Origin of the sequence: Stenotrophomonas sp. SRS1, from assembly GCF_026130205.1 — a bacterium.
GTDB lineage: Bacteria > Pseudomonadota > Gammaproteobacteria > Xanthomonadales > Xanthomonadaceae > Stenotrophomonas > Stenotrophomonas rhizophila_B.
Genome location: NZ_JAINFD010000004.1, coordinates 283424 through 339679, shown reverse-complemented (window position 1 = coordinate 339679; position 56256 = coordinate 283424). Strand labels below are relative to the sequence as shown.

At 66.7% G+C, this 56256-nt stretch carries 50 protein-coding genes and 1 riboswitch (1 of these 51 running past the window's edge); of the genes, 13 read left to right on the top strand and 37 right to left on the bottom strand.

What is annotated here, in order from left to right:
- Positions 1-121: 121 nt before the first annotated feature.
- Entirely contained in the window at positions 122-1138 is a 1017-nt protein-coding gene (dusA, locus tag K4043_RS16560) for a tRNA dihydrouridine(20/20a) synthase DusA (protein WP_265309976.1), read from the bottom strand.
- 169 nt (positions 1139-1307) lie between these two features.
- Between dusA and K4043_RS16555 the strand changes: the two genes are divergently transcribed.
- Positions 1308-2264, top strand: a complete 957-nt coding sequence (locus K4043_RS16555) for a cation transporter (RefSeq protein WP_265309975.1) — start codon at positions 1308-1310, stop codon at positions 2262-2264.
- A gap of 14 nt (positions 2265-2278) precedes the next feature.
- Here K4043_RS16555 and K4043_RS16550 read toward each other — a convergent pair whose 3' ends face one another.
- Positions 2279-2575, bottom strand: coding sequence for a hypothetical protein (locus K4043_RS16550; protein WP_265309974.1), 297 nt, complete (start codon positions 2573-2575; stop codon positions 2279-2281).
- Between the two features lie 14 nt (positions 2576-2589).
- Positions 2590-3438: an AraC family transcriptional regulator gene (locus tag K4043_RS16545; RefSeq protein ID WP_265309973.1), complete on the bottom strand. Its 849-nt coding sequence runs from the start codon at positions 3436-3438 to the stop codon at positions 2590-2592.
- 110 nt (positions 3439-3548) lie between these two features.
- On the opposite strand from K4043_RS16545, the gene K4043_RS16540 reads away from it, so the two are divergent.
- Complete coding sequence (locus tag K4043_RS16540; RefSeq protein WP_265309972.1) at positions 3549-3974, top strand: organic hydroperoxide resistance protein; 426 nt, start codon at positions 3549-3551, stop codon at positions 3972-3974.
- A gap of 170 nt (positions 3975-4144) precedes the next feature.
- Here the strand turns inward: K4043_RS16540 and mmsB are convergent, their stop codons facing one another.
- The 5 genes from mmsB to K4043_RS16515 are packed head-to-tail and all read right to left on the bottom strand — an operon-like array spanning position 4145 to position 9695.
- Positions 4145-5035 carry a 3-hydroxyisobutyrate dehydrogenase gene (gene mmsB / locus K4043_RS16535; RefSeq protein ID WP_123731121.1) on the bottom strand — a complete coding sequence of 297 codons (891 nt, stop codon included), beginning with the start codon at positions 5033-5035 and terminating at the stop codon, positions 4145-4147.
- Positions 5032-6207, bottom strand: coding sequence for an enoyl-CoA hydratase/isomerase family protein (locus tag K4043_RS16530; RefSeq protein ID WP_265309971.1), 1176 nt, complete (start codon positions 6205-6207; stop codon positions 5032-5034). The genes mmsB and K4043_RS16530 overlap by 4 nt, the downstream gene beginning before the upstream one ends.
- A complete protein-coding gene (locus K4043_RS16525; RefSeq protein ID WP_123731119.1) occupies positions 6204-7001 on the bottom strand; it encodes an enoyl-CoA hydratase in 798 nt (265 codons plus the stop codon). The genes K4043_RS16530 and K4043_RS16525 overlap by 4 nt, the downstream gene beginning before the upstream one ends.
- Entirely contained in the window at positions 6998-8164 is a 1167-nt protein-coding gene (locus tag K4043_RS16520; RefSeq protein ID WP_123731118.1) for an acyl-CoA dehydrogenase family protein, read from the bottom strand. The genes K4043_RS16525 and K4043_RS16520 overlap by 4 nt, the downstream gene beginning before the upstream one ends.
- Before the next feature lie 25 nt (positions 8165-8189).
- The gene (locus K4043_RS16515; RefSeq protein WP_123731117.1) at positions 8190-9695 is read right to left on the bottom strand and encodes a CoA-acylating methylmalonate-semialdehyde dehydrogenase; all 1506 of its coding nucleotides are present in this window, start codon (positions 9693-9695) and stop codon (positions 8190-8192) included.
- Between the two features lie 111 nt (positions 9696-9806).
- On the opposite strand from K4043_RS16515, the gene K4043_RS16510 reads away from it, so the two are divergent.
- On the top strand, positions 9807-11177 hold the full coding sequence (locus K4043_RS16510) for a short-chain fatty acyl-CoA regulator family protein (RefSeq protein WP_121044267.1): 1371 nt from the start codon (positions 9807-9809) through the stop codon (positions 11175-11177).
- Between the two features lie 67 nt (positions 11178-11244).
- Here the strand turns inward: K4043_RS16510 and K4043_RS16505 are convergent, their stop codons facing one another.
- The 12 genes from K4043_RS16505 to K4043_RS16450 all read right to left on the bottom strand — a co-directional run bounded on the left by K4043_RS16505 (position 11245) and on the right by K4043_RS16450 (position 22840).
- The gene (locus tag K4043_RS16505; RefSeq protein ID WP_321160154.1) at positions 11245-13140 is read right to left on the bottom strand and encodes a patatin-like phospholipase family protein; all 1896 of its coding nucleotides are present in this window, start codon (positions 13138-13140) and stop codon (positions 11245-11247) included.
- Between the two features lie 143 nt (positions 13141-13283).
- Positions 13284-13820 (bottom strand): lipocalin family protein, encoded by a 537-nt coding sequence (locus K4043_RS16500; RefSeq protein WP_259260518.1) that lies wholly within the window; start codon positions 13818-13820, stop codon positions 13284-13286.
- Between the two features lie 28 nt (positions 13821-13848).
- Positions 13849-14922, bottom strand: coding sequence for a class I SAM-dependent methyltransferase (locus tag K4043_RS16495; RefSeq protein WP_123731113.1), 1074 nt, complete (start codon positions 14920-14922; stop codon positions 13849-13851).
- A complete protein-coding gene (locus K4043_RS16490; protein ID WP_265309970.1) occupies positions 14919-15716 on the bottom strand; it encodes a DUF1295 domain-containing protein in 798 nt (265 codons plus the stop codon). Before K4043_RS16490 ends, K4043_RS16495 begins: the two co-directional genes overlap by 4 nt.
- The gene (locus K4043_RS16485) at positions 15713-16270 is read right to left on the bottom strand and encodes a DUF2878 domain-containing protein (RefSeq protein WP_265309969.1); all 558 of its coding nucleotides are present in this window, start codon (positions 16268-16270) and stop codon (positions 15713-15715) included. The genes K4043_RS16490 and K4043_RS16485 overlap by 4 nt, the downstream gene beginning before the upstream one ends.
- Position 16271: 1 nt before the next feature.
- Entirely contained in the window at positions 16272-17528 is a 1257-nt protein-coding gene (locus K4043_RS16480) for a cyclopropane-fatty-acyl-phospholipid synthase family protein (RefSeq protein ID WP_265309968.1), read from the bottom strand.
- Complete coding sequence (locus tag K4043_RS16475) at positions 17525-18292, bottom strand: DUF1365 domain-containing protein (protein WP_123731109.1); 768 nt, start codon at positions 18290-18292, stop codon at positions 17525-17527. The genes K4043_RS16480 and K4043_RS16475 overlap by 4 nt, the downstream gene beginning before the upstream one ends.
- Entirely contained in the window at positions 18289-19569 is a 1281-nt protein-coding gene (locus K4043_RS16470; RefSeq protein WP_265309967.1) for an FAD-dependent oxidoreductase, read from the bottom strand. Before K4043_RS16470 ends, K4043_RS16475 begins: the two co-directional genes overlap by 4 nt.
- Position 19570: 1 nt before the next feature.
- Positions 19571-20530, bottom strand: coding sequence for an acyl-CoA desaturase (locus K4043_RS16465; protein WP_265309966.1), 960 nt, complete (start codon positions 20528-20530; stop codon positions 19571-19573).
- Between the two features lie 90 nt (positions 20531-20620).
- Positions 20621-21424 carry an anti-sigma factor gene (locus K4043_RS16460; protein WP_265309965.1) on the bottom strand — a complete coding sequence of 268 codons (804 nt, stop codon included), beginning with the start codon at positions 21422-21424 and terminating at the stop codon, positions 20621-20623.
- Entirely contained in the window at positions 21421-21987 is a 567-nt protein-coding gene (locus tag K4043_RS16455; RefSeq protein WP_265309964.1) for a sigma-70 family RNA polymerase sigma factor, read from the bottom strand. The genes K4043_RS16460 and K4043_RS16455 overlap by 4 nt, the downstream gene beginning before the upstream one ends.
- A 70-nt stretch (positions 21988-22057) precedes the next feature.
- The gene (locus K4043_RS16450) at positions 22058-22840 is read right to left on the bottom strand and encodes a hypothetical protein (protein WP_123731105.1); all 783 of its coding nucleotides are present in this window, start codon (positions 22838-22840) and stop codon (positions 22058-22060) included.
- Between the two features lie 104 nt (positions 22841-22944).
- Positions 22945-23178, top strand: a riboswitch (cobalamin riboswitch).
- Positions 23179-23391: 213 nt separating this feature from the next.
- Between K4043_RS16450 and metE the strand changes: the two genes are divergently transcribed.
- The 3 genes from metE (at position 23392) to K4043_RS16435 (ending at position 27128) form a co-directional block, all read left to right on the top strand.
- The gene (metE, locus tag K4043_RS16445) at positions 23392-25689 is read left to right on the top strand and encodes a 5-methyltetrahydropteroyltriglutamate--homocysteine S-methyltransferase (RefSeq protein ID WP_265309963.1); all 2298 of its coding nucleotides are present in this window, start codon (positions 23392-23394) and stop codon (positions 25687-25689) included.
- 70 nt (positions 25690-25759) lie between these two features.
- On the top strand, positions 25760-26449 hold the full coding sequence (locus K4043_RS16440; RefSeq protein ID WP_265309962.1) for an epoxyqueuosine reductase QueH: 690 nt from the start codon (positions 25760-25762) through the stop codon (positions 26447-26449).
- 52 nt (positions 26450-26501) lie between these two features.
- Positions 26502-27128: a nicotinamidase gene (locus K4043_RS16435; protein WP_265309961.1), complete on the top strand. Its 627-nt coding sequence runs from the start codon at positions 26502-26504 to the stop codon at positions 27126-27128.
- 203 nt (positions 27129-27331) lie between these two features.
- On the opposite strand, the gene purU is transcribed toward K4043_RS16435, so the two are convergent.
- Positions 27332-28183 (bottom strand): formyltetrahydrofolate deformylase, encoded by an 852-nt coding sequence (purU, locus tag K4043_RS16430; protein ID WP_121044317.1) that lies wholly within the window; start codon positions 28181-28183, stop codon positions 27332-27334.
- A gap of 77 nt (positions 28184-28260) precedes the next feature.
- Positions 28261-28527: a DUF2798 domain-containing protein gene (locus K4043_RS16425; protein WP_123731102.1), complete on the bottom strand. Its 267-nt coding sequence runs from the start codon at positions 28525-28527 to the stop codon at positions 28261-28263.
- Between the two features lie 139 nt (positions 28528-28666).
- Here K4043_RS16425 and K4043_RS16420 point away from each other — a divergent pair, with 139 nt between their 5' ends.
- Positions 28667-29599, top strand: coding sequence for a LysR family transcriptional regulator (locus K4043_RS16420; protein WP_265309960.1), 933 nt, complete (start codon positions 28667-28669; stop codon positions 29597-29599).
- 51 nt (positions 29600-29650) lie between these two features.
- Here K4043_RS16420 and K4043_RS16415 read toward each other — a convergent pair whose 3' ends face one another.
- From K4043_RS16415 to K4043_RS16395, 5 genes are all read right to left on the bottom strand, one after another.
- Positions 29651-30799 (bottom strand): NADH:flavin oxidoreductase/NADH oxidase, encoded by a 1149-nt coding sequence (locus K4043_RS16415; protein WP_265309959.1) that lies wholly within the window; start codon positions 30797-30799, stop codon positions 29651-29653.
- Positions 30800-30857: 58 nt separating this feature from the next.
- The gene (locus tag K4043_RS16410) at positions 30858-31676 is read right to left on the bottom strand and encodes an NAD-dependent protein deacetylase (RefSeq protein ID WP_265309958.1); all 819 of its coding nucleotides are present in this window, start codon (positions 31674-31676) and stop codon (positions 30858-30860) included.
- Positions 31677-31722: 46 nt separating this feature from the next.
- Positions 31723-32136, bottom strand: coding sequence for an acyl-CoA thioesterase (locus K4043_RS16405; protein WP_265309957.1), 414 nt, complete (start codon positions 32134-32136; stop codon positions 31723-31725).
- A 516-nt stretch (positions 32137-32652) separates the two neighbouring features.
- On the bottom strand, positions 32653-33672 hold the full coding sequence (locus tag K4043_RS16400) for a ribonucleotide-diphosphate reductase subunit beta (protein WP_121044332.1): 1020 nt from the start codon (positions 33670-33672) through the stop codon (positions 32653-32655).
- A gap of 110 nt (positions 33673-33782) precedes the next feature.
- The gene (locus K4043_RS16395; protein WP_259260539.1) at positions 33783-36167 is read right to left on the bottom strand and encodes a ribonucleoside-diphosphate reductase subunit alpha; all 2385 of its coding nucleotides are present in this window, start codon (positions 36165-36167) and stop codon (positions 33783-33785) included.
- 574 nt (positions 36168-36741) lie between these two features.
- Between K4043_RS16395 and K4043_RS16390 the strand changes: the two genes are divergently transcribed.
- Positions 36742-37563, top strand: a complete 822-nt coding sequence (locus K4043_RS16390) for a YggN family protein (protein WP_265309956.1) — start codon at positions 36742-36744, stop codon at positions 37561-37563.
- A 24-nt stretch (positions 37564-37587) separates the two neighbouring features.
- On the opposite strand, the gene zapE is transcribed toward K4043_RS16390, so the two are convergent.
- Both zapE and K4043_RS16380 read right to left on the bottom strand, forming a co-directional pair.
- A complete protein-coding gene (gene zapE, locus K4043_RS16385; protein WP_123731093.1) occupies positions 37588-38688 on the bottom strand; it encodes a cell division protein ZapE in 1101 nt (366 codons plus the stop codon).
- On the bottom strand, positions 38685-39359 hold the full coding sequence (locus tag K4043_RS16380; RefSeq protein ID WP_123731092.1) for a CocE/NonD family hydrolase: 675 nt from the start codon (positions 39357-39359) through the stop codon (positions 38685-38687). Before K4043_RS16380 ends, zapE begins: the two co-directional genes overlap by 4 nt.
- A 56-nt stretch (positions 39360-39415) precedes the next feature.
- Between K4043_RS16380 and K4043_RS16375 the strand changes: the two genes are divergently transcribed.
- A complete protein-coding gene (locus K4043_RS16375; RefSeq protein ID WP_265309955.1) occupies positions 39416-40282 on the top strand; it encodes an EamA family transporter in 867 nt (288 codons plus the stop codon).
- Between the two features lie 91 nt (positions 40283-40373).
- Here the strand turns inward: K4043_RS16375 and K4043_RS16370 are convergent, their stop codons facing one another.
- The 3 genes from K4043_RS16370 to K4043_RS16360 form a co-directional block, all read right to left on the bottom strand.
- Positions 40374-41819: an ExeM/NucH family extracellular endonuclease gene (locus tag K4043_RS16370; protein WP_265309954.1), complete on the bottom strand. Its 1446-nt coding sequence runs from the start codon at positions 41817-41819 to the stop codon at positions 40374-40376.
- Positions 41820-41913: 94 nt separating this feature from the next.
- Positions 41914-42432, bottom strand: a complete 519-nt coding sequence (locus K4043_RS16365; RefSeq protein WP_046272290.1) for a c-type cytochrome — start codon at positions 42430-42432, stop codon at positions 41914-41916.
- A gap of 114 nt (positions 42433-42546) precedes the next feature.
- Positions 42547-43152 (bottom strand): TetR/AcrR family transcriptional regulator, encoded by a 606-nt coding sequence (locus K4043_RS16360; protein WP_265309953.1) that lies wholly within the window; start codon positions 43150-43152, stop codon positions 42547-42549.
- 146 nt (positions 43153-43298) lie between these two features.
- Here K4043_RS16360 and K4043_RS16355 point away from each other — a divergent pair, with 146 nt between their 5' ends.
- From K4043_RS16355 to K4043_RS16345, 3 genes are read left to right on the top strand one after another with little or no spacing between them, the layout of a single operon-like run.
- Positions 43299-44462, top strand: coding sequence for an isovaleryl-CoA dehydrogenase (locus tag K4043_RS16355; RefSeq protein ID WP_265309952.1), 1164 nt, complete (start codon positions 43299-43301; stop codon positions 44460-44462).
- Between the two features lie 10 nt (positions 44463-44472).
- Positions 44473-46083, top strand: coding sequence for a carboxyl transferase domain-containing protein (locus K4043_RS16350; protein WP_123731087.1), 1611 nt, complete (start codon positions 44473-44475; stop codon positions 46081-46083).
- A gap of 55 nt (positions 46084-46138) precedes the next feature.
- On the top strand, positions 46139-48121 hold the full coding sequence (locus K4043_RS16345) for an acetyl/propionyl/methylcrotonyl-CoA carboxylase subunit alpha (RefSeq protein WP_265309951.1): 1983 nt from the start codon (positions 46139-46141) through the stop codon (positions 48119-48121).
- Between the two features lie 21 nt (positions 48122-48142).
- On the opposite strand, the gene K4043_RS16340 is transcribed toward K4043_RS16345, so the two are convergent.
- A complete protein-coding gene (locus tag K4043_RS16340) occupies positions 48143-49309 on the bottom strand; it encodes a putative peptide maturation dehydrogenase (RefSeq protein ID WP_265309950.1) in 1167 nt (388 codons plus the stop codon).
- A 168-nt stretch (positions 49310-49477) separates the two neighbouring features.
- Between K4043_RS16340 and K4043_RS16335 the strand changes: the two genes are divergently transcribed.
- Positions 49478-49786, top strand: a complete 309-nt coding sequence (locus tag K4043_RS16335) for an NHLP-related RiPP peptide (protein ID WP_265309949.1) — start codon at positions 49478-49480, stop codon at positions 49784-49786.
- 6 nt (positions 49787-49792) lie between these two features.
- Here the strand turns inward: K4043_RS16335 and K4043_RS16330 are convergent, their stop codons facing one another.
- The 4 genes from K4043_RS16330 to aceB form a co-directional block, all read right to left on the bottom strand.
- Complete coding sequence (locus tag K4043_RS16330) at positions 49793-52264, bottom strand: putative peptide modification system cyclase (RefSeq protein ID WP_123731085.1); 2472 nt, start codon at positions 52262-52264, stop codon at positions 49793-49795.
- 13 nt (positions 52265-52277) lie between these two features.
- Positions 52278-53324 (bottom strand): GGDEF domain-containing protein, encoded by a 1047-nt coding sequence (locus tag K4043_RS16325; protein ID WP_265309948.1) that lies wholly within the window; start codon positions 53322-53324, stop codon positions 52278-52280.
- A 225-nt stretch (positions 53325-53549) separates the two neighbouring features.
- Complete coding sequence (gene aceA, locus K4043_RS16320) at positions 53550-54842, bottom strand: isocitrate lyase (RefSeq protein WP_265309947.1); 1293 nt, start codon at positions 54840-54842, stop codon at positions 53550-53552.
- A 52-nt stretch (positions 54843-54894) separates the two neighbouring features.
- Positions 54895-56256: the 3' portion of a malate synthase A gene (gene aceB, locus K4043_RS16315; RefSeq protein ID WP_265309946.1), read on the bottom strand. The gene runs 285 nt beyond the window's last position; only the last 1362 of its 1647 coding nucleotides appear in the window; its start codon lies beyond the right edge, outside the window; its stop codon occupies positions 54895-54897.

Genomic DNA, 56256 nt, shown 5'->3' with positions numbered 1-56256 from the left:
ATTCTTGGTTTTAGCCAGTGAATCCGGTCTGAACTTTTCCGCCTGCCTCCCCGCTTTGTTCATCTAAGTGAACATTGGCGGCTAAACCGGGGCCCTTGTCAAGCTGACAAGGTGACGCGGCTCACGCCGCGACGCGCTCGGCCTGGGCACGGGTCACCGCCAGCGCCTGCTCGATCAGGCTCCAGTCGGCACCGACGCGGTGCGAGCCTTCGCTCAGGATCTGGCGGAAGGCACGCCCACCCGGCTGGCCGTGGAACAGGCCCAGCAGATGGCGGGTGATGTGCTTGAGCGCCAGCCCACGGGCCAGCTGGGCCTCGATATAGGGCTGCATGGCGCGCAGCAGCGCCTCGCGGGACTGCTGCGGGGCACCGGTCTGGGCGGCCTCCAGCTGATGCAGCACGTAGGGGTCATGGTAGGCGGCACGGCCCAGCATCACCCCGTCCAGCACCGGCAACTGGGCCTGCGCGGCCTCGACGGTGGCCAGACCACCGTTCAGGACGATCTGCAGCTGCGGACGGTCGGCCTTGAGACGGTGTGCCCAGTCGTAGCGCAGCGGCGGCACTTCGCGGTTTTCCTTCGGCGAGAGGCCCTTCAGCCACGCATTGCGGGCATGCACGACGAACATCTCGCTACCTGCGTTGGCCGATTGATCGACGAAGTTAACGAAGTTTTCGTAGTCGTTGTCCTCATCCACGCCCAAGCGGCACTTCACCGTGACCGGGATGTCCACCGCAGCGACCATCGCGCCCACGCACTCGGCCACCAGGGCCGGCTCGCGCATCAGGCAGGCGCCGAAGCGCCCGGCCTGCACGCGGTCGGACGGGCAGCCGCAGTTGAGGTTGACCTCGTCGTAACCCCACTCCTCCGCGATACGGGCGGCCTGGGCCAGCAGAGCGGGATTGCTGCCACCGAGCTGCAGGGCAAGCGGATGCTCGCTGCCATCGAAGCCCAGCAGGCGCTCACGGTCGCCGTGGATCACCGCGTTGGCGTGCACCATCTCGGTGTACAGCCGTGCGCCCGGCGCCAGCAGCCGGTGGAAGTACCGGCAATGGCGGTCCGTCCAGTCCATCATGGGGGCGACGGACAGGCGCAGGGAGGCGGCGTAACGCGCGGCGGCGTCGGTGATGGGCTGGGTCATGGGGTGCGGGGCTATCTGGATTCACTGGCAATACCAGCGCAATCAATAGTTTACCTCCTTCCCATGAACGCTGCCCGTGGAGCCCGACGATCCCGGGACCGCGTGGGGAGTACACGCCTGCAACGAGGGCAGTAGACAATGCAGCCCTGCACGTCCCTCCCAGGCGCCCATGCCCGCGTTCCGTTTACCCAGCTTCGACCCCACCACCGAACAAGGCGTCCTGCGCCTGTCGATCGCCGCATCGCTGGCGATGGCCGCGGCGGCGGTGGCCTTTGGCCTGCTCGCCAACTCCTCGCTGATCATCTTCGACGGCATCTACGGGCTGATCGACGTGGTGATGACCTGGTTGTCGCTGCTGGTGGTGCGCCTGATCAGCCTGTCGACCCACGTGGATACCCTGCAGTCGCGATTGAATCAGCGCTTCACCATGGGCTTCTGGCACCTGGAGCCGATCGTGCTCGGGGTCAGCGGCACGTTGATGATCGGTGCCGCCCTGTACGCAGCGGTCAATGCGGTGGACGCACTGATGTCCGGCGGACGCGAGATCGCGTTGGGGCCGGCGATCCTGTTCGCGGTGATGTCGATCGTGGCCGAAACCGGCCTGGCACTGTTCGTGCGCCGCGCGAACCGGACGATCGGCTCGGACTTCATCGCGCTCGATGCGAAGAACTGGGTGGTCGCGGCGAGCATGTCGGCGGCGTATCTGGTCGCCTTCGTCGGCGGCTATGTGCTGGGTGATACCGACTGGGCGTGGCTGGTGCCGTACATCGATCCGGCGATCCTGCTGGTGGTCTGCCTGTTCGTGGTCGTCGCGCCGATGGGCACGGTGCGCCAGGCGTTGTCGGACATCCTGCTGATCACGCCGCTGGATCTGCAGACCCATGTGGACGAAGTCGCGCGCGACATCGTGGCCAGGCACGGTTTCCTGGAATTCCGCAGCTACGTGGCCAAGGTCGGGCGCGGTGAGCAGATCGAACTGTTCTTCGTGGTACGCGCCGATGATCCACCGCGGGCGCTGATCGAATGGGATCGCCTGCGCGATGAGATCGGCGAAGCTCTGGGTGAGGAGTCGCCGGACCGGTGGCTGACGATCATGTTCACGACGGATCGGGAGTGGGCGATCTGAGCGTTCCCGGACCGTCAACCAGTAAGGACTGCGAGAGTGAGAAAGGCGAGCACCTCTGTTACGAGAAGGATGCGGAGGATTGCCGCGTCACGGCGCATGTCACCCAGTTCCTTCAAGGGCACGCTTTTTTCCAGGCCGAGAATGATCCAGAGATGCGTCACCTGCCCCTGCAATCCAAAGGTTTCGGGACATCCCAGCCTCTTCCACATATCTGGATACTGGTGTCTGAACTTGCGCACGAAGCGATAGAAAAGCGCCAGGTAGATGAAGACGGAAGCGAATGCCACCATGGCTACAACGTTGAACATCATTGAGTTTTCCAAGGTCATGCGCGCTCGGGAGATTCCATGGGGTTGAGCATGTTCTTCCACTGCCGCGGCGATTGCCCGGTCTGCGCCTTGAACGCGCGCGACAACGCTGCTTCGCTGCCGTAACCCACGTCGATGGCGATGCGCTTGAGCGGGTGGCCGCGGCGCAGTGCCTGCTGCACGAGGCGGGTACGCCAGCCCTGCAGATAGTGCCCGGGCGTACTGCCGATGGTGTCGCGGAAGCTGTCGGCGAAGGCGCTGCGTGACATGCCGGCGCGCTGCGCGAGCGACTCCAGCGTCCACTCGTCGGCGGGTGCTTCATGCATGGCCACCAGCGCGTGGCGCAGACGCGGATGGGCCATGCCGGCGAGCAGACCGACGCGGATCTGGCCACTCTCCATCAGCGCGCGCAGGATCTGGATCAGCACCACTTCGAACAGGCGATCCAGCAGCGCCTGGCGGCCGCAGCGCTGCGCGAAGGCTTCTTCGAACAGCAGCGACAGCACCGGCTGGCCGCCGTACAACCCCTCCAGCGGCAGGCAGACGATCGGCGGCAGGGCAGCGGCGACCGGGTTGTTGGCGCCCCCTTCGAACTGCAGGTTGGCGCAGGCGAAATCCGCGCCCCGCGTGGCATCGGTGACGAAGCGGTGCGCGAGCGGACGCGGGTACAGCAGCACGCTGGGGGTGGTGATCTGCAGCGTGCTGCCGTCCGGGTGCTCGACGCGTACATCGCCGTCGCGGATCAGATGCAATTGGCCGCGCTCGCCATCGCCCGGCAGATCGTTGATGCCGCACAGCGCGCCAGCGTGGAAGACTTCGGCAGAAACCGCGAAACGGTCCAACAGGGATTGCAGTCGGTCGACCATGGCGGACTCCAGATCAAGTTTTCTGGACGAAATGTTGCCACAAGTACGACCCAGGCGCGCAAAGTACACCTGCCATCTGGCCCACCCCTTTCACTCCGCAGGAGATTCCCATGTCCATTGCCAACGTTCTGTATACCGCCCAGGCCACTGCCAACGGCGGCCGCGACGGCCGCGCCGTCTCGTCCGACAACGTGCTGGACATCCAGCTCTCCACCCCGCGCGAGCTGGGCGGTGCGGGCGGCCCGGGCACCAACCCGGAGCAGCTGTTCGCTGCCGGCTACTCGGCCTGCTTCCTGGGCGCGCTGAAGTATGTGGCCGGCCAGGCCAAGGTCGCTCTGCCGGCTGAAACGCAGATCACCGGCAAGGTCGGCATCGGCCAGATCCCGACCGGCTTCGGCATCGAAGTGGCGCTGGAAATCTCGGTCCCGGGCCTGCCGCGCGAGCAGGTCGAAGACCTGGCGCAGAAGGCGCACATCGTGTGCCCGTACTCCAACGCGACCCGCGGCAACATCGACGTGACGCTGACGGTGGTCTGAAAAAAATGGGCGGCTGCCGGACTTGATCGTCTGGCAACCGCCCATCCCACCGCGGTGGATCCTGTGGCTGACCACGGGATGCATCTTGTTCGGCTGCAACGATCAACGGTCGTTGCCTACCCGGGCTACCGTCGTTGCCGGCCAGCGGCCGGCACTACCGGATCCGGCCTTTATGGGTCGTGCGTGATCAGCTGCACCACGCTGGAGAAATCCAGCTTGCCGCGACCGGCCTGGTGATTCATCGAATACAGGTTGCGTGCCAGCTCGCCCAGCGGGATCGAGGCACCGACACTCATCGCTGCTTCCACCGCCAGGCCCATGTCCTTGAGCATCAGGTCGCTGCCGAAACCGCCGCTGTAGCCACGCGAGGCCGGGGCGTTTTCGAGCACGCCGGGCCACGGGTTGCACACTTCGGTGGCCCAGCTGCGGCCGGTGCTGACTGCCATCATCTGCGACAGCACTTTCGGGTCCAGCCCGTGCGCGACGCCCAGCGCGATCGATTCACCGGTCACCGCCATGATCACGCCCAGCGCCATGTTGTTGCACAGCTTGGCGACCTGGCCGGCACCGCTGGCACCGACGTGGAAGATGTTCTTGCCCATCGCCTGCAGCAGCGGGCGCGCCCGCTCCAGTGCCTCGGCTTCGCCACCGACGATGAAGGTCAGCGTGCCGGCCTGCGCACCTGCGGTGCCGCCGGAAACTGGGGCATCCAGCATCTGCAGGCCACGCGCCGCGGCCGCTTCGGCAACCTTGCGGGCGGTGGCCGGGGCGATGGTGCTGCAATCGATGATGAGCGCGCCGCCCGGGATGTCGCCGAGCAGGCCGTCATCACCCAGGTACACGCCTTCCACGTGGCGGCTGGCCGGCAGCATCGAGATGACGATCTCGGCGTCGGTCAGCGTATCCAGCGCCGAGCTGGCGGCGGTGGCGCCGGCATCGACGGCGGCCTGCACGGCGGCGGGCACCAGATCGAACACGCGCACGGCGTGACCGGCTTTGGCCAGGTTGGCGGCCATCGGGCCACCCATGTTGCCCAACCCGATGAATGCAATACGGCTCATGCGTGGCTCCTTTCAGGGACGGTGGCGCCGAGGTCGGCCAGCGGATGCGCGGCATCGGACCACGGCGAAACGAAGAAGGTGCGGGCCCACTCGGCCGTGGCGTCCGCCAGCGTGCGCGGCTGCCACTTCGGGGTGCGGTCCTTGTCGATCAGCAGCGCGCGGATGCCTTCGGCGAAATCGCCATGGGCGGCCGCATGCAGTGCTGCGATGTACTCGATGCGGTAGACCTCGGCCAACGAGGCGCCCTCGGCCAGGCGCTGCAGCTCGAACGCGAGCCGCGCCGAGCCGGGCGCACCGGCGGCGAGCGTGGCCTGCGCGCTCTTCAACCAGGCGTCCTCGGTCTCCAGGGCAAGGATCGCCTCGACGATCGCGCCGACGTCGTCACCGGTGCACAGCGCATCCACGGTGGCGGCATTGCGCAGCAACGGGCCGGTGGCCGCATCGCTGGCGTGCTGCTGCAGCAGCGCGGTCAACTGTTCGTGGTTGCGCTTGGCCTCGCGGCTCCAGTGCACGTCCACCAGCGCATTGAACACGGTCTCGCGCTGTGCCTCGGCGATGTGGATATCGGCCAGGCCGGCGTAGATCGCATCGCCTGCGTTGAGCGGCGCACCGGTCAGGGCCAGGAACAGGCCGCCGTGGCCGGGCACGCGCGGCAGCAGCCAGCTGCCGCCGACATCCGGGAACAGGCCGACGGTGATCTCCGGGAACGCCAGCTTCGAGCGCTCGCTGACCACGCGGTGGCTGGCGCCGGACATCAGGCCGATGCCACCGCCCATGACGATGCCATGGCCCCAGCACAGGATCGGCTTGGGATAGGTGTGGATCGCGTAGTCGACGCGGTACTCGACGTCGAAGAATTCAGCGGCGTAGGCGTTGTCGCGGATGTCGGCCTTTCCGCTCTCGCGGTAGTCGACCATGCTGCGGTACAGGCTGTGCAGGTCGCCGCCGGCGCAGAAGGCTTTTTCGCCCGCGCCCTGCAGCACGACCAGCGCGATGCCGTCATCAACGGCCCAGGCCTCCAGCCGATCGCGCAGCAGGTGCGCCATCGGCAGCGAGAACCCGTTGAGGGTGCGCGCGGCGTTGAGCGTGGCGATGCCGATGCGCGTGCCGTTGCCGGCGGCGCGCTCTTCGAACAGCACCGGCGCCTCGTCATGGGCGACGGCGGTGCTCATGCGTTCTTCCATTGCGCAGCGCGCTTTTCCAGGAAGGCGTTCACGCCTTCGGCCTGGTCGGCGCTGTCGAACAGATCGACGAAGGCCTCGCGTTCGGCGACCAGCGCCGAGGCGTGGGTACCGGTACGGGTGGCCTGCACCAGGGTTTTGCACGCGGCGATGCTGGTCGGGCTCTGCTTGCCGGCCTTGTGCGCCCATGCCAGCGCCAGTGCCTTGGCTTCGCCCTTGGCGACCTTCTCTTCGACCAGGCCGATCCGCAGTGCGGTGTCCGCATCGACGCGCTCGCCCAGCAGGATCATGCGCTTGGCCCAGCCTTCGCCAACCAGACGCGGCAGGTTCTGGGTGCCGCCGGCGCACGGCAGCAGGCCGACGGTGGCCTCCGGCAGCGCCACCTGGGCGTGTTCTTCGATGATGCGCAGGTCGCATGCCAGCGCGCATTCCAGACCGCCGCCCATCGCGTAGCCGTTGATCGCGGCGATGGACACGCCACGGAATCCGGACAGCGCTTCAAAGGCTTCGCCGAAGCGGCGTGCAGCTTCGCGTGCGGCGGCCTTGTCGCCGGAGGCGAACTGCTTCAGGTCGGCACCGGCGGAGAAGAACTTCTCGCCATCACCGGTGATCACCAGCGCGTAGATATCGCGGTCTGCATTGAGCGCGCCGACCAGATCGCGCAGCGCGGACAGGCTGTGCACGGTCCAGGTGTGCGCTGGCGGGTTGTTGAGGGTGATGACCGCAACGTGGCCATCGGCCTCGACCTTCAGACCGACATGATCATGCTGGCGCCACTCCATCATCGCAGTTCCTCTTCAGTGTTGAGCAGATGGCGGGCCACGATCACACGCATGATCTCGTTGGTGCCCTCCAGGATCTGGTGCACGCGCGAATCGCGCAGCAGCCGTTCAATCGGGTATTCACGGATATAGCCGTAGCCCCCGTGGATCTGCAGCGCGTCGTTGCAGATGTTGAAACCGGCATCGGTGGCGAAGCGCTTGGCCATCGCGCACCACACGTTGGCATCGCTGGCACCGGCATCAAGCTTGCGCGCGGCGGTGTGCACCATCTGCCGGGCGGCGACCAGCTGGGTGACCATGTCGGCCAGTTTGAACTGCAGTGCCTGGAACTCCGACAGCGCCTTGCCGAACTGGCGGCGCTCGCCCATGTAGCGGCGGGCGGCATCCAGTGCGCCCTGGGCGGCGCCCAGCGAACAGGCCGCGATGTTGATGCGACCGCCGTCCAGGCCCTTCATGGCCAGCTTGAAACCGCTGCCTTCCTCGCCGAGCAGATGGCTGACCGGCACGCGCACGTTCTCGAACGTGATGCCACGGGTCGGCTGGCTGTTCCAGCCCATCTTCTCTTCTTTGCGGCCGTAACTGATGCCCGGCAGGTCGGCCGGCACCGCGATCGCGCTGATGCCGCCCGCGCCCGGGCCGCCCGTACGCGCCATGACCACCAGCAGTTCGGTGGCACCGGCGCCGGAGATGAAGGCCTTGGAGCCGTTGAGTACGTAATCGTCGCCGTCACGCACCGCGCTGGTTTTCAGCGAGGCCGCGTCCGAGCCGGCACCCGGCTCGGTCAGGCAGTACGAGGCCAGCTTGGTGCCGGACGAGAGGTCTGCACCCCACGCGGCACGCAGGCTCTGCTGGCCCCATTTGGCCACCATCCACGACGCCATGTTGTGGATGCTGACATAGGCCGCCGTGGACGGATCCACATTGGCGAGCTCCTCGATGACGACGGCGGCGTCCAGACGGCTCAAGCCGCTGCCACCGACCTCGGGATCCATGTACAACCCACAGAACCCGAGTTCCCCTGCCTTGGCGATCGCCTCGCGCGGAAAGATGCCCTCCGCATCCCATCGCGCGGCGTGCGGCGCCAGTTCGGCCTGGGCGAAGTCACGCGCTGCCTCTCTATAGGCCTGCTGCGCTTCGTCGAGTTCCGTCGTCATCGAGTGGCTCATGGTCGAACTCCGTTGTTGCTGTTGCTTACTTCAGGCTGATGGTGGTGTTGACGCCATGACCCAGCGTCTCGTCATCGAACCAGCGTGAGGTGATCGTCTTGGTCTGGGTGTAGAACATCACCACCTGCTTGCCGTACGGGCCCAGGTCACCGAGCTTGGAGGCACGCGAGCCGGTGAACGAGAACAGCGGCACCGGCACCGGGATCGGCACGTTGATGCCGACCTGGCCGACGTCGATGTCTTCCTGGAACTTGCGGGCGGCCGCACCCGATTGGGTGAACAGCGCGGTGCCGTTGCCGTTCGGGTTGGCGTTGATCAGTGCGATGGCGTCTTCGAGCGTGTCCGCTTCCAGGATCACCAGCACCGGCCCGAAGATTTCCTCGTCGTACACGCGCATGCCCGGCTTGACGCCGGCGAAGATGGTCGGGCCAACGAAGTTGCCCTTCTCGAAACCATCGACCTGCGGATTGCGGCCGTCGAGCACCAGCTTGGCGCCCTGCTCCACGCCCGAGGCGATCAGTCCTTCGACACGCTCACGCGCGGCGCAGGAGATCACCGGGCCGACATCGGTACCGGCGACACTGCCACCGCTGACCTTCAGCGTCTTGGCCTTGGCCACCAGGTCCGGCACCCACTCGCGCGCTTCGCCCACCAGCACCAGGGTGGAGGCGGCCATGCAGCGCTGGCCGGCCGCACCGAAGGCGGCACCGACCATCGCGTTGAGGCTCTGTTCCTTGTTCGCATCCGGCAGCACCACGGCGTGGTTCTTGGCGCCCATCATGCACTGCACGCGCTTGCCGGCCAGCGAGGCGCGGTTGTACACGTGGGTGCCGACGCGGGTGGAACCGACGAAGGACACCGCCTTGATATCCGGGTGGTCGCAGATCGCGTTGACCACGTCTTCGCCGCCGTGCACGACGTTCAGCACGCCCTTGGGGATACCCGCTTCCAGCGCCAGTTCGACCAGGCGCATGGTGACCATCGGGTCCTGCTCGGACGGCTTGAGGATGAAGGTGTTGCCGGTAGCGATGGCCATCGGGAACATCCACAGCGGAATCATCGCCGGGAAGTTGAACGGGGTGATGCCCGCGCACACGCCGAGCGGCTGCAGCAGGGTGTAGGTGTCGACGCCGTTGGCCACGTTGTTGGCCAGCTCGCCGAGCTGCAGGTTGCCGATCGCGGCAGCGTGCTCGACCACTTCCAGGCCACGGAACACATCGCCCTCGGCATCCGGCACGGTCTTGCCCTGCTCGGCGCTGAGGATGTGGGCCAGCTCGCTCATGTTCTCGCGGATCAGCTGCTGGTACTTCAGGAAGATGCGCGCACGGGTGCCGATCGGGGTCTTGCGCCAGGTCTTGAACGCTTCCTTGGCCGAGGCGACGGCGGCGTCGACTTCGCTGGGGGTGGCAAACGGGACCTGGGCCAGGACGTCCTGGGTGGCCGGATTGACCACGTTCTGCCACTGCGAGCTGGCCGATTCGATGAACTGGCCATCGATCAACATGCGGATACGGGGCGCTGCAACAGTCATGGACAATCCCGGCGGGTTGAAAGTTGTTTGCATTATTCACAGTGCCACCCTCGATTTCCGGCCTGTATGCGCTTAATCTGGCCAATCCCCGCTACGATTTTTGTGAATTCTGTGAATAGCCAGCCCGTCCAACGCCAGATCGGCCTGCGCCTGCTCAAGCTGCGCGAGCAGCGCGGCTACAGCCAGCTGGCGCTGGCCAAGGCGCTGGGGCTGTCGGCCAGCTACCTGAACCAGATCGAGCGCAACAAGCGGCCGCTGACCCCGGCGGTGCAGGGCAAGCTGCGCGACGTACTGGGCGACGTCAGCGAGCTGTTCGAGGTCGATGACCCCGGCGCGCTGCAGGAATCGCTGGGCGAGACCCTGCGCGACCTCGGCCTGGCCGATGTCAGCAGCACCGAACTGCGCGCGATGGCGGGCAACCTGCCGCAGATCAGCCGTGCCCTGCTCGACCTGCACCGCCGCCACCTGATGCTGCGCGAGCATGCCGCCGCGCTGGAGTTCCAGCTGGGCGATGTGCATGCCGGGCAGGCGCTGCCCGCGGGCGACCAGGTCCGCGATTTCTTCAACCGCATGCACAACCACATCCCCGAGCTGGATGACCTGGCCGAGCAGTTGTTCGGCGAATGGGGACTGGTGGCCGGGCACGTGGCGCCGCGACTGCGACAGCTGCTGGCCGACCGCCATGGCGTACTGGTGGAAGTGGGGCCGCTGCAGGCCGGGCGCGAGAAGCGCGTCTACGACGGCGGCAGCCGCACGCTGTGGCTGCCCGACTACCTGGAGCCGGGCCAGCAGGCGTTCCAGATGGCCGCCGAGCTGGCGTTGCTGGGCTATGCGGCGCAGATCGATGCGGTGATCGCGCGCGCGGGCTTCGGCGAAGCAGAGCAGATCGCGCAGGCCCGGATCGGCATGTCCAACTACTTCGCCGGTGCGCTGGTGATGCCGTATGCGCAGTTCCTGCGCGCCGCCGAGCACAGCGCGTACGACATCGATGCGCTGGCCCATCGCTTCGGCGTGGGCTTCGAGGCGGTCTGCCATCGCTTGAGCACGCTGGCGCGACGCAGCGCGCCCGGCCTGCCGTTCTTCTTCATCCGCGTGGACCGCGCCGGCAATGTCTCCAAACGGCATTCGGCCACCGATTTCCACTTCTCACAGGTGGGTGGCTCGTGCCCGTTGTGGATCGTGTACGAAGCCTTCAACCAACCCGGGCGCGTACTGACCCAGACCGCGCGGATGCCTGACGGACGCCGCCACTTCTGGCTGGCGCGGCAGGTGAGCAGCGGCCCGATCGGGCATGGCCAGCCGCGCAAAACCTTCGCGGTGGCGCTGGGCTGCGATCTGCAGCACGCCGAGCGGTTGATCTACACGCGCGGGCTGGATATCCAGAGCCCGGGCAACTCGGTCTCGATCGGCCCGGGCTGCCGCGTGTGCCCGCGCGAGGACTGCATGCAGCGCGCGTTCCCGCAGCTGCCGGGCCGCGGCTGATGCGGTCCGGTGGCGGTTGGATCGTGCCGGCCAACGGCCGGCACCTACCGGTTTGAAGGACACCGGTCTAGTAGATCGGCGTGACCTTCATCTGCGGCAGCGGGCGCGGCGCGCCGTCGGTGAGGTCCGGCCCCAGGTCTTCCCAGGTCTGCCCCTGCTCGACCATGTGCCTCCACAACTGCTGCGATTCGTGGCGTTTGTCTTCCGAGCTCAAGCGGTAGGACGGCGGCACCGGCGTGCCGGTGGCCACACTTTGATACGCCGCTTCGTAGGCCGCCACGCGTTGTGCGGGGTCATCGGTGCGCGCCACATCCAGCGTGTAGCGCTGGTAGGCCGAAGCCAGGTTGCGCCAGCGGATCCAGTAGTGGTTGGCGAAAGAGAAATCGCAGAAGCGCTCCCCGGCGATGCTGCCCTTGTCGGCGATGCGGCTGAGCACGGCCTGTGGCATGTCCAGGTTCATGCCGCCTTCGTCGCCCTCCAGCGCGACATGCACGATGCGGTCGCGGTACCCCGGCGCACGCGCCTGCAGCACATCGCGCCAGTTCTGCATGGTCGATACGATCGAAAACAGGAAACCGGACATCTCCGCGGCGGCCAGCGGCCGCGCGATGGACTGGTAGGTGCGCTGCCAACCATGGCGGTTCTCGGTCGGCAGGAACACCGCCTGCTCCGCCCGCGCATGCGCGTTCGTCTCCTCCTCAGGCACTGCACTGATCGCCTCGGCGGCCTGCGCGTAAACAAGATTGATGCCGAACGTGGGCCAGCGCGGTAGCGCGGCATCGAACAGGTGGATCGGGAAGTTGCTGCTGATCCCGCCATCGGAGAACCAGCACACACGGAACGCGGTGATCACCGGGCCGCAGCTCTGGCCACCACTGGTCAGCCCTTCCATGCTGTCGGCGACGTTGGTGTTGTCGCGACGAGGCTCGGCATCGGCCACCGGCGCGCAGCGACGTTCGCGACGGGCAGGCTCGTGCAGTGGTACCGCGCTGATCAGCAGCGGGAAGCTCAGGCTCATGCGGGTGGCCACCAGCACCGGCAGCTCCTCCCCGTCTACCAGTCGATAGTAGTCGCGCCCGTCCACCCGCTCCGGCGCGCCGGCCCGTGCAACCAGCCACTCGACCACGCTGGCCGGGAACAGCTGCGCGAACTCTTCGCGCAGGAACCAGAAGTGCGCAGCACTGAATGGCAACGTGCGCGGCTCACTGTGCGACACGCAGGTGGTGATCATCTGCAGCGTGATCGCGTGCGCACCGCTGGGCTCGCCGGGATAGCGTGGGGCCGTATGCAGATCGCCGAAGGTCAATGGCTGGTCATGCGGCTTGCCGGCCAAGGCCTGCAGCTGGGTATGCAGCCAATCCGTCAGCGCCGGCGCGGAGGCATTCGGCTGGGTGCTGCCGTTGCACAGGCCGAGCAGATTACGCCGGGCCACCCGGGCCACGCGCAGCGCCGAGGCCAGTACACCGGCGCCGTAGGCGCACAACAGGGAGGGCAGCAACGTCGCCCAGATGCCATCAATGCCACCGGCCAGGTAGCCGATGCCCAGCAGGCCAGCCAGCGACAGCAGCACCTCCAGCGGCGCGATCGCGAACACCGCGGCGAGCAGACAGGCGATCTTGCGCAGCAGGCCGGCCTTGCCGGTGAGCATCACCAGCAGGCGGTACGCGGTGCGCGCGCAGTACGCCGGTTGGAACAGGCTGTGGATGAAGCCCTGTCGGGACAGCTGGGCGGACACGTCGGCCAGCCCCGGAAAGCCCACCGCCGCCGCTACCGGCTCCCCGGCCTGGCGGCGCCGATCGCCCAGCGCGGCCGCCGCGGCCACGGCGGCGGCAATGGCGCCGGCCGAGGTGCCACCGATGCTCTTGAAGCGGTACTCACGGGCCAGAGACAGCACCGCGTTGGGATACACGATGCCGCTGGTGATGCCGCCCTTCATGACCAGATCGCAGTACTTGTCCGCCACGTTGCCGTCCTCTGTCCCCCGTGCGTGGCCGATCCACGCACCCTCCGCAGCGGTGCCCGCCACGAGGCAGGCACCGGGGAGATCGATGGCGACAGTATCGCCCGCGCGCTTCTCAGGGCCTGAGAAGCGCGGCACGGAACGGCTTATTCAGCGTTGCCGGACTGCGGCACGCGCCGCACCTGGGAGAGGTCGTAGCCGAGCGCGGCGATGCGGGTCATCGCGGCCTGGTAATCCGCATCGGAGATGGTCGGGGTGCGCGCCATCAGCCACATGTAGTCGCGCTTGCTGCGGCCCACGATGGTCTGCTTGTAGTCCGGATCCAGGTCCACGATCACGTACTCGGCCTGGATCGGCCAGATGAACTGCATGCCCCAGATCGCGCCGCCGGTGCCTTCCTTGACCGTCCCGACCGGGTGCATGGTCTTGATCGGTGCCTGGAAGCTGCCCTTGCGATAACGGAAGGTGGTCTGGATGCGGCCGTCCGGACGCAGTGCGTAGGACTCCACGGCATCGAACGCTTCACGTTCGGGCCGGCTGGGGATATGGGCGATCACATACCAGTCGCCCATGAAGCGCGGCACGTCCACATGCGCCACGGGGGGGATCGGACGGGTGTTGCCGCTGCAGCCGCCGAGCATCATGCCGACAACCAGCAGGGGAACGAGAGCACGGATGGACATGACGGCTTCCTCCAGGAACGTGGGGTGATCACGGACGGTTGAACAGGTAGTGGGCCACCTGCCACTGCTGGCCCTGCTGGTAACCGAACAGCTCGGCGCAGGCCATCCAGAACATGCGCCAGCGCTGATGCCACAGCGCGGCCGAGGCGTCGCCATAGGTCTGCCGCAGCACCGCCATCACGGCCTCTTTCTCACGGTCCTGGTTGGCCAGCCAGTGGTTGGCGGTGCGCTCGTAGTGGGTACCATCCAACAGCCAGCGCTGCTGCAGCTGCAGATGCTGCTGGAAGAACAGCAGGGTATCGGCCGCCGGCATCAGGCCACCGGTGAAGAAGTGGCGGCCCATCCAGTTGTCGTCGCCCTCGGTCTCGAACGGGTACATCAGCGTGCGGTGCACGAAGATGTGCACGAACAGCTTGCCCTCCGGCCGCAGCCACGAGTGGATGCGCTGCAGCAGCTGCGGATAGTTGCGCATGTGCTCGAACATTTCGATCGAGACACAGCGATCAAAGGTCTCGGCATCGAGCGTCAGGTGATTCACATCACGGGTCAGCACGGTGACGTTGATCAGGCCACGTGCACGACACTGCCCCAGAATGTACTCGCGCTGGCTGTTGGAGTTGGAGACGGCGGTGATCTGCGCGTTCGGATAGCGCTCGGCCATCCACAGTGTCAGCGAACCCCAACCACAGCCCAGCTCAAGAATATGCTGCCCATCGGCCAGCTGTGCGCGTTCGCCGTACAGCGCGAGCATCGCCTCTTCGGCTTCGTCCAGGGTTTCAGTGCCGGTGGCGTAGTAGCAGCTGCTGTACTTCAGGCGCTTGCCGAGGCAGCGGTGGAAGAACTCGGCCGGCACTTCATAGTGCTGGCGATTGGCCGCATCCACGTGCAACGCCACCGCGCTGCTGGCCAGCCCGGCGATGCGCGCGGCAAAGCGCTGCGACTGGACCTGCTGGCCGCCGGCAAGCTCTTCGCGCAGGCGCTGCTCGCACTGGCGGCGGATGCCGAGCCGCAACAGCGTATCGGGCAGCACCCCGCGTTCGGCCAGGCCGGTCAGGCCCGGTGCGTAGTCCGGCAGCGGAAGACGGTCACTGGCGACATTCATGGTGAAGATTCCTTGCGGGCAGACGACGAACGGGAGGGGAACCACGGAAACAGCATCGGCGTGGTGCGTTGGTATTCGCGGTAATCCTCACCGCGCGAGCGCAACGCCTGCGCCTCGGTGAAGGGGATACCGCTGACCCAGCGCAGGAACACGTACATCACCAGCGGGCCGGACCAGGCCAGCCACCACAGCGGCGACTGCACGGCCAGCAGCACGTAGGTGAACCAGTGCAGCCATTCAAAGAAATAGTTGGGATGCCGCGAGTAGCGCCACAGCCCATCGCGGCAGGTCTTGCCCTTGTTGGCCGGATCGGCGCGGAAGCGCGCCAGCTGACGGTCGGCCAGCGATTCGCCGCCCACGCTCAGCAGCCACATCGCCACGGCCGCGATCCCCCAACCCCAGCCATGTGCTTCCGGATTCACCGACACCGCCACGAAGGGCAGCGCGAACAGCACGATCAACAGCGCCTGGAACTGGAAGAAGCCGAAGATCTTTCCCTGGTGGCCGTTCCAATGCTTGCGCAGATGCTGGTAGCGGCCGTCCTCGGGCTCGCTGCGCACGCGGTGCCAGAGGTGCAGCGCCAGGCGTGAACCCCATAGCCCGCCCAGCACCGCCAGCGCGATCCTCGGCATCGCCGCGCCATCGCCGAGCAGTGCCAGCAACAGGGCAGAGGCGCCCACACCCTTGGCCCAGAGCACATCGACCACGCCGATGTTCTGGTGCCGGCGCTGCCACCACCAGCCCCAGGTCATGATCACGGCGGCGTACAGCCACACCACCCACAGCATCTTCATCGTGTGTCTCCTGGAGCAAGTGTGGCGAGGGGTACCGCGCGGGTCTGCCAATGACGGGCGCACGCCGCAAGCACCGGCAGTGCGATCGCCCAGCCGAGGCCGAGCAGCAGCACGCCGTGCCACTGCGGCGCGGCGAACACCACCGACGACCAGCCGCGCGCGGCGGACAGATATGCCAGCGGGGCCAGCAGCAGGCCAACCAGCGCTGCCGCAACCAGATGCCGCTGCAGCACCGCGAATGACACCGTGAGCGTCATCGCGAACGCGGCCCACAGCGCGAGGATCCAGGCCGGGGCGATCCACGTGGGATCATTGCCGGCCGCGTACAGCACCCACCCAGAGGCGCCGGCCAATCCGTCAACGAGCAGCCCGCAGCCGAGCGCGACCAGCATCAGCCTGACTTCAACTGACGGCTGCGCGGACCAGACCAGCTGACTCCCCACGTAAACCGCCGCTGCCACCAGCGCGGGCCAACGCAGCCCGTGACCGGCGCCGATCACGGCGCACAGCCAGACCAGCTGGTTGCCGATCACGTTGGCCCAGAAACGTGGCACCTCAGGCCTCCCCGGCAATCAGTGCGGGCCGGTAGCCCGGACGCGCCATCAGCAGGTGCGAGACGCCGATGGAGCGCTCCAGGAAGCCACCTTCGCAGTACGCCAGATAGAACTCCCACATGCGGATGAAGCCCGCATCGAAGCCCTGTGCACGCACCGCCGGCAGCTGGGCCAGGAAGCGCTGGCGCCACGCACGCAGCGTCAGTGCATAAGACGGGCCGAAATCATGCTGGCCGATCAGCTGCAGGTCGCTGCTGCGGGTCTTGGCGGCGACGATCGCATTGATCGAGGGAATGAAGCTGCCGGGGAACACAAAGCGCTTGATGTAGTCGACGCTGCGCCGCGCCTGCTCGTAACGCTGGTCTTCGATGGTGATGGCCTGCAGCAGCGCCAGGCCATCGTCCTTGAGCAGGCGGGTCAGCGTGGCGAAGTAGGTGTCCAGGTACTGCGCGCCGATCGCCTCGATCATCTCGATGGACACCAGCTTGTCGTACTGGCCCTCCAGATCGCGGTAATCCTTGAGCAGCAGGGTGACCTTGTCCTGCAGCCCGGCCGCCTCGACCCGCTGCCTGGCCAGCGTGTACTGCTCCACCGAGATGGTGGTCGTGGTGACGTGGCAGCCGATGTGGCGGGCCGCGTACAGCGCGAAGCCGCCCCAGCCGGTGCCGATCTCGACCACGCGATCGGCCGCGGTGAGCTGCAGCTGCTCGCAGATGCGGGCCAGCTTGCGCTCGGACGCCGCCTCCAGCGTGTCGTCCGGGCTGGCATACAGCGCCGAGGAGTACATCAGGTCCGGCGACAGGAACAGCGAGAAGAACGGATTGCCGAGGTCATAGTGCGCGGCGATATTGCGGCGGCTGCCTTCGCGCGTGTTGCGACGCAGCCGGTTCCAGCCTTTCAGCAGCCAGCCGCCGATGCGCGCCGGGCCGCCCTCCATGCCATCGAGCAGATCGCGGTTGCGCACCAGCAACTGCACCAGCGCGACCAGGTCATCGCAGCGCCAGTCACCGCGGATGTAGGCCTCGCCTGCACCCACGCTGCCCTGCGCGGCCACCGCGCGGTAGAAGCCGGGGTCGTCCACCCACACCGTCACCTGTGGCAGGGCGTCCGGATCGCCGATCACCACATCGCCCACGGCATCGCGCAGCCGCAGATGCCCGCCGCGCAGCGGTGCCAGTTGCGCCAGCAGTCGCCCGCGCAGGAATCCTTCAAGGGCGGACGGTTGCGGCACGGCCACCGCACGGGTCATGTCGTTCATGGGGATTTTCCGGCAAGAGATGGATGGTCGTGAACGGGGTTGCGCTTGAGCCACAGGCGCAGCGCCTGCCAGTGGATCGCGGCAACCACCTTGAGGGTCATCAGCGGGTAACGCAGCAGCACGCCGGCCAGGCCACGACCGGTGAGCGGATGGCGCTGCATCACCAGGTCGGCATCGAACTGGCACACGCCCTCGCGCCACACCTGCATATGCACGTGCAGGTCATCACCCGGCGCGGTGAAGCGCCAGCGGTACTCGCAGTCCATCTGCATGAAGGGAGAGACGTGGAACTGCTTGTCGAAGGACCAGCACAGCGCGCGGCCCTGGGCATCGGCCTGCGCCACCGGCAGTACGTAGGCGTGGCGCTCCTTCCACGGCGTGTTGGTGATCTCCGCCACGATGCTGTCCAGCGTGGTGCCATCGGCGGCGTAGCAGTAATAGAAGCTCACCGGATTGAACACATGGCCGGCGTAGCGCGGATGCGTGAGCAGGCGGATCGGCCCGGCGGGCGCGCGGCCCAATGCCTCGGTGATGCGGGCGCGCACGGCATCGGCCAGCGGTTGATCGGGCGCGCCGAGATAGTCACTGCGGCGGAACTCGACCACGTTGCGACGGCCCACCGACCACAGCCAGCGCCGCTCGAACAGACGCGGCAGTTCGTCCAGGTCCAGCAGCAGCTGCGCGATCGGATAGCCGAACGCATGCGCATGCGGCGCGTGCCGCCGATGGCGCATCCAGCCACGGTAGATCGCACTGGCGGTCATGCCGGCAGGGCCTCGGCCAGCGGCCAGTAAGACTCTGCATCCAGCGCCTGCAGCGCATCGACCACGCGGCGGGCACTGCGGATGCCATCTTCGTGGAAACCCCAGCCCCAGTACGCACCCGCGAACCAGGTACGGCGATGGCCCTGGATCTCGGCCCAGCGCTGCTGCGCCCGCACCATCGCGTGGTCATGCACGGGGTGGGCGTACTGCAGGCGGCGCAGCACGGTGGCCGGATCGACCGCCTCGCTGCGGTTGAGCGTGACCACCAAGGGCGTCGGCGTGTCGATGCCCTGCAGCAGGTTCATGCAGTAGCTGACCGTGCACGGTGCGAGCGCATCGCGCGGCACATGCGCATTCCAGGCGGCCCAGGCCTTGCGGTCACGCGGCAGCAGGCTGGCATCGGTATGCAGCACGACCTCGTTGGGCTGGTAGCGGATCGCGCCCAGCACCGCGCGCTCGGTGAGATCGGCATCAGACAGCAGCGCCAGTGCCTGATCGCTGTGACAGGCCAGCACCAGCTGGTCGAAGCCTTCCAGGCCGGCAGCGCTGTGTACGCGCACGCCATGCTCGTGCCGCTCCACGCCGAACACCGGACACTCCAGGCGCTCGCGCACTTGCCAGCGGCGGCGCAGTGCATCGACGTACCTGGCCGAACCGCCCTGCACCACCCGCCACGGCGCGCGCCCGGTCATCTGCAGCATCTGATGATTGGCCATGAACTGCACGAGATAGCGCGCCGGGAAGGCGGCCAGGCTGGCGGTCGGCGACGACCACAGCGCCGAGGCCATCGGCAGCAGATGCTCGTCGATGAAGGTGCGGCCATAGCGGCCCTTGGCGAGGAACTCGCCCAGCGAAGGGCCGTCGTCCTCGCGCTCCAGCAGCGCAGGCGCCTCGCGGTAGAACCGGCGCAGGTCGCGCAGCATGCCCCAGAAGCGCGGCGAGACCAGATTGCGGCGCTGACAGAACAGGGTGTCCAGCGAGGTCGCGTTGTACTCCAGCCCGCTGCGCTCGCTGTGCACCGAAAAACTCATCGTGGTCGGCTGCGAAGCCACCCCCAGCTCGTCGAACAGGCCGGTCAGCAGCGGGTAGTGTGCGGGGTTGAACACGATGAAGCCGGTGTCCACCGCCTGCGTTCGCCCATCCACCTCCACCTCATGCGTATGGGTGTGACCCCCGAGGTAGTCATTGGCCTCGAACAGCGTCACTTCATGCTGCTGGCTCAGCCACCACGCACTGGAGAGGCCGGCGATACCCGATCCGATCACGGCGATCCGCATGTCAGTGCTCCGCCTTGGCCAGCACCCAGGCCGGCACGGGTTTGAGATCACGCACCAGCCCGAGCGCGGCCATCGCACGCAGGCCATACCAGGTGACATCCACTTCCCACCAGTAGAAGCCCTGACGCGCGGTACCCGGGAAGAAGTGGTGGTTGTTGTGCCACCCTTCGCCGAAGGTCAGCAGGGCAAGCCACAAGTTGTTGCGGCTGTCGTCACCCGTGTTGAAACGCTGGCGGCCGAAGCGGTGCGCCAGCGAGTTGATGGTCACCGTGGCGTGGAACAGCACCACGGTGGAAATGAAGAAGCCCCACACCAGCATCTGCCCACCGGTAGTTCCCCACGACGGCGCGATACGCTCCAGCAGCGCACCCAGCCCGAACAATGCGGCGGCCAGCGCGATCGGCACCAGCGTGTCGAAGCGATCCAGCCAGCGCAGCTCCGGGTACTTGGCCAGATCGGGGATGCGCGACCAGTCGGTGCGGAAGCCTTCGACCGTGAGGAACCAGCCCATGTGGCTCCACCAGAAGCCATGCACCGAGGGCGAGTGCGGATCGGCGGCGGTATCGGTATGACGATGGTGATTGCGGTGATGGGCGGCCCACCACAACGGGCCGCGCTGCACGCTGGAGGCGCCGATCAGCGCGAAGATGAACTGCACGGCCCGCGACGTCTGGAAGGTGCGGTGGGAGAAGTAGCGGTGGTAGAAGGCCGTGATCGCAAACATGCGCACCGCGTACAGCGCGACCGCCACGCCGACCGCGACCCACGACACGCCCACCCAGATCACCGCCAGGCAGGCCAGGTGCATCGCGGCGAACGGGATCGCCCGCACCCAGTCCACACGCTGTGGCTGGTCCGTCGCGACAGCCGCATCGGTGCGGGTGTCGAACCAGCGCAGCAGCGTCGCCCAGCGACGTGGCTGTGCGGTGCGTCCTGCGTCCGGGGTGGGGCTGTCCGACATGACTCGCTTCTCCTGAGGCGTTAACAGGAGATACGACAGGGCACGACGTTTGGATGCACGGATCCGGAAAAAAACCGCGACTCCGTGCGATTACAGGTTGGCGATGTCGCCCTTGGCGATGATCGGGCCGGTCGGAATGCCTTGTGGCGCACCGCTCGACGGTTCCAGCGTGATCGCCAGCACCGAGCCGTTCACAAGCGCATCACGCAGCGTGTCCGGTACGGCAACGGTATGCGCGCGGTCGATGGAGACCAGGCCCAGCGAACGCGGTGCGCCGCCGGCCGGGATCAACCACAGCTCGGGGGCACGGCCGGCTGCATCGGCCGCGGCCGGGACGGGCACCATCAGCACCTTGCCCTGGGCCTTGTCGACGGAGGCCAGCCACCCTGGCGTGCCATCGTCGTGCAACAGCGGTGTGACCGGCTTGGTCGCCTGTTCCGGCTCGGCCGGCGTCGTCGGCTCGGCCGGCGTCGTCGGCGCGGTCGGCGTGACCGCCACCGGCGTCGGCGCAGGTGCGTTGGGCTCCAGATCGCGGCGACTGAACACCGCCACCAGGGCCAGCGCGGCGGCCAGCGCTGTCATGCCCTGCCAGAAACCGGTGCGCTGCCAGACCCGGGGCGAGGCGGTCGTTGCTGCGGGCCAGCCCAGTGACGTGCGGATGCGGGGCCACAGATGCGCAGGCACCGCTTCACTGCCGAACGATTCGAGCAGCGGCGCAAGGCGGTTCTCCCACTGCGTCACCAATCGCGCAAAACCGGCATCGCTGGCGATGCGGCGTTCAACCTCGGCACGCTGGGCGGCATCCAGCACGCCCAGCACGTATTCCCCGGCCAGGATGTCGGCACTCGGCGGCTCGCCGTCGTCGTGCAGATCGTGGAGGTCGCGGACGTTCATCGTTCCAGACACACCCGCAGTTGACCCAGCCCACGACGGATCCAGCTCTTCACCGAGCCCAGCGGCGAACCGATGCGGCGCGAGAGTTCTTCATAGCTGGCGCCATCCAGGAAGGCCAGCCGGATCAAGGACCGACGACGCGGTTCCAGGCTCTCCAGACAGTCCTGCAGGCGCGCGTGGTCGGAGGCCTGCTCGGCGGCGTGCGCAGGCTGCGGGGCGACATCGGGAATCTCCTCCGCCACGGAGAGGTCATCCAGCGCGCGCGGCGGCGCGGCCCGCAGGCGGTCGATCGAGCGGTTGCGCGCCATCATCGACAGCCAGGTCATGGCCGCCGCCTTGGCGCGGTCGAACTGCGCCGCCTTGTTCCAGACCGTGATGAAGACGTCCTGCAGCACCTCTTCGGCATCGCCGCGGTCGCGTAGCACATGCAGGCAGATCGCGAACAGGCGTCCCGAAGACAATTGGTAGACCGATTCGAACGCCTGGCGATCACCGCCGGCGACGCGGACGAGCAGCTCGTCCAGACGGTGTGATGCGGCGGTGGCGGCGTCCAGCTCGGGCATTGCAGGCTCAATGTCGATAACGGGCGTATCGGCATCCTCCCTGCTCCCGCCGCTGTCTGCAAGGGGGCACTCAGGCACCGCATGTCTTCACCAGCGGCTGCGTACGCGCGGCGGACAACTCGGCCGCAGGCGTGGCAACGGGAGCCGCCGGAAACTCGACCCGCACCTGCGGGTACTTGCCCTTCTCATCGCGCACGTTGCCGGTGCCGGTGAACTGCAGCAGCCGCTGGTCCGCGGTGGCATAGACCAGGGTGACCGGGGGCACCGCGAAACCGAACCACGCATCGAGCTTCATCTGCAGTTGCTCGGCCGGTTGACCCTGCCACGTCACCGCGCCGGTGCGTTGCAGTTTCAGCGGCACCAGGCGCTGACGGCTGGGCAGCAGGAACTGGAACGCCACGCTCTGCCCCGCCTGCAACGCCGCCCAATGGCTGCGCACCGCCGCGTCGAAACCGGCATCCACCACCGCGCCCGGCGGAACCGCGATCGCGCGGCTGAACGTCGGTGCCTGCGCGCTGGCGCGGACCGATACCTGGCGGGTGGCGGCACCGCCGCGCACACCTTCCTGATAGCCGTCGCGGCCATCGTCCAGGGTGAAATCCGGCGTCTGCGGGCTGCCCTGCGGGGTCATCCACTTGCGTGCGAAGGGGCGCCCATCGCTGCAGCGGTACAGCACCAACCGCGACTGTGCGCTTGCCGGCCCCTGCAGCCAATGGGTCTCGCGGTAGAGCAGGCGCCCATCGGCGGTGGCGTACGCGCGGCCTTCCTGGCGCTGCACGGTCTGATCGGCGGCACTTACGGGGGCGGCAATCACCGACAGCAGCAGGATCAGGCAGGGCAAGGGCTGGCGCATGGGGGTCCAAACGGGCGGGCTTGCAGGGAGATACGCAGTTGGCAGTGGTTTGGATGCAGTGGGGTGAATCGGGCAGACGACTTGACCATCGCTCGCCTTCGGCCTACCTTGTGCTCGCCGAAGGTATCCATCGCTTCATGCAGATGAAGGGATGGATTTAAACGGGAATCCGGTGAAGGCGCATCCCGCGCCCATTCCGGAGCTGCCCCGCAGCGGTGAATGGAAACGACTCCTGCCAACAGCACTGGGCCTTCGCGCCTGGGAAGCGGCAGGTACTAGGTGGGCGTTCGCGCCCGTGTCCATCAGCCCGAATACCGGCCCCGGCCGGAGGACATGACCGTCCTCCGATTCGACCTGGAACGTCCGCGGGGAGGTTGCCGGGGCCTGCCGCCATGCCGCCTGCCTGGCGCTGCCCCCGTGCGTCCGCTTCACGGCATCCGGTTCGCCCGCGGGGGCGAAGGTCGCTGGCGGGGCGAAACGGGCTGCAAGGCCCCGGACGGCGCGCGGTTCCTTCGTTCCTCAATGCCCCTACGCAATGAGGACACGTTCCAATGACCACTGTTACCAACCTGGGTTTTCCACGCATCGGCGCCAAGCGCGAACTCAAGCGCGCGCTCGAAGCCTTCTGGTCCGGCGAGAGCACCGCCGCGTCGCTGCAGGACACCGCGGCCGAGCTGCGTGAACGCCACTGGCAGCTGCAGCGCGAGGCCGGCGTGGATGTGCCGCCGAGCAACGATTTCAGCCTGTATGACCAAGTGCTCGATGCCGCCTTCCTGTTCGATGCGATCCCGGCCCGCTACCGCGCGCTTGCCGATGCCGAGCCGCTGAGCGGCTACTTCGCGATGGCGCGTGGCCTGCAGCGCGATGGCATCGACCTGCATGCGCTGGAGATGACCAAGTGGTTCGACACCAATTACCACTACCTGGTGCCCGAACTGCATGCCGGCCAGACCTTCACGGTGCGCGGCGACAAGCCGCTGGCCGAGTACCGCCAGGCCAAGGCGCTGGGGATCGAGACCCGCCCGGTGCTGATCGGGCCGGTGACCTTCCTGCGGCTGTCCAAGACCACCGATGGCAGCAAGGCGCTGGACCTGCTCGATGCGCTGCTGCCGGTGTACGTGCAGCTGCTGGGCGAGCTCAAGGCCGCCGGCGCTTCGTGGGTGCAGCTGGATGAGCCGCTGCTGGTGCAGGACCTGGACGAGGCCACACGTGCTGCCTTCGAGCATGCCTACGCGGTGCTGTCCCAGGCTGCCCGCCCCAAAGTGCTGGTGGCGACGTACTTTGGTGCGCTGGAGGACAACCTCGCCCTTGCCGCCTCGCTGCCGGTCGATGGCCTGCATGTGGATCTGGTCCGTGCGCCGGAACAGCTCGATGCGGTGATCAAGGCGCTCCCGGCCGGTCGCGTGCTGTCGGCCGGCCTGGTCAACGGCCGCAACATCTGGCGCACCCATCTGGACAACGCCCTGGTGCTGGCGCGCTACGCGCACGGCCATGTCGGCAGCGATGCGCTGTGGCTGGCGCCGTCGTGTTCGCTGCTGCATACCCCAGTCGATCTGGACCACGAAAAGAAGCTCGATGACGAACTGCGCAGCTGGCTGGCGTTCTCCAGGCAGAAGCTCGGCGAGCTGCGCGTGCTGGCTGATGCGATCGATGCGCCGGCGCGTGCCGAAGCGCCGCTCGCCCATTCGCGTGCGTGCATCGAATCGCGCCGACGTTCGCCGCGCGTGCACAACCCGGCCGTCGCCGCGCGTCTTTCCTCGCTGACCCCGGCCGATGCACAGCGCCACAGCCGCTACCCGCAACGCCACCTCGCCCAGGCCGCCGCGCTGAAGCTGCCGCGCTTTCCGACCACCACGATCGGTTCGTTCCCGCAGACGCTGGAGGTGCGTGAGGCACGTGCCCGCAACAAGTCCGGCAAGCTCTCCGATGCGGACTACGATGCGTTCCTGGCCACCCAGACCGAACACTGCGTGCGCGTGCAGGAGCAGATCGGGCTGGATGTGCTGGTGCACGGCGAGTTCGAGCGCAACGACATGGTCGAGTACTTCGGCGAGCAGCTCGATGGCTTTGCCTTCACCAAGAATGGCTGGGTGCAGAGCTACGGCTCGCGCTGCGTGAAGCCGCCGGTGATCTTCGGCGATGTGACCCGTCCGCAGCCGATGACAGTGCGCTGGTCGCAGTATGCGCAGTCGCTCACCCAGCGGCCGATGAAGGGCATGCTGACCGGCCCGGTGACGGTGCTGCAGTGGTCGTTCGTACGCGACGATCAGTCCCGCGCGGACACCTGTCGCCAGATCGCACTGGCGCTGCGCGATGAAGTGACCGACCTGGAAGCGGCCGGGATCGGCGTGATCCAGATCGACGAGCCGGCGATCCGTGAAGGCCTGCCGCTGCGCCGTGCCCAGTGGCGCGAGTACCTGGACTGGGCGGTGGAAGCGTTCCGGATCAGCGCCAGCGGCGTGCGCGATGCGACCCAGATCCACACGCACATGTGCTATTCCGAGTTCAACGACATCATCCACTCGGTGGCTGCGATGGACGCGGACGTGATCTCGATCGAAACCTCGCGCTCGCGCATGGAGCTGCTGGATGCCTTCGTGCGCTTCCAGTATCCCAACGAGATCGGCCCGGGCGTGTACGACATCCACTCCCCGCGCGTACCCGACAAGGCCGAGATGCTGGCGCTGCTGCGCAAGGCCGCCGAGGTGCTGCGCCCGGAGCAGATCTGGGTCAACCCGGATTGCGGCCTGAAGACCCGTGGCTGGCCGGAAACCCGTGCTGCGCTGGAAGCGCTGGTCGCCGCCGCGCGCGAACTGCGCGAGGAAACCGCCGACGCCAACGCCGCCTGATCCGACCCTTGTAGACAGCCCCAAGGACCCCATCGCCGCCGTTGCCGGCGGTGGGGTCGACGAGAAACGCATGAACCCGCATGACCTGACACCGATCGACCGCCCGACCCTGTCCCTTCCCGACGGCCACACCAGGCTGCTGCTGCATTCGTGCTGCGCGCCGTGCTCGGGCGAAGTCATGGAGGCGATCACCGCCTCCGGCATCGACTACACGATCTTCTTCTACAACCCCAACATCCACCCGGTGAAGGAATACGAACTGCGCAAGCAGGAGAACATCCGCTTCGCCGAGAAACATGGCGTGCCGTTCGTCGACGCTGACTACGACACCGACAACTGGTTCGCCCGCGCCCGCGGCATGGAGAACGAACCCGAGCGCGGCATCCGCTGCACGATGTGCTTCGACATGCGCTTCGTGCGCACCGCGCTGTATGCGCACGAGAACGGCTTTGCGGTGATCAGCAGCTCGCTGGGCATCTCGCGCTGGAAGGACATGAACCAGATCAACGATTGTGGCCACCGCGCCGCCGCACATTACCCGGGCATCCAGTACTGGGATTACAACTGGCGCAAGGGCGGCGGTGCCGCGCGGATGGTGGAGATCAGCAAGCGCGAGCAGTTCTATCAGCAGGAATACTGCGGCTGCGTGTACTCACTGCGCGACGCCAACCGCCACCGTCGCGAGGCCGGCCGCGAGCGGATCAAGCTGGGCGTGCTGTACTACGGCGACGGGACCTCGAAGCAGGGCGACGCCGACTGACCGTTGCGGGGGCGTCGGCTAGACTGGGCGCCCCCACAGCCGTGAAGCCGCCATGAGCCGTTACCCCGCCGATGTCGCGTTGGTCGTGATCGACCTGCAGCCGGACTTCATGCCCGGTGGTGCACTGGCCTGTGTGGACGGCGATGCGATCGTGCCGGACATTGCCGCTTTGCTGGCCGAACGCCGGTACGCCACCGTGGTGGCGACCCAGGACTGGCACCCGGCCGACCACGCCTCCTTTGCCAGCCAGCACCCGGGGCATCTCCCGTTCGAAGCGATCCTGCTGCACGCCCAGCCGCAGACGCTGTGGCCGGACCACTGCGTACAAGGCAGTGACGGCGCGGTGCTGCACCCGGGCGTGGACTGGACGGTGGCCGACCTGATCCTGCGCAAGGGCACGCGCCAGCAGGTGGACTCCTACAGCGCGTTCCGTGAGAACCATGGTCCCGACGGCACCCGCCCCGCCACCGGCCTGGCCGGCTGGCTGTATGAGCGCGGCATCCGCGAGGTGCATGTGTGCGGCCTGGCGCGCGACTACTGCGTGCTGTGGAGCGCGCAGGACGCGGTGAAATCCGGGTTCCGGGTCAAGTTCCATTGGGACCTGAGCCGGCCGGTGACCGAAGCCAATGATGGGATGGTGCGCGAGGCGTTGGCGAAGGCGAAGATCGCGGTCATCTGACAGGCGAACCCGGGCGCCGGCCGGAACGGCGTACCGACCAACGGTCGGTACCTACCGGATCAAAGAACGACCGTCTGGTGCCGGCCGTGCGCTGGTAGTGTCGGCCGCTGGCCGGCTCCCGATACCGTTTGGGGCGTGCGATGAGCCGGCCAGCGGCCGGCACTACCGGAGCGTCATGCCGACCAAAGGCCGGTACCTACCGGTCAGCGGAAGACGACGGTGCGATGCCCGTTGCGCAGGATCCGATGCTCCACATGCCGGCGTACCGCGCGCGCCAGCACCTGCGATTCGGTGTCGCTGCCCAGCCGCACCAGGTCGCGCGGCGTCATCGCGTGATCCACGCGCGCCACGTCCTGCTCGATGATCGGGCCTTCGTCCAGATCCGGGGTCACATAGTGCGCGGTGGCGCCGATGATCTTGACCCCGCGCGCGTGCGCCTGGTGGTACGGCTGCGCGCCTTTGAAGCTGGGCAGGAAGCTGTGGTGGATGTTGATCGCCCGCCCGGCCAAGGCCTCGCACAGGCGCGGCGACAGAATCTGCATGTAACGCGCCAGCACCACCAGGTCGATCTGCTCGCGTTCGACCAGGTCGATGATCTGCTGCTCCTGCACGGCACGGTTGTCCGCGTTGACCGGCAGGTGATGGAACGGCACGCCGTAGGACCCAGCCAGGGCGGCGAAGTCCTCGTGATTGGAGGCCACCGCCGCGATGTCCACCTGCAGCTGCCGGCTGTGCGCGCGGAACAGCAGGTCATTGAGGCAATGCCCCTGCTTGCTGACCAGCACCAGCAGGCGCGCACGGCGGCGGGCATCATGCAGCTGCCAGTCCATGCCGAACTCGGCGGCCAGCGTGGCCATGCGCGCTTCCACGTCGCCCAATGACTGCTCGGCGGCACGGTCGAAATGCACGCGCAGGAAGAACCGGCCGCTCTCGTCGTCGCCGAACTGCTGGGCATCGAGGATGTTGCAGCCCAGCTCGAACAGCAGGCCGGACACACGGTAGACGATCCCGGTACGGTCCGGGCATGAGAGGGTGAGGATGGAATCGGGGCGCATCCTTTCAAGTGTAAAGGAGCGCCCGGATCCGCGGCACGGTTGCTCTCAACTGCAACCATTCGGCACGGCCATCTGCGTTACCGCGGCGGATGCACCGTCCACGCCACCAGCCGCATCACCACCGGGCGCACCATGAGCACGCAGCAGAACGCCGTCGGCATCGCCAACTGGTAGGCGCCAAGCACGCGCGCGGGGTAGTCCGCGCCGACGCCGGCATTGGCGGCGGTGATCACCAGGCACATCAGCATGGCCATGATCGAGGCCATGAAGAAGGCGAACACGAACGGGGTGGCGCGGGCGCCGAGCTTCCAGCGGCGCATCGCCACAGCCTGGGGAGCGGTCATGCGTAGGGGTCCTTTGAGCAGGCAACCAGCGGTTGCGGGACCGGCACGATAGCCAGCGGCCAGAAGGCCCGGTAGACCGCGCCGGCTTGGCGCTTTATAAAGCAATTCTTTGCAATGACCATGGAAAATGGCCTTCAGCATGAACATTCTCCAGTCAATCCGCAGTTTCATCCGCACCGCCGATGCCGGCAGCCTGGCCGCAGCCGCCCGCACGCTGGGCATCAGCCCTGCCGCGGTTGGGCAGAACATCGCGCGGCTCGAAGCCCACCTCGGCGTGCGCCTGCTCAACCGCACCACCCGCCACCTCGCGCTGACCGAGCGCGGCGCGGTCTATCTCGCCCAGGTGCGCCACATCGAGCGTGATCTGCAGCGGGCACAGGCCGCCGTGACCGATCTGGATGCCACGCCCGAAGGCCGGCTGCGCATTGCCAGCAGCGCGGCTTTCGGCCGTCATGTGCTGGCGGCGCTGATGCCCGCATTGCAGGCACGCTATCCACGGCTGGCAATCGAACTGCTGCTGGCCGACCGCAGCGTCGACCATGCGCATGAAGACGTTGACGTCAGCATCCGCATCGAACCGCAGCTGGAAGAAGGGCTGGTCGCACGGCCCATCGCGCAGGTGCCGTTCGTGGTCTGCGCGGCACCGTCGTATCTCGCGCGTGCCGGCATCCCGCTCACGCCAGAGGCGCTGCGCGAGCATCGCTGTCTGCTGTTCCGCTATCCGCTGGACGGACGCTACCTGCGCTGGGGCTTCGTGCGGGACGGCATGCGCTTCGATGCCGAGGTGACCCCGGCACTGGCCAGTGATGACATCGACGCGCTGGCCGCGATGGCGGTGGCCGGTGGCGGCATCACCCGCCTGGCAGCGTTCGTGGCGGCGCCCTATCTCGCGCGCGGCGAACTGCAGGCGTTGTTCAAACCCGGCGATCCGCAGAGCACCCAGGCCTCACCGGAACCGATGCGGTTGTTCCTGTGCGTCAGCGATCGCCGTGATCTGACGCCCAAGGTAAGGGCGCTGATGCAGCACATCATCGACGGGCTGCCGCCGGCGTGGCGGGTGGACGTCGGCTGAGCGCAGGGGCGCCCGGGATGCCGGCCAGCGGCCGGCACCCCCTTCAGCCTGTCAGCGTTCCGGCGCGATGAACACGCCGCGGGCTTCGCGCGGTTCGCAGCGCAGGTACTGCGGTGCCGGGGCGACCGAATCGCCGAGCGCCGCAGCGGCATGCCACGGCCAGCGCGGATCGTAGAGGATGCCACGGGCCAGCGCGATCGCATCGGCATGACCATGCCGCAGGATCGATTCGGCCTGCGAGGGCTCGGTGATCAGGCCCACCGCGATGACCGGCATGCGCAGCTTGTGCGCCTTGATCGCCTGCGCAAACGGCACCTGGTAGCCCGGCGACAGCGGAATCTGCTGGCGCGGGTCGTTGCCGCCGCTGGACACATGCAGGAACTGGCAACCGCGCGCGTCCAGCACGTGCGCCAGGGTCGTGGTCTGTTCGATATCCCAGCCGCCCGCCACCCAGTCGCTGGCGGAGATGCGCACACCCACCGCGATGCGGTCGGAGACGGCCTCGCGCACGGCATCGAACACGCGCACCAGCAGGCGCATGCGGTTCTCCAGCGAGCCACCGTAGTCGTCCTCGCGGCGGTTGCTCAGCGGCGACAGGAACTGGTGCAGCAGGTAACCGTGCGCGGCGTGCAGTTCGATCAGATCCATGCCGACGCGTTCGGCGCGACGGGCCGCAGCCGCGAAGGCTTCAACCACGGCATCGATACCGGCCAGGTCCAGTTCGGTCGGCGTCGGATCGGTCTTGGCGAACGGCAGTGCGGACGGCGCGACCGTGGGCCAGGCGCGCGGATCGGACGGGTCCATCGCACCGCCGCCTTCCCACGGCTTGTTGACCGAGGCTTTGCGCCCGGCATGGCCCAACTGCACGCCCAGCGGCATCGGCGACCACTGTTTGACCGAGGCCACGACCGAGGCCAGCGCGGCTTCGGTGGCGTCATCCCACAGACCCAGATCGGCCCAGCTGATGCGGCCTTCCGGCAACACGGCGGTGGCTTCCAAGATCAGCAGGCCGGCACCGGACTGCGACAGCTGCCCCAGGTGGATGCGGTGCCAGTCATTGGCGAGCCCGTCGGTGCAGGAGTACTGGCACATCGGCGCGATCACGATGCGGTTGGGCAGGGTCAGCGGGCCGAAGGGGATGGAGGAGAAGAGCTGGCTCAAGGGGGGAACTCGGGAAGAGGAAATGGAACCGGACGCCATTGCACTCCTGTGCGGCGGCGGAGGCAACCGTGCCAATGGATCAGTGTTTCGTAGCGGCTCAGGCGGCGGCAGTTCCCGGCAGCAGAAAGGCCAGCGCCTCGGCGCAGGATTGGTCGACTTTCAGGCTCAGCAGCGCGTCGGCGCGGGTAAGGCCACGGTTGAGCGCAGCGATCGGCACCCCGGCCTGCGCGGCCGCCTGCACGAAGCGGAATCCGGAATAGACCATCAGCGAGGAACCGACCACCAGCACCGCATCGGCCCGCTGCAGATGGTCGTGAACGGTGGCGACCCGCTCGCGCGGCACGCTTTCACCGAAGAACACCACGTCCGGCTTGAGCACCCCGCCGCATACCGGGCAGGCCGGCACCTGGAAGGCGGAGAAATCCATCTCCAGATCGGCATCGCCGTCGGGCGCCTGTCCGGCCTCCAGATGCTCCCAGCCGGGGTTGAGCGCCAGCAGCCGGTGCTGGAACGCCTCGCGCGGGGTGCGTGCGTCACAGCCCATGCAGCGCACCTGGTCCAGCCGCCCATGCAGATCGATCACCGCCTCACTCCCCGCCCGCTGATGCAGGCGGTCGACATTCTGGGTGAGCAGCAGCTCGACCTTACCCCGGGCTTCCAGCGCGGCGAGCGCGGCATGCGTGCTGTTCGGCTGGGCCCACCCGAACCGGGGCCAGCCCAGCAGACTGCGCGCCCAGTAGCGCTGGCGCGTGGCCAGTTCACCCATGAAGGCCTGGTAGGTGACGGGCGGACTGCGCTTCCACTGGCCATCGGCATCGCGGTAATCCGGGATGCCCGAATCGGTGCTGCAGCCCGCGCCGGTCAGCACGAACAGGCGCTGGGCGCGGTCGATGAACTCGGCGAGAGGTGTGCTCATGATCAGCAGATGGGGGCGCAGGCGCGGAGAGGCAATCGCCGGCCGCTTACGGGCCCGGAATGTCACCCGGCAGCGGCGGAACGGTCGTGGGGTGGCCGTCGGCATCCAGGGCGATCATCACGAAGTGCCCGCGCGTGCAGAGCTTGCGCTCACCGTTGTGCAGGTCTTCGGCGATCAGTTCGACCTCCACCTTCATCGAGCTGCGGCCCACTTCAACGATGCGGCCGACGGTTTCGACCATCTGGCCGATGCGGATCGGCAGCTTGAAATCGACCTGGTCCGAGCGCGCAGTGACCACGGTGCGGCGCGAGTAGCGGGCCGCGGCCAGGAACGCCGCCTTGTCCATCCATGCCAGCGCCTGGCCACCGAACAGAGTGCCCATGTGGTTGGTGTGGTTGGGGAACACGATCTCGGCCATGCGGACTTCGATGGGCGGGACGGTTTCAGGGATGGGGGTCATGGCGGGGGCCGGGAATGTGTGTGGGGTGGCGCGGATGATACGACAGGGGGTGGTTGGGCGCGTAGAGCTTGGAGCGCTTCCTTTTCTATCGGCTTGAGGAGGTCTGTCGTTGCGCGGTGGGGAGAGCGGCTTTGGCGAGTGCTTACGCGACGTGGTGTGGGAGAGAAAGAGCAGCCGAGCATGGCTCGGCTCTACCCAATGTGTGGATATCAAACGCTGCATTGATGGTCAGCGCGCGTTGGTAGCAACCGCCTTTCCAACCGCAATGGGAGATCCGTGAGAAGTGACCCGGGCAGGCGAATGCAGGACCGTTGGGCCGCATGGATGCGGCCCACGAGCCTACACGGACGTATTTACGGCGGGTCCAGCATTCGCCTGCCCGGGTCACTTCTACTCGCAGCATCCGGACGCCAACGCTCTTGCTTCAACGCTTCAACGCTTAAGCGACTAAAGCGGGAAACGAAAAAGCCCCGGAACATGTCCGGGGCTTTTCGACATCACGACGTAAGCGTCAGATCAGAACGACATATCGAACGACACTTCGCCCTTCACGCCCACCTGGTAGGCCGACGAACGACGCTCGAAGAAGTTGGTCAACTCCTGCACATCCTGCAGCTCCATGAAGCTCAGCGGATTGCGCACGTTGTACTTCTTCTCCATGCCCAGGCGATGGAAATGATTGTCCGCGCAATGCTGCAGATACTGGCGCATGTCACGCGTCGAAATGCCCGCCACACCACCCGACAGCACGTCTTCGGCGAACTGCACTTCGCACTCGATCGCATCGGCCAGCATGTCGTAGACCTCCTGCTTCATCGCGTCGTCGAACAGGTCCGGCTCTTCCTCGCGGATCACGTCCACGCACTCGAAGGCGAACTCCATGTGCGCGCTCTCGTCGCGGAACACCCAGTTGGTGCCCGAGGCCAGACCGTTGAGCAGACCGCGCGAACGGAAGTAGTAGACGTAGGCGAAGGCCGCGAAGAAGAACAGGCCCTCGATGCACGCCGCGAAGCAGATCTGGTTGAGCAGGAACTGGCGACGCTCGTCACGGGTCTCGATGCGCTTCAGGTTCTGGATCGAATCGATCCACTTGAAGCAGAAGTCCGCCTTCTTCTTGATCGAATCGATGTTCTCCACCGCGTCGAACGCCTTGGCGCGCTCGTCCGGATCCGGCAGGTAGTTGTCGAGCAGGGTCAGGTAGAACTGCACGTGCAGCGCTTCTTCGTACAGCTGGCGCGACAGGTACATGCGCGCTTCCGGCGCGTTCAGATGCTGATACAGGTTCAGCACCAGATTGTTGGACACGATCGAATCGCCGGTGGCGAAGAACGCGACCAGGCGGTGGATCAGGTGGCGCTCGCCCGGCGACATCTTGCCGTGCAGGTCGCTGATGTCGATCTGGAAGTTGATTTCCTCGACCGTCCAGGTGTTCTTGATCGCGTTGCGATACATGTCATAGAACTGCGGGTAGCGCATCGGGCGCAACGTCAGTTCAAAACCTGGATCGAGCAGCATTTGAGCAGGCTTGTCGGCCATGGTGTTTCGTCCTTCTTGGCGACTACCGACCAACGGTCGGCAGCTACCGAATGTGTGATGTTCCGTCCGTGCACCCGGCGGTGCCGGCCCGGTGGGCCGGCACGCCTTGTTTACTGGCACGCCTCGCAGCTTTCCGGGTTTTCCAGCGAGCAGGCGACGGCTTCGACCGGGGTGTAGCTGCTGACGGTCGTCTTGGCGATCTTGGTCGCCGGGCGCGAACGCAGGTAGTACGTGGTCTTGATGCCCTGCTTCCAGGCGTACATGTACATGGAGGACATCGCGCCGATGTTCGGGCTTTCCATGAACAGGTTGAGCGAGGCGGACTGGTCGATGAACGCCCCGCGCTCGGCGGCCATGTCGATCAGCGAACGCATCGGCAGTTCCCAGGCGGTGCGGTACACGTGGCGCAGCGTTTCCGGAATCTGGGTGATGCCCTGGATCGAGCCTTCGGCCAGCTTGATCGCGTCGCGCATTTCCGGCGTCCAGTGGCCCAGCTTCTTCAGCTCGTTCACCAGGTAACGGTTGACCTGCAGGAAGTCGCCTGACAGCGTTTCGCGCTTGAACAGGTTGGACACCTGCGGCTCGACGCACTCGTAGCAACCGGCGATCGAGGCGATGGTGGCGGTCGGGGCGATCGCGATCAGCAGCGAGTTGCGCAGGCCGTGTTCCTTGATGCGCTCACGCAGGGCATCCCAACGCGCGGTGTCTTCGGGCACCACGTTCCATGCATCGAACTGCAGCTCGCCGCTGGCCGCACGGGTGTCGGCGAAGGACGGGTGCTTGCCGCGTTCCTGGGCCAGCTCGCACGAGGTTTCCAGCGCGTGGAAGTAGATCGCTTCGGCGATCTTCTTCGACAGCGCGCGGGCTTCGGCACTGTCAAAGGCCAGACGCTTGCGGAAGAACACGTCCTGCAGGCCCATGCAGCCCAGGCCGACCGGACGCCAGCGCAGGTTGCCGCGGCGGGCGGTTTCGATCGGGTAGAAGTTCAGGTCGATCACGCGGTCGAGCTGACGCACGGCCAGGCGCACGGTGTCGGCCAGCTTGTCGAAATCGAACTCGCCGTGGGCATCGAAATGGTTGCCCAGGTTGATCGAGCCCAGGTTGCACACTGCGGTCTCTTCGGCCGAGGTGATTTCCAGGATTTCGGTGCACAGGTTGGACAGGTGGATCACGTTGCCCGGACGCAGGGTCTGGTTGCTGGCGCGGTTGCACTTGTCCTTGAAGGTCATCCAGCCGTTGCCGGTCTCGGCCAGGGTACGCATCATCCGCGAGTACAGCTTGCGTGCGGAGATCGTGCGCTGGGCCTTGCCCTGGGTTTCGGCCTGCAGGTAAGCCTGCTCGAAGGCTTCACCGAACAGATCGGTGAACTCGGGCACCACGCTCGGATCGAACAGCGACCACTCCTGGTCGGCCTCGACGCGCTGCATGAACAGGTCCGGGATCCAGTTGGCCAGATTCAGGTTGTGCGCACGCCGCGATTCGTCACCGGTGTTGTCACGCAGCTCGAGGAAATCCTCGATATCGGCGTGCCAGGTTTCCAGGTACACACAGGCCGCGCCCTTGCGCTTGCCGCCTTGGTTGACCGCCGCCACGGACGAATCCATGGTCTTCAGCCACGGCACGATGCCGTTGGAATGACCGTTGGTGGACTTGATCAGCGAACCGCGCGAACGCACGCGGCTGTAGCTGACGCCGATGCCGCCGCTGAACTTGGAGAGCTGGGCGATATCGCCGTACTTGGCGTAGATCGACTCCAGCGAATCCTGCGGCGAATCCAGCAGGAAGCACGAGGACAGCTGCTCATGCGTGGTGCCGGAGTTGAACAGGGTCGGGCTGGACGGCAGGTAATCCAGGTTGCCCATGCGCTTGTACAGCGCCAGGGCTTCGGGCACGTCTTCGCTCAAGGCGCTGGCGATGCGCAGGAAGAACTGCTGCGGGGTCTCGATCACCTTGCGGGTGTGCGGATGGCGCAGCAGGTAACGGTCGTACAGGGTGCGCAGGCCGAAGTAATCGAAATGCAGGTCCAGGGTCGGATCGATCGCGTCGTTGAGCTTGCGCGCGTTGACCTGCACGAAATCGAGCAGGCGCGCGTTGATCAGGCCCACTTCGTGGCCGCGGCCGACCGACTGCGAGAACGCATGGATTTCCTGGCCGGACACTTCCTTGGCGATGAAGTTGGCCAGCAGGCGCGCGGCCAGGCGACCGTACTCCGGCTCCTCACCGATCAGCAGCGCCGAGGTGCGGATCGACAGTTCGTCCAGCTCCTGGGTGGTCGCGCCGTTGTACAGGCCGGAGATGGTGCGGGTCGCCACACGCATCGGATCGACCGCATGCAGACCCTCGGCGCAGCGCTGTACCGCGCGCACGATCTTGTTCAGGTCCACCAGTTCGGTCGTGCCGTTGCGCTTGGTCACGCTCATGGCGGTCGCCGTCGGCGGCGAGGTCAGCAGGAACTCGCTTTCCTTATCGATGTCAGTGCTGGTTTCGATGCTCACGGCGTTTTCCTCTGGGCGTGATTGGAAGTAGTACAGCGTCGCCTGCGTTGCAGGCCGAACCGGCGCACGGATCTACAGGGTGGACCTGCGGCGTCGCAGGAGCCGCGACAGCGCAGGCAGGCCTGCGGGCGGTTTCCCCTGCGTCACCGGTCCTCTCCCCCGGAGAGTCGTGCGACCGGCACCACACGCTGTACGTGCGTGCGGTTGTCAGTAGGTCTTCAGGCCATCGGCGTGAAGGCAATACACCCGTCGACTTGTGGTCGGCGGGACCGACGGCCACAAGATAGTGGGGGTACCAGGTGTCGTCAACGCCAAATGTAGTGAATTTCCCTAATCCCTTGTGGCGCAAGGACCGTGCCCGAACAGCGTCCGACGAACGGTCTGGACCCGTCGAAAGCGAGTGCGCAGTCAAGGCCAAAACGTCGATGGCGGATGCGATGCAGGGTCGCGAAAAACGGAACAGCGGGCCTCACGCAGCCCTAACGAATGGCCGCCGGTCAGGGTGACTTCCGACCCGCGCCGGGGTGGCTGCGGGGTGCCACGCTCAGCTTGCCTCCTTTAGATGAACGCGACCATGCGCCTGCCCCTGACCGGATGTCTGTTGCTGGGCCTCGCCCTGAACGGTACCGCTGCTGCCGGCGAGAGCAAGGCGCCGGCGCTCTCCTCGCGCCAGTGCGGGATGAGCACGCCTTACAACGTACTGGTGGACAGCGGCGGGATCTGGCTGCGCAACCGCGAGCAGGTGCCGGCGGAGATCTTCTTCCACGATGGCGAGCTGAACATCGATCGCCAGCCGATCCCGGTCAGCGCTGCCGACGCCCAGCGCCTGCGCCAGCTGGAATGGGGCACCCGCCAGTTGGTGCCTGCCGTGGCCGGGGTGGCCGGCGAGGCCACGGACATCGCCTTCGACGCGCTGGGGGCCACGGTGGAGATCATGACCGGCAGCCGCCGCAAGGCGCGCGAAGTGGACGGGCTGCGCAAGGATGCCCACGCGTACGTCGGCCGTACCCTGGGCCGCGGTATCTGGGAGCAGGACCTGTTCGGCGAGCAGTTCGAGGCGCGCATCGAGCAGGCGGCCGAATCGATGTCGGCCTCGCTCGCCCGCGGCGTGATGTGGACGATGCTGACCGGCGGATCGGGCCGGATCGAAGCCCGCGCCGAGAAGATGGAGGCTGACCTGGAGCGCCGCATGGAGGCACGTGGGCAGGCGCTGGAGGCACAGGCCCAGTCGCTGTGCACGCAGGTGCTGGCGCTGGATGCGATCCAGCAGTCGCTGGAGGTGCGCTACCAGGGCAAGCCGCTGGCGATGATGGTGATGGACCGCGAGGAGGACGCGGCACCGCCGATCGCGCACGAACAGCCGCGCGGGGACGCGTTGGTGCTGCCCCCGTTGTAGAAAACATCCACGCCCGGCGCGGAGTTACGCGCGGTGCGGGGTGCCCAGGTACTCGGCGCTCTGCATTTCGATCAGGCGCGAGGCGGTGCGTTCGAACGCACCCTGCAGCCGGACGCCCGAATACAGCCCGACCGGTGAATCGGTCGCGGTGCAGACCAGGTTGACGTGGCGGTCGTACAGCTCGTCGATCAGGTTGACGAAGCGGCGCGCGGCATCTTCGTTGAGTGTGTCGAAGTGCGGGATGTCGCCGAGCAGCACGGTGTTGAACTCGTGCGCGATCTCGATGTAATCCGAGGGGCCACGGGGGCCTTCGCACAGCGCCTTGAAATCGAACCAGACAATGCTCTTGCCGCGGCCACGCACCGGGATCTTGCGCGCCTCGATCTCGATGTTGCCCGCCTTGGCCGGCTGCCCACCGCTGAGCTCGGCCCAGCGGCCGGCCAGCCAGGCATCGCTGCCGGCATCGATCGGGGACTGGTACACCGGCGAGCGGGTCAGCGCGCGCATGCGGTAATCCTCGGTGCCTTCGGCGTACAACTCCACGCAGTAGGTCTGCAGCAGCCCGATCGCGGGCAGGAAGCTGTCGCGCTGGAGGCCGTTGAGGTACAGGTTTTCCACCGCCGTGTTGGAGGTGGTCACCAGGGTCACGCCCTCGGCGAACATCCGCTCGAGCAGGCGCGCCAGCAGCATCGCATCGCCGATGTCGGTGACGAAGAATTCGTCCAGCACCAGCACGCGCAGTTTGCTGCGCCACTCCTGGGCGATCTTCGCCAGCGGATCGCTTTGCCCCTGGTGCTCGCGCAGGCGCTCGTGGATGCCGCGCATGAAGCGGTGGAAATGGGTGCGGTACTTCTGCTCGATCGGCAGCCCGTCATAGAACAGATCGACCAGGAAGGTCTTGCCGCGCCCCACCCCGCCCCAGAAGTACAGGCCCTTGACCGGCTCGGGCTTCTTCCAGAACGCGGAGAGGCGATCCAGCCAGCCATCCTGGGCGCTGTCGACCAGCGCGAGATGGATGCGGTCCAGCTCGGCCAGGGCGGCGTGCTGGGCCGGGTCGTTCTGCCATTCGCCCCGGGCCACGCCATCGGCGTAGCGCTGCGACGGGGTCATCACGGTGTCGCTCATGCCGCGTCGGGGGCGGGGTTGGGCAGCCACTGCTTGACGCCATGGATGAGCGCGCCGCGCAGGTCGACGATCTTGCGGTGGAAGAAGTGGCTGGTATCGGGCATGCGCACCAGTTCGTGCGGTGCGTCCAGGCCGTCCAGCCAGTCATAGACCGCCTGCGGATCGACGATCTCGTCTTCCTCGCCCTGGATCACCAGCCACTGGGCCGGGGGCTGCATGCCCTCGAAGTCCCAGCGCCCGGCGGGCGGCGCGATCGAGATCAGCGTGGTCGGCTGCAGGTCGCCCGCCGCGCGCAGCGAGACGTACGCACCGAAGCTGAAACCGGCCAGCCACAGGTCCTGGCCCGGCCGCTGTGCACGGACCCAGGCGGCGACGGCCTTGAGGTCGTCCTGCTCGCCCACGCCGTTGTCGAACGTGCCGGCCGAGTCGCCGACGCTGCGGAAGTTGAAGCGCACGGTGGCGATGCCCAGGTCGCGCAGCGAGCGCGCGGCCATGGTCACCACCTTGTTGTGCATGCTGCCGCCCTCGGTGGACAGGGGGTGGCAGACGATCGCCACCACCGGCTGTACCGCGACATCGGCCTCGGGCAGATCAACCACGACATCCAGCGGACCGACCGGTCCGTCCAGCGTCAGCGCACCGCTTTCTTGGGGAAATGGGGGATTGTGCATGGCGTCATAATACCGTCCCTCCGCGTGCTTCACCGCCGCCTCCGCCGGATCCGTACATGCACTTTCTGGTTTTCAGCGTTCTCTGCAGCGTGCTGGTGTCGGTCCTGCTGAAGCTGGCGCCGCGCCAGCGGCTGGACATGCCGCAGGTGGTGACCTGGAATTATCTGGTCGCCAGCGTGCTCAGCGCGGTGCTGCTGCAGCCCTCGCTGGCCTCGCTGCAGGCCGCGCATGCGCCGTGGGCCGCCCTGCTCTGCCTGGCCGTGGCGTTGCCGGCGATCTTCCTGATGATGGCCCGCGCAGTGACCCGCGCCGGGATCGTGCGCAGCGATGTGGCCCAGCGGTTGTCGCTGCTGCTTTCGCTGCTGGCTGCGTTCCTGGTGTTCGGCGAGACCGCCAACGGCTGGAAGCTGGCCGGCCTGGGGCTGGGCCTGCTGGCGATCCTCGGGATCAGCGTACGCCCGCGCGCCGGCGCGGCCGAGCCCAGCGGCGGACGGGCCTGGCCATGGCTGCTGTCCGTCTGGGTGGGCTATGCCCTGGTCGACATCCTGCTCAAGAAGGTGGCGTTGTCGGGTACGCCTTCGATGGCGGCACTTCTGGTCAGTTTCAGCCTGGCCTTCGTGCTGATGCTCATCCTGCAGCTATGGCGCCACCTGCGCGGCATCGCCCGCCTGCAGTGGCGCAACCTGGCCGGCGGCGCCCTGCTCGGCCTGCTCAACTTCGGCAACATCCTGTTCTACGTGCGTGCCCACCAGCATCTGCCGGACAGCCCGGCGGTGGTGTTCGCCGGCATGAACATCGGCGTGGTGGTGCTGGGCGCGCTGGTGGGCATCGTCGGTTTCGGCGAGCGCACCAGTGTGTGGAACCGGGTGGGCCTGGGGTTGGCCGTGGTGGCGATCGGCTTGATCGCGTGGGGAACGTGGTAACCGACTGATGCGGTGCCGGCCAGCGGCCGGCACTACCAAGGCAACGCGCCGGTGACCGGGCACACCGGCGTCCCGGCGCACCCGTGCGGGATCAGCGATCAAACCCCAGCAACAGCGGATCATGGTCCGAGCTGCGCCACGAGCCCGCTTCGTTGCGGTCGCGGTAGCCGACATCGTCGGCCTCGTCGGCATTGATGTGCCACTCTGCCGCCGCGCGCAGGCGCTTGGCCATGCCCGGGCTCAACAGCGCATGGTCCAACCGGCCGGTCATGCCGTTGTAGACATAGCTGTACGGTTGTTCGACCTTGGCCACCGCGAACGCATCCCGCCAGCCGGCCGCGTGCAGGGTGCGGATCGGGTCTTCCATCGCGTAGGCGTTGAAGTCGCCCAGCAGCACCGCATCGCGGGTACCCGCACCGGTGGGGTCGGTCGCCAGCCACTGGTCCAGCAGCGTGGCCGAGGCGACCCGGGTGGCATTCCAGCAGGCCTGGCCGTCCTTCTGATCGGCATCGGCGCCGGTCGCTTCGGAGCAGCCCTTGGATTTGAAATGATTGGCCACGACCACGAACGGCGCGCCCTTGCCCGCACGGAAGGCCTGCGCGAGCGGCACGCGGCTGCGCTCGCCGAAGGGCTCCTTCTCCAGCACGGCGGGGGCGCCGACCGGGGTCACGCGCGACGCGCGATAGATGATGCCGACCCGGATCGGGTTGTCACCCGGGCCCTGCTTCGCGTCGATGAAACGCCAGTCGGCCCCCTGGCCCCGGTCGGCATTGAGCGCATCGACCAGCTGGGCGATCGCCGACTGCGGGCCGTAGCCATCGTTCTCCAATTCCATCAGCGCGGCGACATCGGCGCCGAGCGCGTTGATGGTGGCGACCAGCTTGGCTTTCTGCGCGTGATGTTCGGCCAGCGTCCGGGCGCCACGCAGGGTCGGGTAACCGCCGCCCTGGCCGTCGCCATTGAAGAAGTTCTCCAGGTTGAACGCGGCCACATGCAGGGCCCCGGCCACCACCGGTACGGCCGGGCGCTCCAGCGCCGGCAGGTTCAGCGGGCGGGTCACCTGCAGGCGGGTGTTGCCCTTGGCATCGACGCGGACGATGCCTTCGATATTGCGCAGGACCATGCCGGTGCGCAGGTTCGCGGCCGCCGGCAGGTAGGCCACCGGGCCGGGATCCCGGGCGTCGCTGCCATCGTCCAGCACCAGCCGGCGATGAAGGTTGTCGGCCACCTCATGGGCGTGCTCCGGGCTGCCGGGTGCGGCCACTTCGCTCGGCTGCCACAGGCGACCCCCGAAGGCCACGGTCAACTCCCCAAAGCGCGACAGGCCATCGGTGCCGGCCAGGGTCAGCGGCGCGGCGATGCGGACCTGCTGACCGTCCAGCGTGCGCCAGTCGGTGGGCGGCGCGGTCAGGGTGACCGTGGCCGACGTGGTCGGCGCCGGACGCACCTGCGGCGAGGTGGCGGGCTGCGGCTGGGCGGCATGGACCGCGCCGGACAGGGCCAGCGCGAGAGCGAACACGAGGGGGGTACGGCGCATCGGAAGCAGGACTCCAGGGAAGTGCGACAAGGCTAACCATATAAAGTGAAACGCCGCCCTTCGGCGGCGTCGGTGACCTGATCCGGCAAAGCCGTTATTTCAGGTTGGCCAGCATCCAATCGACCGTGGCATGGATCTGCTCCTCGGTCAGCGCCGGATTACCGCCCTTGGGCGGCATGATGCCACCGTCCGGGCCGGTATAGCCCTCCACCGCATGCTTGTAGAGCGTGTCCTTGCCCTGGGCGATGCGCGCATCCCAATGCCCGTGATCCAGCGTCGGCGCCTTGCCGACGCCATTGGTATGGCAGGCCGTGCAGAGGTTGTCGTAGATCACCTTGCCGTCAGTGGTGCCACCGTAGGCGACCTGCGAGGCGGCTTTGACCAGCGCGGCGGCCTGGGCCGCGGCCTGGGCGGCGGCACCGGTGCTGCCTGCGTACACCGCACCGGCCGGCGCGATGCGCTGTTCCGTGCGTTTGGCCGCCATCGGCGAGACTTCAGGGGGAATGCTGGTATGCAGGTAGGCCGCGAAGATGATGAGGCCGAGTGTGATGGCCATCAGCAGCGCGATGACCATGGAGAAGCGTTTCAGGAACTCGAGGTCGTAATTCCGCACTCTCTATACCCCTGGCTGGTAGTCGTTGGACCACGGCTTGTCGGCCGAGTATGACCAGCGTCGGCGGCGCTGCGCAAGCGACCGCCCGGTGTCGCAATGCAGCATCGGCGCGACTCAGGCTCCGGCGGCACGCAGGCAGAAAACACAGATCGACTCGACCAGCGCATCTTCATCGCCGTGCGCGTCGCGGCTGAGTGCGGTCGGGCCGACCAGCGCCTCGGTGAACGCCCCCACGATGCAGGCCGCCGCGACATGGGTGTCCTGCTGCGGGAAGGTGCCTGCCTCGACGCCATCGGCGACGATGCGCCGGAACACATCGCCGAACAGACGGCGGCAGCGGATGCGCTCGGCTTCCACTTCCGGATCGACCGGCTCGGCGATGAAGGCATAGGCCAGCCCGGGCCCGGCCAGCGCGCGCCGCACGAAGGCGGTGATCGCCCGGCGCAGGCGCTCGGGCGCGGGCAGCGGCTCGGCCGCGATCGCCTCGAAGATGCGCAGCTCATGCTCGACAGCGGCGGTCAGCACCTCCACGAACAGTTCGGCCTTGGAGGGGAAGTGCCGGTAGATCAGGCCGGTGGACACGCCGGCTTCGGCCGCCACCGCGGTCACCGGGGCGTTGCGGTAGCCACCGGCCGCCACCAGCACACGGGTCGCCAGCAGGATGCGTTCGCGGGCGCCGGCAAGGCGTTCTTCCATCAGGGCGGAGCGTTTATAGGCCATTTGTTGATTCTATGTTCAATTTTTGAATTTGTGTTCACTTCTTTGTCGAACCCGGCTACGCTGGGGGCACATCGCCCGCGGGACGGCCCTGTCAGCCCGTCCATCCCTCCCGGCGCGTCCCATCCCTTGTTGTTGCGGAGTCGCCCATGCACGTCCCGACCATGAACTTCGATCTCGGCGAAGAGATCGACCTGCTGCGCCAGAGCGTGGCCCATTTTGCCTCCGCTGAAATCGTGCCGCTGGCGGCCCAGGCCGACGAAGAGAATCTGTTCCCCAATGCGCTGTGGCGCAAGCTCGGCGAGCAGGGTCTGCTCGGCCTGACCGTGGAAGAGGAATACGGCGGCAGCGGCATGGGCTACCTCGCGCATGTGGTGGCGATGGAAGAGATCTCACGCGCCTCCGGTGCCATCGCGCTGTCCTATGGTGCGCACTCGAACCTGTGCGTGAACCAGCTGCGCAAGAACGGCAACGAAGAGCAGAAAAAGCGCTACCTGCCCGGCCTGTGCAGCGGCGAGCTGGTCGGCGCACTGGCGATGAGCGAACCGGGCGCCGGCTCGGACGTGGTGTCGATGAAGCTGCGCGCGGACAAGCGCGGCGATCACTACGTGCTCAACGGCAACAAGATGTGGATCACCAACGGCCCGGATGCCGATGTGCTGGTGGTCTATGCCAAGACCGATCCGGATGGCGGCGCCAAGGGCATCACCGCGTTCCTGATCGAAAAGGGCATGAAGGGCTTCTCCACGGCGCAGAAACTGGACAAGCTCGGCATGCGCGGCTCCAACACCTGCGAGCTGGTCTTCCAGGATTGCGAAGTACCCGAAGCCAACGTGCTTGGCGTGGTCGGCGGTGGCGTCAAGGTGCTGATGTCCGGTCTGGACTATGAGCGCGTGGTGCTCTCCGGTGGCCCCCTCGGCCTGATGGCTGCCGCGATGGATGTGGTGATGCCGTACGTGCACGAGCGCAAGCAGTTCGGCGAGGCGATCGGCACCTTCCAGCTGATCCAGGCCAAGCTGGCCGACATGTACGTGGGCCTCAACGCCTGCCGCGCCTATGTCTACGCGGTGGCACGCGCCTGCGACCAGGGCCGCACCACGCGCCAGGACGCGGCCGGCGCGATCCTGTATTCGGCCGAGAAGGCCACCTGGCTGACCGGCCAGGCGATCCAGATCCTGGGCGGCAATGGCTACATCAACGAGTACCCGACCGGACGGTTGTGGCGCGATGCCAAGCTGTATGAAATCGGCGCCGGCACCTCGGAGATCCGCCGCATGCTGATCGGCCGCGAACTATTCCAGCGCACCAAGTAAGGGCCCCGCCATGACCGTATTGAGCACCCAGCTGCAACCGGGCAGCGACACCTTCGAGGCCAACCGCGCCGCGCTGCAGGCGGTGGTCGACGACCTGCGCGCTACCCTGGCGCAGACCGCGCTGGGCGGCAGCGAAGCGGCACGCGCCAAGCACACCGCACGCGGCAAGCTGCTGGTGCGTGACCGCATCGATGCCCTGCTCGACCCGGGCAGCGCCTTCCTGGAAATCGCCCCGCTGGCTGCGCACGGCATGTATGGCGATCCGATTCCCAGTGCGGGTGTCGTCGCCGGTATCGGCCGGGTCTCGGGCGTGGAGTGCGTGATCGTGGCCAACGATGCCACGGTCAAAGGTGGCACCTATTACCCGATGACGGTCAAGAAGCACCTGCGCGCGCAGGAAGTGGCCGAGCAGAACCGCCTGCCCTGCATCTACCTGGTGGATTCCGGCGGTGCATTCCTGCCGCTGCAGGACGAGGTGTTCCCGGACCGCGACCATTTCGGCCGGATCTTCTACAACCAGGCCAACCTGTCCGCGCAGGGCATCCCGCAGATCGCCTGCGTGATGGGCAGCTGCACCGCCGGTGGCGCCTACGTGCCCGCGATGAGCGATGAAACGGTGATCGTGCGCGAGCAGGGCACCATCTTCCTCGGCGGCCCGCCGCTGGTGAAAGCGGCCACCGGTGAAGTGGTCACCGCCGAAGAACTGGGCGGTGCCGATGTGCACACGCGCATCTCCGGCGTGGCCGACCACATGGCCGACAACGACCTGCAGGCGCTGGCCCGGGTCCGCGCGATCATCGCCCAGCTCAACTGGCGCAAGCCCGAACCGGCGCTGGCAGTGCAGGCCCCGGTGGAACCGCGACATCCGGCCCGCGAGCTGTATGGCGTGATCCCGGCCGATACGCGCAAGCCCTACGACGTGCGCGAAGTGATCCTGCGCCTGGTCGACGATTCGCGCTTCGATGAGTTCAAACCGCGCTACGGCAACACCCTGGTCACCGGCTTCGCGCATCTGCACGGCTACCCGGTGGGCATCATCGCCAACAACGGCATCCTGTTCTCCGAGTCCGCGCTGAAGGGCGCGCACTTCATCGAACTGTGCACGCAGCGCGGCATCCCGCTGGTGTTCCTGCAGAACATCACCGGCTTCATGGTCGGCCGCAAGTACGAGCACGGCGGCATCGCCAAGGACGGGGCCAAGCTGGTCATGGCCGTGGCCTGCGCCAAGGTGCCCAAATTCACCGTGGTGATCGGCGGCTCGTTCGGTGCCGGCAACTACGGCATGTGCGGCCGCGCCTACTCGCCCAACTTCCTGTGGATGTGGCCGAACGCGCGCATCGGCGTGATGGGCGGCGAGCAGGCCGCCAGCGTGCTGGCCACGGTCAAGCGCGATGGCATCGAAGCCAAGGGCGGGCAGTGGTCGGCCGAGGAAGAAGACGGCTTCAAGTCGCCGATCCGCGCGCAGTTCGAATCGCAGGGCCACCCGTACTACGCCAGCGCCCGCCTCTGGGATGACGGCGTGATCGATCCGGCCGACACCCGTCGTGTGCTGGGCCTGGCGCTGTCGGCCAGCCTCAACGCCCCGGCGAAGAAGACCGACTTCGGCGTGTTCCGCATGTAATGCACGGGCGGTGCCGCCTGGCACCGCCGCCCCTGGCCCGCGCAACGAGACCACCATGTTCACCAAGATCCTGATCGCCAACCGTGGCGAAATCGCCTGCCGCGTCATCGCTACCTGCCAGCGCCTGGGCATCGCCACCGTGGCGGTGTACTCCGACGCCGACCGCAACGCGCGCCACGTGCGCCTGGCCGACGAGGCCATCGCGATCGGCCCGGCGCCGGCGCGTGAGAGCTACCTGCGCGGCGACGCGATCCTGGAAGCCGCCCGCCGCACCGGCGCGCAGGCGATCCATCCCGGCTACGGCTTCCTCTCGGAGAACGCCGGCTTCGCGCAGGCCTGCGCCGAGGCGGGCATCGTGTTCATCGGCCCCTCCGCTGCGGCGATCCGCGCGATGGGTGACAAGAGCGCGGCCAAGGCGCTGATGCACCAGGCCGGCGTACCGCTCACCCCGGGCTACCACGGCGACGAGCAGATCCCCGAGTTCCTGCGCCAGCAGGCCGACAGCATCGGCTACCCGGTGTTGATCAAGGCCAGCGCCGGCGGCGGTGGCAAGGGCATGCGCCGCGTGGACGACAGCGCGACCTTCACCGAGGCGCTGGCCAGCTGCCAGCGTGAAGCGCAGTCCGCGTTCGGCAACGCACACGTGCTGGTGGAGAAGTATGTGGAGCGTCCGCGCCACATCGAGATCCAGGTGTTCGGCGACAGCCACGGCAACGTGGTGTACCTGTTCGAGCGCGACTGCTCGGTGCAGCGCCGCCACCAGAAGGTGCTCGAAGAAGCGCCCGCGCCCGGCATGACGCCCGAGCGCCGCGCCGCGATGGGCAAGGCCGCCGTCGATGCCGCGCGCGCGGTCAACTACGTCGGCGCGGGCACGGTGGAGTTCATCGCCGGCCCGGATGGCGATTTCTACTTCATGGAAATGAACACCCGCCTGCAGGTGGAGCACCCGGTCACCGAGTGCATCACCGGCACCGACCTGGTCGAGTGGCAGCTGCGCGTGGCCAGCGGTGAACCGCTGCCGCTGCAGCAGGATCAGCTGCAGATCCGCGGCCATGCACTGGAAGCCCGCCTGTACGCCGAAGACGCCGACCGCGGTTTCCTGCCCTCCACCGGCACCCTGCGCCACCTGCGCCTGCCGGCCAACACCGCGCACGTGCGCGTGGACGCCGGTGTCGAGCAGGGCGATGCGATCACCCCGTTCTACGACCCGATGATCGCCAAGCTGATCGTCTGGGACGTCGACCGCGACGCCGCGCTGCGCCGCATGCAGCAGGCGCTGGCCGAGTGCGAAGTGGTCGGCGTGACCACCAATGCCGCCTTCCTGCGCCGCCTGGTGATGACCGATTCGTTCACCCAGGCCAAGCTGGACACCGCGCTGATCGAGCGCGAGCAGGCCGCACTGGCTCCCAACGACGGCGACAGCGATCCGGCACTCTGGGCGCTGGCCGCGATTGCCGGCGTAGCCACCAGCGAAGCCGCCAGCCGTGATGCGCGCGACCCGCACTCACTGTGGCAGGCCCAGGATGGCTGGCGCCTCGGCGCGCCGGCCGCACGCGCGCTGACACTGGAGCACCGGGGTGCGCAGCGCAGCGTCGCCGTACAGGCGGCTGGCGAGCAGTGGGCTGTCCACATGGACGGCAACGCGCTGCAGGGCAGCGGCCGCCTGGCCGGTGATGCGCTGCGCGTGCAGATCGGCGAGCAGCTGCACCGTGCCACCGTCATCCGCGATGGCAATGAGCTCTACCTGTTCGGCAGCGAGGGCGTGCAGCGCTTCACCCTGCATGATCCAGTCAGCGAAGCGGACCAGTCCGTCGCCGATGCCGGCAGCCTGGTCGCGCCGATGCCGGGCCGTATCGTGGCCACGCTGGTGTCACCGGGCACGGCGGTCAAACGCGGCGCGCCGTTGCTGGTGCTGGAGGCGATGAAGATGGAGCACACGCTGCAGGCGCCGGCCGATGGCACCGTGCAGGGTTACCGGGTCAAGGCCGGGGACCAGGTGGGGGATGGGGCGGTGCTGGTGGATTTCGAGGCGGGTTGATCGCGTATGCGAAGGGCCACGTCAGGGAACCCGCTCCCATACTCGCTCAACGGGATCGAACTCTGTCGTGGCCATCTGAGCGCTGCGGTGACCGAATCCGCATACGGCCAACACGCCTTGCTCCATTCCATCCAAGTCCAGCGCGGCTTCAATATCTTTCTCGTTGATTGCGGCGGTGACAAACGCGCCTAACCCCTGTTCCGTTGCACAGGTCAACAGCAACTGTGACAGATGCCCTACGTCCAGGATCACGGCCCGGTAAGCCTTGGCGTGATTTCTGTATTTCCAGTGTGATCGCGCGAAGCGTGCCACCAGAATCACCTGAACGTGCGCATCGGAGAACCACGGTTGCCCCGCACAGATCTTTTTAGCCAAGCCAATATGGATGGCAGATTGGTCTTCAAGACGGGTCAATGCGTGGTCAAGGGGGTGATAGTGATACAGGCCCGGCGTGATGCCATCCACGTGCTGAATGAGTAGATACGCCTCGGTGGGATGAAGCCCTCCAGCTGAGGGCGCGTTCTTTTTCAGGAAAGTGCTGTCTGCATCGAGGACGTAGGTTCCCGTCGCTCCAAAGCATCGCTGCAACATGCGCACAAGCGTGTCCTTCGACAAGGAACGCTCTCGGTCAAAGTTACGGCACGTGCTGCGCGATTGCAGCAGGATGTCGGTCTCATCCAGATCGAGGTTTGGAAGGTCGATCCGGCCACCGCGGGGTGGCACCGTCGCGGGCGGTGGCGGGCCCAGCCGGTCACGGAGACCGGCTGCAGTCTGCAGCCCGGCGACGCCCAACGCCACTCCACTGTCACGTCCTTGCCACCGGGACTGCCAATGCATCATGGCAGCAGGTCCCCACCAATCCAGGCTCCGCAAGCGCTCGTCCGCCAGTGCCTCTGGAGTGATGGACCCCTCTTGCAGAACAAGTCCGTGCTGTAGCAGTGCTTCCAGTTCCACGTCGATGCCTCCGCAGCGCTGAGCCTGCCACGCGTCCGGATCAACTGCCTCAAGCCGTTGCATCATGGCAATGGAGACTTCCACGGGGGCATTCAGGTGCGGGGCCAAGGCATGCCAGGCGGAGCGCACCTGAAGACCGCTGCCGCCATCGATTACTGCCTGCAATGAAAACTCGCGGCATTGCCAGGGCTCAAGGTAAAGATGTCGGCAGCGTCGGATACGAGGGAGGGGCACGTTCTGCTTCCGGGGAGAAGTGGGCTGTTACATTGTCGGCTGCAGTCCCCAGGAATGAAGCGTCGATCAGCATCAGGTCAATGCTAAAGAGGATGTACAGCTGGCCGATATTGCAGTTGCCGTTGAAGTGGCACTCACTCAACCCACTCTTCACCCAATGTGACCGACATGACCGCTGACAAGAAGCCGCTTTCCCCAGAAGATGCGGTTCGCCTTCTGGATCTTTTGTGCACCGATGATGATTTTCGCAGCCAGTTTGCCGTGGATCCCGCGTCCGCGATGACCCAGGTCAGCGACGAAGCCGCCGCTTCGTGTCACACGTGCGAGCCGGCAGGGAAACTGGCCAGCAAGGAAGAGTTTGCGCAGGCGCGCACCGAGCTACTCAAGTACCTGGCCTCGCACGCCTCATTTTATGTGCCGCATTGCTTTGTCGCAGGCAAGGTAGACGAACAAATGAAACGTAAACCCCGCCCCTGACGGTCGCTACTGCTGGCGCGCACTATGCGCGTCAGTAGCATTGAGTGCCATCAGGGAATAAGTACCGGCGTTCTCCGCATACACCAGCCCACGATGCCTGGAAAGCCATACGCGTTCGCGCTCGGCTGATGCCTGATCACCCTTGTCCAGGTAGGCCATGTGCAACGCCACATGTACCTGGAACAACTCCGCACCATCCACCAGTGCACTCAGTCGTTTGATGCTGGTATCGATGCGGCCCGATCTTCGATCGATTTCCGCGCTGGCAAGTTCGGCCATCTGCCGGGCTCGCGGATCACCAAGTTCACTCGCCATTCTGGTGAACACCGGCGACCAACGTTCGGCAACCGTACTCTCCCCCGCGCGCTGGGCCAGGTATACGCCCGCAGAGCCCATGTACAGCCATTCAGCCCGGTCACTACCAACGGCCGCCATTGCCTGCTGGTGCATGTTGGAAAGGGCTTGCCCAAACTCGTCGCCGCGCGGAGCGGAGCCCGAAACAGTTCTGAGCGCCAATTCCTGAAGCGAAAGTGCATTACAGACGTGGCCCTCAATGTCGCACGACTTACGCGCCCTGCGCGCATTGCCCAGCGCCTCATCCGCCTGACCTTGATCGGCGGCAATAGCTGTTCTCTGAAACCATGCCGGCAATGAGTCGTTGGGGATCGCATCCAAGACCCTGGATGCTCCGACAAAATCATCTCGAGCAGCAAGCACCGAAGCGAATTCGCGATTGGGTTGCCCTCGCCCCGCGCTCTCCACCTGCCGATACGTCTGAAGCGCCTGATCAAGCTCCTCCTGCGCCAACTGCGTTCTGGCCAACATTTGCAGGGCGACGTTGTACATTGGATTCTGTGTCACAGCAGCAAGGCGGGCCACCGCCTCGGCGTCTCCGTAACGGCCGAGGGAGAAGAGGGCATTTGCACGGTTGGCGTGTGCGGCATGGTAGTCAGGGTACAGGTCACCAAGCAGCTTCCATTTATGCGCAGCAACAGCAACGCCTGCATCGTTGAGTTCAGATGCCCAGGCGTCCAGATAAAGCGCATCGCGCGGCGCCATCTTTGCCTTCAATGCCAGTGTACGTTTCAGCAACTGTCGCGCGCGGATCGTTTCGCCACGAGCGAAATAAACGCGCATTTGGCCAATGTACGCAAAGGCGAACTCGGGATCGAATCGTGCGGACTGCTCAAAGAATGCCAGCGCGTCCGGATATCGATACTCTCCGTATGCCTTGAGACCAGCGGCGTACGCATGCAACGCATCCAGATTGCTGGTGGCTACCTCGGGCAGAGGAGCGGACGTCCGGCTGACGTCCTTCATTGCCTCGCCCAAGCGCGTGCGTAAGGACGCAACCACACTGTCAGTGGAAGCGAGCGCCGAGTCCACACCTCGCCCGTCCGCGTACTCGGAGTAGACCGTCGCCCCTGTTCGGGGATCTACGATTTCCACTGCAACCCGCAGACTGCCGTTGACCTCCATGACAGACGGCATGATGACCGCGCGCGCGCCCTCTCGAATCGCAACTTCGTTGGCCGTGCGCCTGTCCATGGGCATGTCGGGTTTGCGCTGCATCCGGTGAAGCGTGTCGCGCACCTTCAGATCGCCAAGTACGTTTACGTACCGTGATTGCTCCAAGCTGATACGAAATGCCTGTTGCAGCGAATCATCAAGCAGAGCGTTGTCGGTCATGTTGCTGACATCACCCAGTACTACCCAATCCCGCTCAGCAAATGCTATTGCGGGCTCCGGACGGAACATTGCCCAAGCGCCAATAGCCAGCATGACCAGGACGGCCGTTTCTGCGGCCAATGCCGCTGGCTGCCGCCATAAGGGAATGTCGCGCCGCGCCTTAGCGTTGCTACGAGGCATTCGAAGAGGAGCAAAGCCTACTTCGCCAACCTCAAAGACCTCCTGGCTGGTCGGTACGCCTTTGAAGCGCCACCGCCCGTGCGACTTCCACAGCAGGTTTTTACCGCGCTCACCCAGTTCAGCAGTCGCCCGGTGGGTGAGCGATTCGGCCACCGCCGACAGCAGAATCTGCCCGGGTCGCGCCAACGTCATCAATCGGGCCGCCATGGGCTTGGCCAACCCTTCCACTTCCACCGACTTCGCCCCCACCTTGACCGCTTCCGCACTGTTTTCCCATGTGAGGATCTCGCCCACATGGAGGCCGGCGCGCGCGCGAAGCATGATGGAGCGCGCCTGCCCCAAACGCTGCAGTCCGCGCTGGTAGTCCAACGCGAAGCCGAGCGCATCTATGGCCCGCTCGAACAACAGGAACAGCCCATCCGATCGATCGATCTGCTGCCCATTCCACTGCTGCTGCAACACCAGCACCAGCCGGTCATGCTCCTGGAACAACTCCGCCGCGGCCGCATCGCCAATCCGCTCCACCAGGATCAGCGAGTCGCACAGATCGGTGAACAACAGCGCCCGCATCTGTGGGGCCTGGGTCGACGTTCCGTTGTCGCCGTTCATGCCGATCTCCCGATCAGGGTGTGGCGGTCGCCGAGCGCGACCAGTGCAATCGGTTGCCGCCCAGGCGCTTGGCCTGGTACAGCGCGTTGTCGGCGCGAGCGTACCACTCGCTCCAGTCGGTACGGGGGTCGATCAGGCACACGCCGATGCTGACCGGGCACAGGTGCGGCACGCCCTGCGCGCGCCCCATCAGGCCGTGCACGGCGCTGAGGATGAACTCGGCCGCGTGCTGGAGGCTGTCCGGGTTGACGTGGCGCAGCAGCAGGCAGAACTCGTCACCCCCGAGTCGGCAGGCAATGTCCAGCTCGGTGGTGACCGAGCGCAGGATGTTGGCCACGCTCTGCAGCACGCGGTCGCCGGCCTGGTGGCCATGTTCGTCATTGACCTGCTTGAAGTGGTCGCAGTCGATCAGCAACAGGCCCTGCGGCGCGCTGTCTTCCTGCGCGCGGCATTCCTGCAGGTACAGGGCCAGGCCACGCCGGTTGTGCAGGCCGGTCAGTTCGTCGGTGCGCACCAGCTCACGGGTGTGGGTGAGCTGGTGGGTGGTGACGTAGAGGTTGTCCAGCGCGGTTTCGAGATCGTGGTTGCGGCGGCGCAGCTGGCGGATCAGCACCTGCTCGTTGCCCACCACGCGCATGATCGTGCGGCGCAGGAAATAGGCGAGCAGGCTGGGGTCACGGTTGACCAGACGCTGGAAATCATCGTGGTCCAGCTCGAGCACGACGCTGTCTTCGACGGCACGTGCACCGGCACTGCGCTGGTGGTCGCCGATCAGCAGGCCCAGCTCGCCGAAGAATTCGTTGGGGCCCAGCGACTTGACCACCAGGTCTTCGCCGAAATCCAGTTCGATGCAGCCGCTGACGATGACGTACATCGTGCTGCCGGCATGGCCGCGGTGGAACAGGTGCGTGCCTTGGTCCAGCTTGCGCTGGCGGCCGAACTCGGAGAACAATGCGGACTCGCCGCTGCTCAGGATGGCGTGCACGATCTCAGCCATCGCCTTTCGGTCGATGTCTGTTTCTCGTTCGCACATGATCGCCGCCGCACCCTTGCCGGTCATTTCCGAACACCCGCTTTCCAGCGCCCCCTGGTGAGCGATGGAGGATAGCACTCCTCAAAACTGTGCGCCCTATCCCATTTCCGACTATTACGCCCCAAAATCGTGAAACGGTGCACGTTCTGCCGCCTTCGACCCCGTGAAGACCGGGCTGGGGCACCCGAAAAGGGCGGCCAGTCCCCCGACTGACCGCCCTGCTGGCCCTCCCTGCCCCCTGCCCGGACGGGGTCAGGCCGCCCGTTCGGCGTTGAACTGCTCTTCCTCGGTGGACCCGCTCAGGGCGGTCGTCGAGGACTGGCCCTGCTGGATCGCCTGGGTCACCGCGTCGAAGTAGCCCGTGCCGACTTCGCGCTGGTGCTTGACCGCGGTGAAGCCCCGGTCGGCGGCGGCGAACTCGGCTTCCTGCAGCTCCACGAAGGCGCTCATCTGGCGGCGGGCATAGCCGTGGGCCAGGTTGAACATCGAGTAGTTCAGGGCGTGGAAGCCGGCCAGGGTGATGAACTGGAACTTGTAGCCGTAGGTGGCGATCTCCTTCTGGAACGTCGCGATGGTGGCGTCGTCCAGGTTCTTCTTCCAGTTGAAGCTGGGCGAGCAGTTGTAGGCCAGCAGCTTGCCGGGGAACTTCGCATGGATCGCCTCGGCGAACTTGCGGGCGAACTCCAGGTCCGGCTTGCCGGTCTCGCACCAGATCAGGTCGGCGTAGGGCGCATAGGCCAGGCCGCGGCTGATCGCCTGGTCCAGGCCGTTGCGGGTCTTGTAGAAGCCTTCCACGGTGCGCTCGCCGGTGGTGAACGGCTGGTCGTTGCCATCCACATCGCTGGTCAGCAGGTCGGCGGCCTCGGCATCGGTACGCGCCACCAGCAGGGTCGGTACGCCCATCACGTCGGCGGCCAGGCGCGCGGCGTTGAGCTTCTCGATCGCCTCGCGGGTCGGCACCAGCACCTTGCCGCCCATGTGCCCGCACTTCTTGACCGAGGCCAGCTGGTCCTCGAAGTGCACGCCGGCCGCGCCGGCCTCGATCATCGCCTTCATCAGCTCAAAGGCGTTGAGCACGCCGCCGAAACCGGCTTCGGCATCGGCCACGATCGGCTGCAGGAAGTCGATGTCATCCTTGCCTTCGGCATGGTGCAGCTGATCGGCACGCAGCAGGGTGTTGTTGATGCGCTTGACCACCGCCGGCACCGAATCGGCCGGGTACAGCGACTGGTCCGGGTACATCTGCCCGGCCAGGTTGGCATCGGCGGCAACCTGCCAGCCGGACAGGTAGATCGCGTTCAAGCCGGCCTTGACCTGCTGCATGGCCTGGTTGCCGGTCAACGCGCCGAGCGCGTTGACGAAGTCCTTTTCCTGCAGGTACGTCCACAGCTTCTCCGCGCCCAGCCGCGCCAGCGAGTGCTCCACGTGCACGGTGCCACGCAGGCGCACCACATCGGCGGCGGTGTAGTTGCGGGCGATCCCGGCCCAGCGCGGGTCGGTGTTCCAAGCGTGCTGGATCTGTTCGGCGGTCTGCAGGGTGCTCATGTCGAATCTCCAAAGGGAACGGATGCGGTAACAGCAGGTGGATGGCGGGTGGTCAGTCGAGGCGGTCGTAGGCCGGCAGGGTCAGGAAGTCGGTGAGCGCTTCGCGGCGGCTGAGTTCGGCCAGCAGCGCGATGGACTCGGGGATGCGGGCGCTGCCCGGCAGCGCGGTGGTGTCACCCAGCCGCGCCGGCAGTTGGGCCAGGGTGGCGTCGAGCAGGGCCAGGTCGATGGCGGTGCCGTCGTCCAGGTGCTGGCCGGGGGTATGCAGCCACTGCCACAGCTGGCTGCGGCTGATCTCGGCGGTGGCCGCGTCTTCCATCAGGTGGTGGATCGGCACGCAGCCGTTGCCGTCCAGCCAGGCGGCCAGGTAGCGCACACAGACCTCGACGTTGCCCTCGAAACCGGCGCGGGTGATGGTGCCGGTGGGCGCGGCGATCAGATCATCGCGGCCCACCTGCACATCGTTGCGCAGCACGCGGTGCTGGTTCGGCCCGGGCATGTGTTCGTCGAAGATCGCCCGCGCGACCGGGATCAGCGCGGGGTGGGCGACCCAGGTGCCGTCATGGCCGGCGGTGACTTCGCGCAGCTTGTCCGCCCGCACCCGCGCCATCGCCTGCTCGTTGGCGGCCGCGTCGTGGTTGATCGGAATCTGCGCGGCCATGCCGCCCATCGCATGCGCGCCACGGCGGTGGCAAGTACGGATCAGCAGTTCGGAGTACGCCTTCAGGAACGGCTGGGTCATCGTCACCTGGCCGCGCTCGGGCAGCACCTTGTCGGCGTGGCGGCGGAAGGTCTTGATGTAGGAAAAAATGTAATCCCAGCGGCCACAGTTCAGGCCGACGATGCGATCGCGCAGCGCATGCAGGATCTCGTCCATCTCGAACACCGCCGGCAGCGTTTCGATCAGCACCGTGACCTTGATCTGGCCATGCGGCAGGCCGAGCATGCCCTCGATGTGCGACAGCGCGGTCTCCCACAGCGCGGCCTCTTCCATGCTCTGCAGCTTGGGCAGGTAGAAGTACGGGCCACGCTGCCTGCACATCAGGGTGCGGGCATTGTGGAAGGCGAACACCGCCGCATCGAACAGGCCACCGGCGATCGGCTGGCCATCGATGCGCACGTGCTTCTCATCCAGATGCCAGCCACGCGGGCGGACGATCAGCACGGCCTGCTCGTTGAACGGACGCAGGGTGTACTCCTTGCCCGGCTTCCCATCCACGGACGGGCCGGTGTAGGTCAGATCGCCACGCACCGCGCCGATCAGCGCCTGCTGGCCGGCCAGCAGATTGCGCCAGGCCGGGGCAGTGGAATCCTCGAAGTCGGCCATGAACACCTTGGCGCCGGAGTTCAGCGCGTTGATGACCATCTTCGGGTCGGTCGGGCCGGTGATCTCCACCCGGCGGTCCTGCAGCGC

Bases quoted from the DNA above. Each gene is read 5' to 3' on its own strand.
- K4043_RS16360 (WP_265309953.1), bottom strand. From the start codon at position 43,152: ATGGCCTATAAACGCTCCGCCCTGATGGAAGAACGCCTTGCCGGCGCC.
- K4043_RS16335 (WP_265309949.1), top strand. From the start codon at position 49,478: ATGACCGCTGACAAGAAGCCGCTTTCCCCAGAAGATGCGGTTCGCCTT.
- K4043_RS16475 (WP_123731109.1), bottom strand. From the start codon at position 18,292: ATGACCGCCAGTGCGATCTACCGTGGCTGGATGCGCCATCGGCGGCAC.
- K4043_RS16405 (WP_265309957.1), bottom strand. From the start codon at position 32,136: ATGACCCCCATCCCTGAAACCGTCCCGCCCATCGAAGTCCGCATGGCC.
- K4043_RS16325 (WP_265309948.1), bottom strand. From the start codon at position 53,324: ATGACCGGCAAGGGTGCGGCGGCGATCATGTGCGAACGAGAAACAGAC.
- K4043_RS16450 (WP_123731105.1), bottom strand. From the start codon at position 22,840: ATGCGCCAGCCCTTGCCCTGCCTGATCCTGCTGCTGTCGGTGATTGCC.
- mmsB (WP_123731121.1), bottom strand. From the start codon at position 5,035: ATGAGCCGTATTGCATTCATCGGGTTGGGCAACATGGGTGGCCCGATG.
- K4043_RS16460 (WP_265309965.1), bottom strand. From the start codon at position 21,424: ATGAACGTCCGCGACCTCCACGATCTGCACGACGACGGCGAGCCGCCG.
- K4043_RS16550 (WP_265309974.1), bottom strand. From the start codon at position 2,575: ATGATGTTCAACGTTGTAGCCATGGTGGCATTCGCTTCCGTCTTCATC.
- K4043_RS16555 (WP_265309975.1), top strand. From the start codon at position 1,308: ATGCCCGCGTTCCGTTTACCCAGCTTCGACCCCACCACCGAACAAGGC.
- K4043_RS16540 (WP_265309972.1), top strand. From the start codon at position 3,549: ATGTCCATTGCCAACGTTCTGTATACCGCCCAGGCCACTGCCAACGGC.
- K4043_RS16530 (WP_265309971.1), bottom strand. From the start codon at position 6,207: ATGAGCACCGCCGTCGCCCATGACGAGGCGCCGGTGCTGTTCGAAGAG.
- K4043_RS16455 (WP_265309964.1), bottom strand. From the start codon at position 21,987: ATGCCCGAGCTGGACGCCGCCACCGCCGCATCACACCGTCTGGACGAG.
- K4043_RS16410 (WP_265309958.1), bottom strand. From the start codon at position 31,676: ATGAGCACACCTCTCGCCGAGTTCATCGACCGCGCCCAGCGCCTGTTC.
- K4043_RS16435 (WP_265309961.1), top strand. From the start codon at position 26,502: ATGAGCCGTTACCCCGCCGATGTCGCGTTGGTCGTGATCGACCTGCAG.
- K4043_RS16480 (WP_265309968.1), bottom strand. From the start codon at position 17,528: ATGAACGACATGACCCGTGCGGTGGCCGTGCCGCAACCGTCCGCCCTT.
- K4043_RS16380 (WP_123731092.1), bottom strand. From the start codon at position 39,359: ATGCACAATCCCCCATTTCCCCAAGAAAGCGGTGCGCTGACGCTGGAC.
- K4043_RS16520 (WP_123731118.1), bottom strand. From the start codon at position 8,164: ATGAGCCACTCGATGACGACGGAACTCGACGAAGCGCAGCAGGCCTAT.
- K4043_RS16495 (WP_123731113.1), bottom strand. From the start codon at position 14,922: ATGAATGTCGCCAGTGACCGTCTTCCGCTGCCGGACTACGCACCGGGC.
- aceA (WP_265309947.1), bottom strand. From the start codon at position 54,842: ATGAGCACCCTGCAGACCGCCGAACAGATCCAGCACGCTTGGAACACC.
- K4043_RS16345 (WP_265309951.1), top strand. From the start codon at position 46,139: ATGTTCACCAAGATCCTGATCGCCAACCGTGGCGAAATCGCCTGCCGC.
- K4043_RS16415 (WP_265309959.1), bottom strand. From the start codon at position 30,799: ATGGCGTCCGGTTCCATTTCCTCTTCCCGAGTTCCCCCCTTGAGCCAG.
- K4043_RS16525 (WP_123731119.1), bottom strand. From the start codon at position 7,001: ATGATGGAGTGGCGCCAGCATGATCATGTCGGTCTGAAGGTCGAGGCC.
- K4043_RS16425 (WP_123731102.1), bottom strand. From the start codon at position 28,527: ATGACCGCTCCCCAGGCTGTGGCGATGCGCCGCTGGAAGCTCGGCGCC.
- K4043_RS16420 (WP_265309960.1), top strand. From the start codon at position 28,667: ATGAACATTCTCCAGTCAATCCGCAGTTTCATCCGCACCGCCGATGCC.
- K4043_RS16500 (WP_259260518.1), bottom strand. From the start codon at position 13,820: ATGTCCATCCGTGCTCTCGTTCCCCTGCTGGTTGTCGGCATGATGCTC.
- metE (WP_265309963.1), top strand. From the start codon at position 23,392: ATGACCACTGTTACCAACCTGGGTTTTCCACGCATCGGCGCCAAGCGC.
- K4043_RS16330 (WP_123731085.1), bottom strand. From the start codon at position 52,264: ATGAACGGCGACAACGGAACGTCGACCCAGGCCCCACAGATGCGGGCG.
- K4043_RS16355 (WP_265309952.1), top strand. From the start codon at position 43,299: ATGCACGTCCCGACCATGAACTTCGATCTCGGCGAAGAGATCGACCTG.
- K4043_RS16400 (WP_121044332.1), bottom strand. From the start codon at position 33,672: ATGGCCGACAAGCCTGCTCAAATGCTGCTCGATCCAGGTTTTGAACTG.
- K4043_RS16545 (WP_265309973.1), bottom strand. From the start codon at position 3,438: ATGGTCGACCGACTGCAATCCCTGTTGGACCGTTTCGCGGTTTCTGCC.
- K4043_RS16515 (WP_123731117.1), bottom strand. From the start codon at position 9,695: ATGACTGTTGCAGCGCCCCGTATCCGCATGTTGATCGATGGCCAGTTC.
- K4043_RS16350 (WP_123731087.1), top strand. From the start codon at position 44,473: ATGACCGTATTGAGCACCCAGCTGCAACCGGGCAGCGACACCTTCGAG.
- K4043_RS16370 (WP_265309954.1), bottom strand. From the start codon at position 41,819: ATGCGCCGTACCCCCCTCGTGTTCGCTCTCGCGCTGGCCCTGTCCGGC.
- K4043_RS16465 (WP_265309966.1), bottom strand. From the start codon at position 20,530: ATGTCGGACAGCCCCACCCCGGACGCAGGACGCACCGCACAGCCACGT.
- K4043_RS16470 (WP_265309967.1), bottom strand. From the start codon at position 19,569: ATGCGGATCGCCGTGATCGGATCGGGTATCGCCGGCCTCTCCAGTGCG.
- K4043_RS16440 (WP_265309962.1), top strand. From the start codon at position 25,760: ATGAACCCGCATGACCTGACACCGATCGACCGCCCGACCCTGTCCCTT.
- K4043_RS16490 (WP_265309970.1), bottom strand. From the start codon at position 15,716: ATGAAGATGCTGTGGGTGGTGTGGCTGTACGCCGCCGTGATCATGACC.
- K4043_RS16375 (WP_265309955.1), top strand. From the start codon at position 39,416: ATGCACTTTCTGGTTTTCAGCGTTCTCTGCAGCGTGCTGGTGTCGGTC.
- purU (WP_121044317.1), bottom strand. From the start codon at position 28,183: ATGCGCCCCGATTCCATCCTCACCCTCTCATGCCCGGACCGTACCGGG.
- K4043_RS16390 (WP_265309956.1), top strand. From the start codon at position 36,742: ATGCGCCTGCCCCTGACCGGATGTCTGTTGCTGGGCCTCGCCCTGAAC.
- zapE (WP_123731093.1), bottom strand. From the start codon at position 38,688: ATGAGCGACACCGTGATGACCCCGTCGCAGCGCTACGCCGATGGCGTG.
- dusA (WP_265309976.1), bottom strand. From the start codon at position 1,138: ATGACCCAGCCCATCACCGACGCCGCCGCGCGTTACGCCGCCTCCCTG.